This is a genomic window from Devosia sp. Root685, assembly GCF_001427875.1.
GTDB lineage: Bacteria > Pseudomonadota > Alphaproteobacteria > Rhizobiales > Devosiaceae > Devosia.
Genome location: NZ_LMHK01000002.1, coordinates 111,869 through 168,541 on the forward strand (window position 1 = coordinate 111,869; position 56,673 = coordinate 168,541).

General features: G+C 62.0%; 53 protein-coding genes (2 of these 53 only partly in view). 29 read left to right on the plus strand and 24 right to left on the minus strand.

Translation table 11 applies throughout. The annotated features are described in order from the left end of the window. The 3 genes in view from xdhB to uraH are tightly spaced (at most 3 nt apart) and all read right to left on the minus strand, a layout consistent with a single transcriptional unit that may run on beyond the window. Positions 1-1,246, minus strand: partial view of a xanthine dehydrogenase molybdopterin binding subunit gene (gene xdhB / locus ASD83_RS09300; protein ID WP_056310224.1) — the 5' portion only. It extends 1,085 nt beyond the left edge of the window; the window shows 1,246 of its 2,331 coding nt (coding positions 1-1,246); its start codon is at positions 1,244-1,246; its stop codon lies beyond the left edge, outside the window. Beyond that, a complete protein-coding gene (xdhA, locus tag ASD83_RS09305; RefSeq protein ID WP_056310225.1) occupies positions 1,246-2,712 on the minus strand; it encodes a xanthine dehydrogenase small subunit in 1,467 nt (488 codons plus the stop codon). Before xdhA ends, xdhB begins: the two co-directional genes overlap by 1 nt. A 3-nt stretch (positions 2,713-2,715) precedes the next feature. Continuing rightward, positions 2,716-3,069: a hydroxyisourate hydrolase gene (gene uraH, locus ASD83_RS09310; protein WP_056310227.1), complete on the minus strand. Its 354-nt coding sequence runs from the start codon at positions 3,067-3,069 to the stop codon at positions 2,716-2,718. A gap of 155 nt (positions 3,070-3,224) precedes the next feature. Here uraH and ASD83_RS09315 point away from each other — a divergent pair, with 155 nt between their 5' ends. Continuing rightward, positions 3,225-4,208 carry a LysR family transcriptional regulator gene (locus ASD83_RS09315; protein ID WP_156385902.1) on the plus strand — a complete coding sequence of 328 codons (984 nt, stop codon included), beginning with the start codon at positions 3,225-3,227 and terminating at the stop codon, positions 4,206-4,208. A gap of 58 nt (positions 4,209-4,266) precedes the next feature. Further along, complete coding sequence (gene puuE, locus ASD83_RS09320) at positions 4,267-5,685, plus strand: allantoinase PuuE (RefSeq protein ID WP_056310231.1); 1,419 nt, start codon at positions 4,267-4,269, stop codon at positions 5,683-5,685. A 70-nt stretch (positions 5,686-5,755) separates the two neighbouring features. On the opposite strand, the gene ASD83_RS09325 is transcribed toward puuE, so the two are convergent. After that, entirely contained in the window at positions 5,756-6,118 is a 363-nt protein-coding gene (locus ASD83_RS09325; protein WP_056310233.1) for a VOC family protein, read from the minus strand. Further along, positions 6,115-6,573 (minus strand): SRPBCC domain-containing protein, encoded by a 459-nt coding sequence (locus ASD83_RS09330; protein ID WP_056310235.1) that lies wholly within the window; start codon positions 6,571-6,573, stop codon positions 6,115-6,117. The genes ASD83_RS09325 and ASD83_RS09330 overlap by 4 nt, the downstream gene beginning before the upstream one ends. A gap of 50 nt (positions 6,574-6,623) precedes the next feature. On the opposite strand from ASD83_RS09330, the gene ASD83_RS09335 reads away from it, so the two are divergent. The 5 genes from ASD83_RS09335 (at position 6,624) to ASD83_RS09355 (ending at position 9,815) form a co-directional block, all read left to right on the plus strand. Beyond that, positions 6,624-6,953, plus strand: coding sequence for an ArsR/SmtB family transcription factor (locus ASD83_RS09335; RefSeq protein WP_056310237.1), 330 nt, complete (start codon positions 6,624-6,626; stop codon positions 6,951-6,953). 77 nt (positions 6,954-7,030) lie between these two features. Continuing rightward, positions 7,031-7,849 carry a bifunctional allantoicase/(S)-ureidoglycine aminohydrolase gene (locus ASD83_RS09340; RefSeq protein ID WP_056310239.1) on the plus strand — a complete coding sequence of 273 codons (819 nt, stop codon included), beginning with the start codon at positions 7,031-7,033 and terminating at the stop codon, positions 7,847-7,849. Between the two features lie 2 nt (positions 7,850-7,851). Beyond that, positions 7,852-8,361 (plus strand): ureidoglycolate lyase, encoded by a 510-nt coding sequence (locus ASD83_RS09345; protein ID WP_056310240.1) that lies wholly within the window; start codon positions 7,852-7,854, stop codon positions 8,359-8,361. A 70-nt stretch (positions 8,362-8,431) separates the two neighbouring features. After that, the gene (locus ASD83_RS09350) at positions 8,432-9,184 is read left to right on the plus strand and encodes an META domain-containing protein (protein ID WP_056310242.1); all 753 of its coding nucleotides are present in this window, start codon (positions 8,432-8,434) and stop codon (positions 9,182-9,184) included. 7 nt (positions 9,185-9,191) lie between these two features. Next, a complete protein-coding gene (locus tag ASD83_RS09355; RefSeq protein WP_056310244.1) occupies positions 9,192-9,815 on the plus strand; it encodes a nucleoside deaminase in 624 nt (207 codons plus the stop codon). A gap of 123 nt (positions 9,816-9,938) precedes the next feature. Here the strand turns inward: ASD83_RS09355 and ASD83_RS21460 are convergent, their stop codons facing one another. Then, positions 9,939-10,073, minus strand: coding sequence for a hypothetical protein (locus ASD83_RS21460; RefSeq protein WP_274532577.1), 135 nt, complete (start codon positions 10,071-10,073; stop codon positions 9,939-9,941). A 234-nt stretch (positions 10,074-10,307) separates the two neighbouring features. On the opposite strand from ASD83_RS21460, the gene otsB reads away from it, so the two are divergent. Together otsB and ASD83_RS09365 are read left to right on the plus strand one after the other, a co-directional pair. Beyond that, entirely contained in the window at positions 10,308-11,093 is a 786-nt protein-coding gene (gene otsB, locus ASD83_RS09360; protein ID WP_056310246.1) for a trehalose-phosphatase, read from the plus strand. 90 nt (positions 11,094-11,183) lie between these two features. After that, the gene (locus tag ASD83_RS09365) at positions 11,184-12,599 is read left to right on the plus strand and encodes an alpha,alpha-trehalose-phosphate synthase (UDP-forming) (protein ID WP_082561088.1); all 1,416 of its coding nucleotides are present in this window, start codon (positions 11,184-11,186) and stop codon (positions 12,597-12,599) included. Positions 12,600-12,793: 194 nt separating this feature from the next. Here the strand turns inward: ASD83_RS09365 and ASD83_RS09370 are convergent, their stop codons facing one another. From ASD83_RS09370 to ASD83_RS09385, 4 genes are all read right to left on the minus strand, one after another. Then, positions 12,794-14,266, minus strand: coding sequence for a DEAD/DEAH box helicase (locus tag ASD83_RS09370; protein ID WP_082561089.1), 1,473 nt, complete (start codon positions 14,264-14,266; stop codon positions 12,794-12,796). A 408-nt stretch (positions 14,267-14,674) separates the two neighbouring features. Next, on the minus strand, positions 14,675-15,466 hold the full coding sequence (locus ASD83_RS09375) for a molybdopterin-dependent oxidoreductase (RefSeq protein ID WP_056310248.1): 792 nt from the start codon (positions 15,464-15,466) through the stop codon (positions 14,675-14,677). Then, on the minus strand, positions 15,463-16,311 hold the full coding sequence (locus ASD83_RS09380) for a cytochrome b/b6 domain-containing protein (RefSeq protein WP_056310250.1): 849 nt from the start codon (positions 16,309-16,311) through the stop codon (positions 15,463-15,465). Before ASD83_RS09380 ends, ASD83_RS09375 begins: the two co-directional genes overlap by 4 nt. A 77-nt stretch (positions 16,312-16,388) precedes the next feature. Then, entirely contained in the window at positions 16,389-16,679 is a 291-nt protein-coding gene (locus ASD83_RS09385) for a hypothetical protein (protein WP_156385903.1), read from the minus strand. A gap of 159 nt (positions 16,680-16,838) precedes the next feature. Between ASD83_RS09385 and ASD83_RS09390 the strand changes: the two genes are divergently transcribed. Continuing rightward, positions 16,839-17,390, plus strand: a complete 552-nt coding sequence (locus ASD83_RS09390; RefSeq protein ID WP_244489133.1) for a sigma-70 family RNA polymerase sigma factor — start codon at positions 16,839-16,841, stop codon at positions 17,388-17,390. Beyond that, complete coding sequence (locus ASD83_RS09395; protein ID WP_056310254.1) at positions 17,387-18,025, plus strand: DUF1109 domain-containing protein; 639 nt, start codon at positions 17,387-17,389, stop codon at positions 18,023-18,025. The genes ASD83_RS09390 and ASD83_RS09395 overlap by 4 nt, the downstream gene beginning before the upstream one ends. A gap of 6 nt (positions 18,026-18,031) precedes the next feature. Here ASD83_RS09395 and ASD83_RS09400 read toward each other — a convergent pair whose 3' ends face one another. Continuing rightward, complete coding sequence (locus ASD83_RS09400; RefSeq protein WP_056310256.1) at positions 18,032-18,682, minus strand: ThuA domain-containing protein; 651 nt, start codon at positions 18,680-18,682, stop codon at positions 18,032-18,034. Between the two features lie 251 nt (positions 18,683-18,933). Here ASD83_RS09400 and ASD83_RS09405 point away from each other — a divergent pair, with 251 nt between their 5' ends. Together ASD83_RS09405 and ASD83_RS09410 are read left to right on the plus strand one after the other, a co-directional pair. Further along, positions 18,934-20,535, plus strand: coding sequence for a bifunctional metallophosphatase/5'-nucleotidase (locus ASD83_RS09405; RefSeq protein ID WP_056310258.1), 1,602 nt, complete (start codon positions 18,934-18,936; stop codon positions 20,533-20,535). Between the two features lie 95 nt (positions 20,536-20,630). Next, positions 20,631-20,903: a DUF2277 domain-containing protein gene (locus ASD83_RS09410; RefSeq protein WP_056310260.1), complete on the plus strand. Its 273-nt coding sequence runs from the start codon at positions 20,631-20,633 to the stop codon at positions 20,901-20,903. Here ASD83_RS09410 and ASD83_RS09415 read toward each other — a convergent pair. After that, positions 20,900-21,415 (minus strand): MarR family winged helix-turn-helix transcriptional regulator, encoded by a 516-nt coding sequence (locus tag ASD83_RS09415; RefSeq protein ID WP_056312257.1) that lies wholly within the window; start codon positions 21,413-21,415, stop codon positions 20,900-20,902. The genes ASD83_RS09410 and ASD83_RS09415 overlap by 4 nt on opposite strands. Before the next feature lie 97 nt (positions 21,416-21,512). On the opposite strand from ASD83_RS09415, the gene ASD83_RS09420 reads away from it, so the two are divergent. Further along, on the plus strand, positions 21,513-22,295 hold the full coding sequence (locus ASD83_RS09420; RefSeq protein WP_056310263.1) for an SDR family NAD(P)-dependent oxidoreductase: 783 nt from the start codon (positions 21,513-21,515) through the stop codon (positions 22,293-22,295). A 119-nt stretch (positions 22,296-22,414) separates the two neighbouring features. Here the strand turns inward: ASD83_RS09420 and ASD83_RS09425 are convergent, their stop codons facing one another. The 6 genes from ASD83_RS09425 to ASD83_RS09450 form a co-directional block, all read right to left on the minus strand. Next, positions 22,415-23,458 (minus strand): Gfo/Idh/MocA family protein, encoded by a 1,044-nt coding sequence (locus ASD83_RS09425; RefSeq protein WP_056310265.1) that lies wholly within the window; start codon positions 23,456-23,458, stop codon positions 22,415-22,417. A 156-nt stretch (positions 23,459-23,614) separates the two neighbouring features. Next, positions 23,615-24,403, minus strand: a complete 789-nt coding sequence (locus ASD83_RS09430) for a ThuA domain-containing protein (protein ID WP_056310267.1) — start codon at positions 24,401-24,403, stop codon at positions 23,615-23,617. Between the two features lie 174 nt (positions 24,404-24,577). After that, on the minus strand, positions 24,578-25,582 hold the full coding sequence (locus ASD83_RS09435) for an ABC transporter ATP-binding protein (RefSeq protein ID WP_056310270.1): 1,005 nt from the start codon (positions 25,580-25,582) through the stop codon (positions 24,578-24,580). Positions 25,583-25,740: 158 nt separating this feature from the next. Then, positions 25,741-26,586, minus strand: a complete 846-nt coding sequence (locus tag ASD83_RS09440; protein ID WP_056310271.1) for a carbohydrate ABC transporter permease — start codon at positions 26,584-26,586, stop codon at positions 25,741-25,743. Then, on the minus strand, positions 26,586-27,566 hold the full coding sequence (locus ASD83_RS09445) for a carbohydrate ABC transporter permease (protein WP_056310273.1): 981 nt from the start codon (positions 27,564-27,566) through the stop codon (positions 26,586-26,588). Before ASD83_RS09445 ends, ASD83_RS09440 begins: the two co-directional genes overlap by 1 nt. 90 nt (positions 27,567-27,656) lie before the next feature. Continuing rightward, positions 27,657-28,925 (minus strand): ABC transporter substrate-binding protein, encoded by a 1,269-nt coding sequence (locus ASD83_RS09450; RefSeq protein ID WP_056310274.1) that lies wholly within the window; start codon positions 28,923-28,925, stop codon positions 27,657-27,659. 486 nt (positions 28,926-29,411) lie between these two features. On the opposite strand from ASD83_RS09450, the gene ASD83_RS09455 reads away from it, so the two are divergent. Further along, complete coding sequence (locus ASD83_RS09455) at positions 29,412-30,431, plus strand: LacI family DNA-binding transcriptional regulator (RefSeq protein ID WP_056310276.1); 1,020 nt, start codon at positions 29,412-29,414, stop codon at positions 30,429-30,431. An 84-nt stretch (positions 30,432-30,515) separates the two neighbouring features. Here the strand turns inward: ASD83_RS09455 and ASD83_RS09460 are convergent, their stop codons facing one another. Together ASD83_RS09460 and ASD83_RS09465 are read right to left on the minus strand one after the other, a co-directional pair. Further along, positions 30,516-31,247 (minus strand): hypothetical protein, encoded by a 732-nt coding sequence (locus ASD83_RS09460; RefSeq protein ID WP_200946489.1) that lies wholly within the window; start codon positions 31,245-31,247, stop codon positions 30,516-30,518. Then, a complete protein-coding gene (locus ASD83_RS09465; protein ID WP_056310278.1) occupies positions 31,244-32,173 on the minus strand; it encodes an aminotransferase class IV in 930 nt (309 codons plus the stop codon). The genes ASD83_RS09460 and ASD83_RS09465 overlap by 4 nt, the downstream gene beginning before the upstream one ends. A gap of 542 nt (positions 32,174-32,715) precedes the next feature. On the opposite strand from ASD83_RS09465, the gene ASD83_RS09470 reads away from it, so the two are divergent. The 8 genes from ASD83_RS09470 (at position 32,716) to ASD83_RS09505 (ending at position 43,022) form a co-directional block, all read left to right on the plus strand. Then, positions 32,716-33,825: an ABC transporter substrate-binding protein gene (locus tag ASD83_RS09470; RefSeq protein WP_056310279.1), complete on the plus strand. Its 1,110-nt coding sequence runs from the start codon at positions 32,716-32,718 to the stop codon at positions 33,823-33,825. Between the two features lie 220 nt (positions 33,826-34,045). Continuing rightward, positions 34,046-34,939, plus strand: coding sequence for an ABC transporter permease (locus tag ASD83_RS09475; RefSeq protein ID WP_413813492.1), 894 nt, complete (start codon positions 34,046-34,048; stop codon positions 34,937-34,939). Next, a complete protein-coding gene (locus ASD83_RS09480; RefSeq protein WP_056310283.1) occupies positions 34,936-35,727 on the plus strand; it encodes an ABC transporter permease in 792 nt (263 codons plus the stop codon). The genes ASD83_RS09475 and ASD83_RS09480 overlap by 4 nt, the downstream gene beginning before the upstream one ends. A 2-nt stretch (positions 35,728-35,729) precedes the next feature. After that, a complete protein-coding gene (locus tag ASD83_RS09485) occupies positions 35,730-36,713 on the plus strand; it encodes an ABC transporter ATP-binding protein (RefSeq protein WP_056310285.1) in 984 nt (327 codons plus the stop codon). Positions 36,714-36,958: 245 nt separating this feature from the next. Then, complete coding sequence (gene sseA / locus ASD83_RS09490; protein ID WP_056310287.1) at positions 36,959-37,792, plus strand: 3-mercaptopyruvate sulfurtransferase; 834 nt, start codon at positions 36,959-36,961, stop codon at positions 37,790-37,792. 263 nt (positions 37,793-38,055) lie between these two features. Further along, positions 38,056-39,261, plus strand: coding sequence for an efflux RND transporter periplasmic adaptor subunit (locus tag ASD83_RS09495; RefSeq protein ID WP_056310290.1), 1,206 nt, complete (start codon positions 38,056-38,058; stop codon positions 39,259-39,261). A 181-nt stretch (positions 39,262-39,442) separates the two neighbouring features. After that, positions 39,443-42,556, plus strand: coding sequence for an efflux RND transporter permease subunit (locus ASD83_RS09500; protein ID WP_056310291.1), 3,114 nt, complete (start codon positions 39,443-39,445; stop codon positions 42,554-42,556). 61 nt (positions 42,557-42,617) lie between these two features. Then, positions 42,618-43,022, plus strand: coding sequence for a VOC family protein (locus tag ASD83_RS09505; RefSeq protein WP_056310292.1), 405 nt, complete (start codon positions 42,618-42,620; stop codon positions 43,020-43,022). Positions 43,023-43,193: 171 nt separating this feature from the next. Here the strand turns inward: ASD83_RS09505 and ASD83_RS09510 are convergent, their stop codons facing one another. From ASD83_RS09510 to chvE, 4 genes are all read right to left on the minus strand, one after another. Beyond that, the gene (locus ASD83_RS09510) at positions 43,194-43,985 is read right to left on the minus strand and encodes an aminoglycoside phosphotransferase family protein (protein ID WP_056312261.1); all 792 of its coding nucleotides are present in this window, start codon (positions 43,983-43,985) and stop codon (positions 43,194-43,196) included. A gap of 120 nt (positions 43,986-44,105) precedes the next feature. After that, on the minus strand, positions 44,106-45,383 hold the full coding sequence (gene mmsB, locus ASD83_RS09515; protein ID WP_056310295.1) for a multiple monosaccharide ABC transporter permease: 1,278 nt from the start codon (positions 45,381-45,383) through the stop codon (positions 44,106-44,108). Beyond that, positions 45,380-46,912 carry a multiple monosaccharide ABC transporter ATP-binding protein gene (gene mmsA / locus ASD83_RS09520; RefSeq protein WP_056310297.1) on the minus strand — a complete coding sequence of 511 codons (1,533 nt, stop codon included), beginning with the start codon at positions 46,910-46,912 and terminating at the stop codon, positions 45,380-45,382. The genes mmsB and mmsA overlap by 4 nt, the downstream gene beginning before the upstream one ends. A 197-nt stretch (positions 46,913-47,109) precedes the next feature. Next, entirely contained in the window at positions 47,110-48,177 is a 1,068-nt protein-coding gene (gene chvE / locus ASD83_RS09525) for a multiple monosaccharide ABC transporter substrate-binding protein (RefSeq protein ID WP_056312263.1), read from the minus strand. A gap of 459 nt (positions 48,178-48,636) precedes the next feature. Between chvE and ASD83_RS09530 the strand changes: the two genes are divergently transcribed. The 6 genes from ASD83_RS09530 to ASD83_RS20630 all read left to right on the plus strand — a co-directional run. Continuing rightward, positions 48,637-49,404 (plus strand): FadR/GntR family transcriptional regulator, encoded by a 768-nt coding sequence (locus ASD83_RS09530; protein WP_162249144.1) that lies wholly within the window; start codon positions 48,637-48,639, stop codon positions 49,402-49,404. Positions 49,405-49,507: 103 nt separating this feature from the next. Continuing rightward, positions 49,508-52,843 (plus strand): DUF2126 domain-containing protein, encoded by a 3,336-nt coding sequence (locus tag ASD83_RS09535; protein ID WP_056310300.1) that lies wholly within the window; start codon positions 49,508-49,510, stop codon positions 52,841-52,843. Positions 52,844-52,848: 5 nt separating this feature from the next. Beyond that, positions 52,849-55,260, plus strand: coding sequence for a circularly permuted type 2 ATP-grasp protein (locus ASD83_RS09540; protein WP_056310301.1), 2,412 nt, complete (start codon positions 52,849-52,851; stop codon positions 55,258-55,260). A gap of 3 nt (positions 55,261-55,263) precedes the next feature. Further along, the gene (locus ASD83_RS09545) at positions 55,264-56,142 is read left to right on the plus strand and encodes a transglutaminase family protein (RefSeq protein ID WP_056310303.1); all 879 of its coding nucleotides are present in this window, start codon (positions 55,264-55,266) and stop codon (positions 56,140-56,142) included. Positions 56,143-56,257: 115 nt separating this feature from the next. Next, on the plus strand, positions 56,258-56,425 hold the full coding sequence (locus ASD83_RS09550) for a hypothetical protein (RefSeq protein ID WP_156385905.1): 168 nt from the start codon (positions 56,258-56,260) through the stop codon (positions 56,423-56,425). 92 nt (positions 56,426-56,517) lie between these two features. Further along, positions 56,518-56,673: the 5' portion of a DUF3309 family protein gene (locus ASD83_RS20630; protein ID WP_082561091.1), read on the plus strand. It continues 3 nt past the right edge of the window; only the first 156 of its 159 coding nucleotides appear in the window; the start codon lies at positions 56,518-56,520; its stop codon lies beyond the right edge, outside the window.

The following is a 56,673-nucleotide window of genomic DNA, read 5'->3' on the forward strand; positions in this document are numbered from 1 at the left end:
CCAGCTCATCCACGATCCGATGGATGATATTGTCCTCAACCACCTGATGATACGGCGTCACATTGTCGGTATCGGTACCGTAAAAATTGGCCTTGCGGATATCTAGCGGGTCCTTACCGAGCGCATAGGCTATATCCTCGATCCAGCGCTCGGCCCCCACCATGCCCTGCGGCCCACCAAAGCCACGAAAGGCCGTGTTGGAGACGGTATTGGTATAAAGTGGTTCAGACCGCGCCCGCACTGCCGGATACCAATAGGCATTGTCGCAGTGAAACAGCGCCCGATCCGTCACCGGCCCCGAAAGATCGGACGAATACCCCGCGCGCGCGCCATAGACCGCATCCACCGCATGGATTTTGCCGCTCTCGTCATAGCCGACATCATAATCGACCACAAAATCATGCCGCTTGCCGGTCGCGCTCATATCGTCGTCGCGATCCGGCCTGATCTTGCAGGCCCGGTTCCACTTCTTGGCCGCCAGCGCCGCAACCACGGCAAACAGGTTCCCCTGCGTTTCCTTGCCGCCAAAGCCGCCGCCCATCCGGCGCACATTGACCGTCACCGCATTGTGCCGAATGCCCAGCGCCTGGGCGACGATCAACTGAATTTCGCTTGGATGCTGGGTGGACGAATAGAGCGTAACGTCCTCATCCTCGCCCGGCACCGCTAAGGCGATCTGCCCTTCGAGATAAAAGTGATCCTGCCCGCCAATGGTGATCGCGCCCCTGGCCCGGAGCGGCGCCCCGGCCAGCCCCGCCTTCACATCGCCGCGTTCAAGCTTGAGCGGCGGCGTCACCAGCTTTCCGCCGGCCGCCTGAGCCGAACGCACGTCCGTATGGAACGACAAATCCCTGTATTCAATCTTGACCAGATGCGCCGCACGCCGCGCCTGGTCCCGCGTTTCCGCGACCACCGCAAAAACCGGCTGCCCCCAGAAATGCACCACGCCATCGGCAAAAACCGGCTCGTCATGCATATGCGCCGAGCTGATATCCAGCACGCCCGGCACATCGTCATTGGTCAGCACACCAATCACGCCAGGCGCCGCCAGCACCGCCGAAAAGTCCATGCCCGCAATCTCAGCGTGCGGCGTGGTCGAAAGCCCAAGATACGCATGCATCGTGCCCACCGGCTCGATCATATCGTCGATATATTCAGCCGTCCCCGTGACGTGCTTCGGCCCGCTATCGTGCCGCGTATTGGTGTGCATCACAGCCAGACTGGTGCGCGCAGCATGCTTGTTCATCACGCCACCTCACGCTTGAGCCGCACATTCTGCCCCGAAACATCGAGGAAGAACCGCTTAAGAAGGTTCTGCGCCGTAAGCAGCCGATAGTCCGCCGAGGCGCGCATATCGCTGATCGGCTGATAATCTTCAGCAAAGGCCGGCAACGCCGCCTCGATGGTTTCCATGGTCCAAGGCTTGCCCACCAGCGCCGCCTCAACCGCCTTGGCCCGCTTCGGCGTCGCCGCCATGCCACCAAAAGCGATCCGCGCCATGCCGACGATCCCGGCATCGCTGACAAAAACCCGGAACGATCCGCATAGCGCCGAAATATCTTCCTCGCGGCGCTTGGAAATCTTGTAGGTGGCAAACTTTTCGCCCGCCGGCAGCAGCGGCAGCGTCACGCTCTCGACGAACTCGCCCGGCTGCCGATCCTGTTTGCCATAGGCGACAAAGTAGTCCTCAAGCTTGATCTCGCGCCGATGCTCGCCCCGCCGCAAGCTGAGCTTTGCCCCCAGCGCAATGAACGGCGGCGGCGTATCCCCAATTGGCGAACCATTGGCGATATTGCCGCCAATCGTGCCCATATTACGGATCTGCTCACCAGCAATGCGGTTCCAGAGTTCTCCAAGCTGCGGAAAATTCGCCGCAATAACCGGCAACGCTTCCGAATAGGAAACCCCGGCATAAAACCGCACTTCGCTGGCGTTCTCAGCGATGCGCTTCAATTCCTGCAAATGGCCGATAAAAATCACCGGCCCGATATTGCGCATGAATTTGGTCACCCAAAGCCCGACATCCGTCGAACCGGCCACGATCCGCGCATCCGGATTGGCTTCATAGACCGCAGCAAAATCATCAAGGCTCGCCGGGATGATGATCTGCTGGTCACCCTCGCCGATGACCACGCGACGGCCATCATTCAGCGCCTTGATCTTGTCCTTGACTGCGATCCGTTCGGCCCAAAGCACATCACCCTGCGGCTGCCCATAAGTGCCCATCGTTTCACCGGCGCGGATGATCGGCGCATATCCCGTGCAGCGACAAAGATTGCCCTGCAGCGCCTTCTCGATCGCGGGCCGCGTTGGGCTGGGGTTACGCATCCACAGCCCATAAAGGCTCATGACAAAACCCGGTGTGCAGAACCCACATTGCGAGCCATGGTGATCCACCATCGCCTGCTGCACCGGATGCAACGCACCATTCTCGCCGCGCAGATGTTCGATGGTCACGACATGCGTGCCATGCAGGCTCCCGACGAAGCGGATACAGGCCGTCACCGAGTCATAAATGATCTCGTCGCCAAACAGCCGTCCCACCAGCACGGTGCAGGCCCCGCAATCACCCTCTGCGCAGCCTTCCTTGGAGCCGCGCAACCGCCGCTCCAGCCGCAACCAGTCGAGCAGCGTCAGGTCCGGCGCGACATCGGTGAGGGAAATCTCTTCGCCATTGAGGAGGAACCGAATGGCATTTCCAACCTCGACCATGGCTCAGCTCCCCCGATAGGTGGAGTAGGCGAAGGGGCTGACCAGCAACGGCACGTGATAGTGCTTGTCCTCGGAAATGGTGAAGCGGATCGGCACCACATCGAGGAACGGCGTCTCGATCTCGACCCCGATCCGCTCGAAATATTGCCCGACATGAAAGCGGATTTCAAACTCACCCAGCTGGAACTGATCGTCGCCCAGTAGTGGTTGGTCCGCCCTTCCATCAGCATTGGTGTAGCTATCGCCCAGGTGATGCGTGTGGTCGCCATGCACAAAATGAAGTTCAAGCCGCATGCCGCGCGCCGGCTTGCCCGCCATCGTGTCGAGAACGTGAGTGGTAAGGCGTCCACCGGCCATATGCTGCTCCTATGCATGCCGTCCGAACGTGGGGCCGTTTCGGTGCAGCATGCGCAATTCGTTTCCCCTGACAGCACCATAGAACCGTGAATCTGCTCTTGATACTCTCAAATTGGAAGCACTATGCTGCCGAAACGGCAACAGCAAGTCCCATCATGACCGACAAGAGCCCGACCATAGACCGCCCTCGCGAACACGCGCTTTCCGCTGGTCTCCTCGCCCGTGTCTTCCATCAGCCATCGCTGCTTTATTTCAACGCCGTCGCCACCCACCTCTCGATCCGCGAGGCCGCCCGTCGCCTCAACGTCGCCTCCTCCGCCGTCACGAGACAAGTCGCCCAGCTCGAAGACGCCCTGGGCATCGCCCTCTTCCTCCGCGACAAGCGCCGCATGCGCCTTTCGCCCGCCGGCGAAATCCTATTCCGCCACTCGCGCCGCCTCACTGCCCCCATGGAAGCCGCCGTCTCCGAAATCGAGCTCCTTCGCGGCGTCCGTGCCGGCGTCGTCCGCATCGGCACAGTCGAAAGCGTCGGCCTTTCCTTCCTGCCGCGTCTGATTTCCGATTTTGGCCAGCGCTATCCCCGCCTCACCATCGATCTCTCGATCATGTCCTCGAGCGAGGTGGTAGAACGCCTCGTCGAAGAGCGGGTCGACATCGGCTTCGGCTTCATCTCAAAACCCCCGCGCCAGGTCGATATCGCCTTCCGCCGCGACGTCCACATCGGCGCCGTCATGGTACCCGGCCACCCCCTGGCCTCCGCCGAAAACCTCACCATGGACCAGTGCCTCGATCACGCCCTCGCGGTCGCCCGCCCGGAAATCTCCATCCGCGAGGTCATCGACCCCTTCCTCCGCCGCTCCGGCGCCATGCTGCCGCCCATGGTCGAGGTCAATTCCATTCGCATGCTGGTCGAACTGGCTCTCGGCGGCCATTACCTCTCCATCATGACCCCCATCGGCGCGCAAAACGAAATTGCCGATGGCCGCCTCCTCTTCAAACCCCTGACCGACAATGGCCTGCCCACCAATCGATTTGGCATCCTGGTCCGCAATGGCAGCGCTCTCCACCTCGCCCCCGCCATCTTTTTCGATCACGCCAAAAGCTATTTCGAAGAACTGCAATTGCCCGGCGCCATCTAGCGCAATCGCCAAACTTGCGCTTACCTGAATGCCACTTCCTCTCACTAACGAGACATCGATGAACCGCTACCCCCGCGACATGCAAGGCTATGGCCGCAATATTCCCAATGCGAACTGGCCGGGCGGCGCCCATATCGCGGTACAATTCGTGCTCAATTACGAAGAGGGCGGCGAGAACAATATCCTCCACGGCGACGCAGCCTCCGAGGCCTTTCTCGTCGACGTGCTCGGCGCCGCCCCCTGGCCCGGCCAGCGCCACGCCAATGTGGAGTCGATGTACGAATACGGCGCCCGCGCCGGCTTCTGGCGCCTCCACCGTCTCTTCACTGAAGCGAACCTGCCCATCACCATCTACGGCGTCGCCACCGCCCTGATGCGCGCGCCCGAGCAACTCGCCGCCATGCAGGAAGCCGGCTGGGAAATCGCCTCCCACGGCTATAAGTGGGTGCAGCACAAGGACATGCCGCCCGCCGAAGAGCGCGCCCAGATCGCCGAGGCCGTCCGCCTCCACACGCTCGCCACCGGTTCCCGCCCCCTCGGCTGGTATACGGGCCGCTCCTCGCTCAATACCGTCGATCTCGTCGCCGAACACGGCGGCTTCGCTTATATTTCAGACACTTACGACGATGACCTGCCCTATTGGAAAGTCATCCACGGCCAGCCGCAGCTGATCATCCCCTATTCCCTCTCCACCAACGATATGCGTTTCGTCACCGGCCCCGGCTTCGACAATGGCGAGGAATATTTCCAGTTCCTCAAGGACACATTCGACTGCCTCTATGCTGAAGGCGTGGCAGGCAGCCCCAAGATGATGTCGCTGGGCCTCCATTGCCGCCTCGTCGGCCAGCCGGGCCGCTTCCAGGGCCTGAAAAAATTCGTGGACTACATCAGGTCGTCAGGCAAAGTCTGGGTCCCGACCCGCCTCGACATCGCCCGCCACTGGGCCGAGCAGCATCCCTACCTCGCTCCCGAAGCCATCCCCAGCCAGCTCGACCGGGCCGACTTCGTCACCCGCTATGGTTCAATCTTCGAGCACTCCCATTGGATCGCGGAACGCGCCTGGGATGGCGAGCTCGCCCCCGCCAATGACACTGCCGTCGGCCTCCACTTTGCGCTGCGCACCCAGTTCCGCGCCGCAACGCCCGAAGAACGCCTCGCCGTCCTCCGCGCCCACCCCGATCTTGCCGGCAAACTCGCCGCCGCCAAGCGCCTGACCGCCGACTCCACCGCCGAACAGACCTCCGCCGGCCTCGACGCCCTGACCGATGAAGAGCGCGAAAAGTTCACCGCGCTCAACACCGCCTACACGCAGAAATTCGGCTTCCCCTTCATCATCGCGGTCCGCGATAACACCAAGGCCACCATTCTCGAAACCTTCGAAAAGCGCCTCGCCAACACCGCCGAAGCCGAGTTCGCCACCGCCTGCGCCCAGGTCGAGCGCATCGCTCTACTGAGGCTCAAGGCGATCCTGCCCTAAGCCGGCGCTCGCCCTTCTTTTGAAATGTCCGCGCACCCATGTGTGCGGACCATCTCCATCGTCGCACCCATCAAACCTTGCTTTGCTTCAGCAGGTGAACAATGCCGGCAGGGTTGAAGACCCAACCGCCCCGGAAACTCTCGCTATTAGGCAATGGCTCGATCCCGTCATTGCGCGTCACCCCCGCCGCTTCCAGCGTCGCTGCCGCCTCGTCGAAGTCGGGAGTGACCAGTTCGAGCCAGAGTTCAGCCTGCGACATCTGCGGCACATTGTCGATCCAGAGCCGGTTTGGCCCATAGGCAAACGACACGTCGCTACCGCCCTCAAGTTCGGGCAACTTCAGAATATCGCGATAGAACGCGACCACCGCCTCGTACTGATGCGTTGGCACTTTCATCGCAATATTGAGGCCACCGACCGCGGTTCCCGTCATTTGTAAAAACCCTCGCGAAAGTGGATGCCGTGCTCAAGCCACACGCGCATTGCCGCGAGCATGCCCGTCCAGCCTTCGCAATTGCCATAGGACGCCTTCTGCCCGGCTTCGTTCTCGCGCCATCCGGCCTCATGAATGCGCACCAGCGTGCGGCCATCCTCCAGACCCTCGAAGGTCATCGTCACAGTGGTTTCATAGTTTCCGGCCGGATCGCCGTCCGGCGGCGCCTCCCAGCGCAGCACGATTTGTTTGTCTTTCACCACATCGACGACGTGCACGGGAAAAGCACCCGGAAAGTCATGGAAATCCCATGTCACCGTCGCCCCCTTTTCGAGCCGCCCTTCGGCGCCCCCTGTAGTGAAATAATGCGATAGCTGCTTGGGATCGACCACCGCCTCGAACACCTCCCGCACGGGCTTGGCGATCCGGCCGCCCACCGTGAATTCATAGGCCATGCTGCTCTCCTCTGCTTGACGCCCCAAACGATATGTTATAAAAACATAACATGTCAACCGACGACGCAGACGACCTGATTTTCAAGGCGCTTGGCCACCGCATCCGGCGGCGCATGCTCGATGCGCTCAAGGCTGGTCCTGCCACGACCGGTACGCTCTGCGCCGCCTTCCCCGAACTCGACCGCTGCACCGTCATGCAGCATCTCGGCGTCCTGGAAGAAGCCGGCCTCGTCGTCCCCGAGCGCCGCGGGCGCGAGCGCTGGAACCATCTCGACGCCCTGCCCGTCCACGCCATTCACGAGCGCTGGATCGGCCCCTATGCCGCCTATGCGGCGAGCATGTTGAGCCGCCTCAAGCACGAAATGGAACGCAGCGAATAAATCGGCCCCAAGGCCTTGGCCTCCCGGCCCACAAGGCTCTAGTCTCAAGCGGAATCGTCCTGACCGAACTAGAGCCCATGGCAACGACCTACGCTTCTCCCATCGCCGGCCTGCCCGCGCAGATGGCCCTTCACACCGGCCGCGCCACCTTCAACGAGGCCTATGCGCTCATTCCCAATGGTGTGATGCGCGACATCGTGACCTCCTACCTGCCCCATTGGCGCGATACGCGGGCCTGGATCATCGCCCGCCCGCTCTCGGGCTTTGCCGAAACCTTTTCGCAATACATCGTCGAAGTCTTTCCCGGGGGTGGCAGCGACCGTCCCGAACAGAACCCAGAAGCCGAAGGCGTCCTCTTCGTCGTCGCTGGTGAGATCAACCTCACTATTGCCGGCGAACCGCATATCCTGAAGGAGGGCGGATACGCCTTCCTTCCTCCCGGCACTGAGTGGAGCCTTGTCAATCGCAACACCTCGCCCGCCCGTTTCCATTGGGTGCGCAAGCGCTACGACGTGGTGGAGGGCATCGACATCCCGCCCGCTTTCGTCACCAACGAACAGGATGAACCTATCCGCTGGATGCCCGGCACCAGGGACACCTGGGGCACAACGCGCTTCGTCGAACCCACCGACCTCCGGCACGACATGCACGTCAATATCGTCACCCTCGAACCCGGCGCGGTCATCCCCTTCGAAGAAACCCACGTCATGGAGCACGGCCTCTATGTGCTCGAAGGCAAGGCGGTCTATCGCCTCAATCGCGATTGGGTCGAAGTCGAGCCCGGCGATTTCATGTGGCTGCGCGCCTTCTGCCCCCAGGCCTGCTATGCCGGCCCCGAGCGCTTCCGTTACCTGCTCTATAAAGACGTTAACCGCCACGCGAAGCTCCCGTTCTGACCATGAGCGACCGCACCATCTACATCGAGCCGCTGACACCCGAGACCTTCGCCCCCTTCGGCCAGGTTATCCAGACCACTGGCGCGCACCACTATCCGATCAATGCCGGCAAGACCGAGCGCTTCCATGATCTCGCCAAGGTAGAGCTGGGCGGCGTTCATCCCCGCCCGCTCATCTCCATCTTCCGCGGCCAACCCTACGCCCTGCCGCTCAGCCTGACGCTCGTCGAACGCCACCCCCTCGGCAGCCAGGCCTTCTATCCCATCGGCGAAGCCCACTGGCTGGTGATCGTTGCCGAGGACAATAGCGGCACGCCGGTCAATATCCGCGCCTTCCTCCCCGGCCCCGGGCAAGGGGTCAATATCGCCATGAACACCTGGCATGGCGTTCTCACGCCGCTCGACAAGGAAACCGATTTCCTCGTCGTCGACCGCGGCGGCGATGGCAATAATCTCGAGGAATTCCCCCTCGACCCGCCCTTCCTTGTGACCCACCGCGAACGAGGTGCTTAACCGCTTCGGCGGCTTTACCTCGCCAGTGGTCCCGGGCTGGTTTACGTTGAGCGCAACAAGGAGGACTGCCATGCTAAATCGGTTCCTGACGCTTGTGCTTTCGCTCATGCTGCTTGTCGGCCCCGCCAGCGCCGACGATCTGACGCTGACCGGCGATGTCTTCTATCGCGAGCGCATGGCGCTGCCGCCCGGTGCAACTCTGCATGTTGGCCTCGTGGCCCTGTCCGGCGGCCAACCCGTCGTCGGCGCTGGCGCATCAATCCCCGCCGGCGGCCAGGTGCCGCTGCAATTCTCTCTCGCCATTCGCAGCGATGTCGCAAAATCTGGCGGCACTTTCGGCCTCGTCGCCGAAATCCGGGTTGGCGGATCGGCGATGTGGCGCAATAGCCCCGCCATGCCCGTGGATTTGACAGCGCCGGTGCCTGTTTCGATCCTCGTCACGAGAGTTCCCGTAGCACCGGCTCCGCCTGAGCCCGAAGCGGTTCCCAACATCGCCGACACCACCTGGACCGTAACCAGCATCAGCGGCAGCCCCGTCCTCGGCACCACTCCCCTGACCCTTGCCATCGCCGCCGATCTCCGCATCGATGGTCATGCCGGCTGCAACAGCTTTTTCACCCAGGCGACATTGGACGCAGCCAAGCTGCAATTCGCTCCCCCCGCCTCGACGCGCATGGCCTGCGAACCAGTCGTCATGGCCCAGGAAAGCGCCTTCTTCGCCGCCCTCGTCGCGGTGAACAGCTACGAACTATCCGACGACAGCCTGCGCCTCCTCGATGCCGCCGAAGTGCCGCTGATCGGCCTCGTGCGAGCCAAGGAGTAGAGTCAGCTTGGAAACTGCCGACTTCATCTCGCGCCTTCTCGACGTCATCGAACAAGACATCATTCCCATGACCGCGCGCGGCGTTGCCCAAGGCAACAAGCTTTTCGGCGCCGCCATCCTGAAAAAATCAGACCTGTCCGTGGTCGTGGCCGAAACCAATAACGAGACGGAAAACCCGCTCTGGCACGGCGAAATGCACGCCATAAAACGCTTTTTCGAACTGCCCGAAGATCAGCGCCCGGCAACCAAAGACTGCGTCTTCCTGACCTCGCACGAGCCCTGCTCGCTCTGCCTCTCCGGCATCACCTGGTCAGGCTTTGATAATTTCTATTATCTCTTTACCTACCAAGACAGCCGCGACAGTTTTGGCATTCCCTACGACATCCAGATCCTGCAAGCGGTCTATGCCGTGCCCGATCCAGACCGCAGCGCCGTTCCCCCGGAGCGTCCGCTCTACAATCGCAGCAACGCCTTTTTCAAAAGCCGGGGCCTGCAGGAAATGGTAGCGGGCCTCGATCGCGGTCACCGCGAAAACCTCCTTGCCCGCCTCGACGACATCAGCGCCGCCTATGCCGACCTTTCCGCCGTCTATCAGCGCGACAAAGGCAATAAGGGCATCCCACTCGCCTGAAACTTGCGCAGCGATTTCAGCGGACGACGGATAACGCCGGTCACAGCCTGCGCTGTCTTCGGCATGGGCAGCACAACGCGCCACAGGCTCAGATTGAGCCGATCACGATCCGAAAGCTCTGCCTTATTCATGAACGCTCGCCTCAGCTGGCGCATTTTCGACCGGCATTTCAGCAAACGAAGCCGCAAGCGTGATGAAGCTCAGGGCGGCGACGAACAGGGCCGATAGCAGCATTTGAGACTGAGCGGGCTTAGACATGAGCGGGCGCATTTGATGTTGTTTTCCCTCAACTTTTCATCCCCGCGTTTAACGCAGGGCGTATCGTAGCAACGTTGGAACAAGCGATATCGCTCCACGACTGAATGGGTCACGAATGCGTGATTAATGTTTCGTTCACATTCCCGCCGCGTGCATGGCAGGCATGTGACGCGAACCTTTTCGGCTTGCTGACGTTTCCTTGCATGAGCCCCAAGTGCCATGTGAGGAATTCCGATGAATCAGTTGCTTCTCGAACCCGGCGCCGAGGCCCCTGCGCTCGCCCTGTTCACTGACTTCGACGGCACGCTGGTGGAGATCGCCGAGACGCCGGATTCGATCCACGTCCCCAACGATCTCGCCGAACAGATCAAGCGCATCACCCGCGAATTCGACAATGCCTTCGCCGTTATAACCGGCCGCGAAATCGCCGACATCGATCGCTTTCTGGCCCCCCTGCACCTGCCCATTGCCGGCGCCCACGGCTCACAACGCCGCCGCGCCGATGGCTCGATGGAAGAAGTCGACGATGAGTTGATCGCTGGCGCCGAAGAAATCGCCCGCGCCATCGAACCCCTCGCCATGGCCCATCCCGAATTGATGATCGAACCCAAGCCCGGCACGGTGGCCCTCCATTATCGCCAGGCGCCGGAGCTTGCGGACGCCTGCCTTCGCGCCCTCGAGGAAATTCTGGCCGACCATCCGCAATATTCGGTCGTCGAAGGTAAGATGGTCTACGAGGCTCGCCCCATCGGTTTTGACAAAGGAGCCGCCCTCCGCGCCTTCATGCTCGAAGAACCCTTCATCGGCCGCACCCCTATTTTCATCGGCGACGACGTCACCGACGAAGACGCCTTCCGTGCTGCCCAGGAACTGGGTGGGGTCGGCATCAAGATCGGCCCCGGCGACACCGCCGCCCGCCTGCGCATAGCCGACGTCACCTCGGTCCGCGCCTTGATCGGCGGCCTGGGCGATCTCATGCACCGCGAAGAACCATTGCTCACCGACGCCGTGGCGAACTGATTTCGCTACGCCGCATAAATCGACACGACCGCGACCCGGGCGCTTTGCGCCCGGCATCATTTTGAATTTGGTACAGGGGGCCCGTCTGCCATGAGCCGCATCGTCATCGTTTCCAATCGCACACCCGGCAAGGGTCCCGCCGCCGGCGGCCTCGCCGTGGCGCTCAAGAAAGTGTTGGGCGAACGCGAAGGTTTTTGGTTCGGCTGGTCCGGCAAACTGACCGAGAGCCCCGAAAGCAAAGCGCGCTTTGAAGACATCGATGGCCTCCATATAGCCCAGATCGATCTCTCGCCCGACGACCACCGCGCTTATTATTCCGGCTTTTCCAATTCCATTCTCTGGCCAAGTTTCCATCTCCGGCTCGATCTGGCGACCATCGAGAGCCACTGGTACGAAGGCTATCGCCGCGTCAACGCCCAGTTCGCCAAGGCCCTGATGCCCCTTCTCAAACCCGATGACGTGGTCTGGGTCCACGACTATCACCTGATCCCGCTGGCAAGCGAACTTCGCAGCCTCGGCGCCAGAAACCGCATCGGCTTTTATCTCCACATCCCCTTCCCCACCGTCGATGCGCTCTACGCCATCCCCCATCATGGCGACCTGATGCGCGACCTGTCGCGTTACGATCTCATCGGCTTCCAGGCCAATCGCGACGTGGCCGCCTTCACCGATTTCGCCGAACACCAGGCGCCGTCCACCTTCGGCCCGCGCCCCACCGAAGCGCTCGATTTCTCGACCACCGAAGTCGCCGCCTTCCCCATCGGCTCGGACCCCGAAGCCTTCTCGCGCCTCGCCACCAGCCCCGCCGCCAAGAAGATGATCCACCGCATGCACCGCGCCCTCGGCGAACAGGCGCTGATCCTTGGCGTCGACCGTCTCGATTATTCCAAGGGCCTGCCCCAGCGCGTCGAAGCCTATGAAAAGCTCCTCGCCAACAACCAGCGCTTCCGCCGCAACGTACACCTTCTGCAGGTCGCGCCGCCCTCGCGCGACAGCATCAAGGAATATCAGGAAACCAGCGACACGCTCGATGCCATGTGTGGCCGCGTCATGGGTCGCTTTGCCGAACCCGATTGGGCGCCCCTCACCTATGTAAAGCGCGCCTATGGCCAGCCCAGCCTCGCCGGTCTCTATCGCCTTGCCCGCGTTGCCCTCGTCACCCCCCTCCGCGACGGTATGAACCTCGTCGCCCATGAATATATCGGTGCGCAGGACCCGGAAAATCCCGGCGTCCTGGTCCTCTCCCGCTTCGCCGGTGCCGCCGAAATCTTCCCCGAGGCCCTCTTGGTCAATCCCTTCGACACCGACGAGACCGCCGAGGCGCTGCGCATGGCGCTCGACATGCCGCTTGATGAGCGCAAAGCCAGATGGAACGCCCTCATGGCCGCCGCCGAAGCCCACAATGTCGATGATTGGGCCCTGAGCTTTCTCGAGCGCCTCTCCCCCGGCATCGGCGAAGCCGGAGCCGGCGCCCGCGACGTAATCTACATGGCTTCGGTGGCGTGAGATGACCAGGTGGTCACGCCATTAACCAAGGAGTAATGCCCGCCCCTGGGCATTCTCCGCTATGGTCGTGTCAGCAAGCCAGATAGGGGCATAGCCGATATGCCCACATTGAACCATCTGCCAATGCAGTAGTGAGACCGGCCACCGCGCTTCTGAATCAAAAAGGGCGGCCACCGGGCCGCCCTTTGTTCTGATTAGCCTTCGCCGCGACGAGTGCGTGCAGCGGACTTTTTCGCCCCTGTTGTCCAACGCGGCTTGGCTTTGAGACCATCCGCGCGCGGTGGCTTCACCGAGCGAGCCGGAGCCAGCGGATTACGGGCATCACGGCCAGCAGCGGCACTAGCTTCCCGCGGAGCGTTGGCCTCGCGGGGACCGCCGCCCTTGCCACGCTCGCCACCCGGGCGCGGCGTATTAAACTTGCGCTGGCTCATTGGCTTGGGGTTACGCGCCGTGCGCGCACCAGCCGGAGCACCGGGGGCATTGCGCGGCGCACGAACGGCAGTGGCTTCCTCAACCATGTTGAGATCGCCCGAAAGCGGCAGCGTGCGGCGGATCAGCTTTTCGACATCGCGGAGCTTCGAGCGCTCGGTGCCGTCGCAAAGCGTGATCGCAATGCCCTCGGCGCCATTGCGGCCGGTACGGCCGATACGGTGCACATAGTTTTCCGGATCATCGGGCAGATCGTAGTTCACCACATGCGTAATGCCCGGCACGTCGATGCCGCGCGCCGCAATATCGGTCGCCACGAGAATGCGCACGCTACCGCTGGCAAAACCCTTGAGCGCCGCCTGACGCGCATTCTGGCTCTTGTTGCCGTGGATCGCGGCCGCTTCGTAGCCGTCGATGGCGAGGTTCTTGTTCACGCGATCGGCGCCATGCTTGGTGCGCGCGAAGACGATAACGCGGCTCATGCCTTCCTTCTCGTCGTCGAGCAGGCCATTGAGCACGCCGCGCTTGGCCTTCGAACCGGAGAGAATGACGCGCTGAGCGATCTTGACGACGGTCGAACCCTGAACCGAAGCCTCGACCTTCACCGGGTCCTTAAGGAGGCCCTTGGAAAGGTCTTCGATTTCCGGCGCCATCGTGGCCGAGAACAGCATGGTCTGGCGGCGAAGGCCGATGGCCTTGGCGATCGCCTTGACCGGGGCAATAAAGCCCATGTCGAGCATGCGGTCAGCTTCGTCGAGCACCAGCCAGCGCGTCTCGTTGAGACGGATCTTGTTGTCGTCGAGCAGGTCCTTGAGACGGCCCGGGGTCGCGACAACGACGTCGACGCCCTTGGCGATCTTCTGCACCTGATGGTAGCGCGACACGCCACCCAGCACGAGCACGGTGTCGAGCCGGAACTTGCTGCCGGCAAACTTGCGGATGTTTTCTTCGATCTGCACGGCCAGTTCACGCGTCGGCGCCAGGATCAGCGCGCGCGTGGTCATCGGCCGCGGACGGCCGGTCAGTTCGCCGATACCGGCGAGGATCGGCAGGCCAAAGGCAGCCGTCTTGCCCGAACCGGTCTGGGCAATACCCAGCACGTCCCGGCCTTCGAGCAGTTTCGGAATGGCCTGGCTCTGGATCTTGGTGGGGGTCTCGAAGCCTGCAGCCTTGAGGCTGTTGGTCAGGTTTTCAGGAAGTCCGAGACTGGAAAAATCGGTCAAATCTTGATCTTTCATGATGCGCAAATGCTGCGCGGGCGCTCTGCGAAATGCAGGCACCAGGAACAAAAATTGCAATCGGGCGATAGGGATTTATCGCGCGGGTGCTGGCTCAAACCCGGAGCACTTTGCTATCCGGGATGACTTCGCCGCTCACCGCTTGAGTAAGAAGAGAAGCCCGTTAGCGGCACACTTGGCCGCAACGCTGCGCCCCATATGGGGGAAAAAGCCCCAAAAGGCAAGTGTGGCAGGCGCATGGGAGGTTTGTGAGAGGGAACTCACCGACCATCCCACCCCCACCTAACCTCCCCCTGATAGGGGGAGGAACGCATCGAGTGTGTTAAACCGCCAGTGAGCCACCGGCAGATCCCTCCCCCTACCAGGGGGAGGATGGGAGGGGGTGATGTGAGCCACGATTTCGCGGTCTCAAATACCACCATACCAATCATACCCGTTGTCCGGCCAATAGCCGCCCCGCCCCCGTCCAAACGGGGTCAGATCATCCACCAGCTCGATCGTGTGCAGATATTTCGGCTGCTTGTACCCCAGCGCCCGCTCGATCCGCAGCCGCACCGGCGCGCCATTGCTCACCGGCAACACCTGATCGTTGAGGCCATAGGAGAGGATCGTCTGCGGATGATAGGCATCCACCAGGTCCGAACTCTCATAATAGAAAACATCGCCCGAAAGCGTCTTCTGGATATTGTCGAAGCAATGGTAGACGCAATACCGCGCCTCCGGCTTTACGCCGGCCATGTCGAGCACTGGACCCAGCGCCGTCCCCGTCCACTTGGCAATGCAACTCCAGCCCTCGACGCAATCGTGCCGCGTGATTTGGCTGCGCGCCGGCATATTGCGCAATTCGTCGAGCGAGAACGACACTTCGCGCTCCACCATGCCCTTGATGGTCAGCTTGTAGGGCGCAAAATTCTGCGCCTTCAAAAACATATATTCCGGGGTCGAGGGTTCGGTCGATCCGTTCGGCTTCATGCCCTGCCGGATTTCGCTGGCCGCATATTCGCGCGCCAACACCTGATCCCCGATCAGCGCCCGCTGCGCCCGATAGGTAAGAACATTGGCCTGCTCCAGCGCCTGCCGCACCGGATTGCCGCGCTGCCCCAGAAAATCGAACTGATCGCAGCCCGTCAGCGCCAGGCTCGATCCAAGTGCCGCCGAGCCGATAAGAAGTTTCCGCCGATTGAGAATGAGATTGCTCATGGCTTGTCTCCAGCCTCGGTCGGCGTGCCCGGGCTCGTCCGATACCAGCCGGTGATCATCGAGCGCAGTTCATTGAGCGGCCCCGCCAGCAACACCATGATGATGTGCACGACAAAGAACAGCACCAGCAGCACCATGACGCCAAAATGGATCGTCCGCGCCGTCTGCCGCCCTCCGAACAGGTCAAGCAGCCACGGCCAGGCCGCATCCATACCGGGGCTCATGGTCAGTCCCGTCAAAACGATCAGCGGAAAAAGCACGAAGAACACCGCGAAATAGCTCAACTTTTGCAAAGGCGAATAGCGCCGCCCATGATGCAGTTTCAACCGCGCATGATCCATCGCATCCTTCGGCAGCCCGGAAATGTCCGAGCCCTTGGGCACGATGTCCCGCCGCAGGTGCCCATTGATGAAGCTGGCAAGAAACCAGACGAACAACGCCGCCACCAGCACCCAGCCAAAAAAGAAGTGCACCACCCGCCCGGTGGCCAGGTCGCGGAACGAGGGAATAGTCACCGCCCCCGGAAACCCCACATATTGCGGTGCCTCCGCCGTGCCACTCATGCCGAGCACGCCGGTCGTATCAAAACTCTGCCCAAAAACCGTAGTGCGTCCCCGCGGCCCCTCCGGCGTATTCACCGCCCCGATTTCGAGCACCGCATTGTCGAACTCAAAGCCCGACTGCTGCCCGATATAAAGCGAGGGATGCGCATTGAAGATTTGCAACCCCGAGAGCAGCAGGAAAAACAGGCAGACCGCCCAGACCCAATGCGTCACCCGCGTAAAAATCGACTGGCGATAAACCAGCGGCCCGCGTTTGGTTGAAAGCTCGTCAGCTTGGCTCATGATCTCCCCCGGCAAATGGCACCATCTGCCAATAGCAACGGTATTGCATCGCGCAGATGGTCGCCATCACGCCTATTTTATTTCTTGGGAGCCATCGCATCGCCACCCATCATCGCATCTCCTCCCATCGCGCCCTGGCCATTGTGCACGCTATGGCAGGCCTCTTCGGCCACCATGGCAACATCGGCGAAGGTGATGGCCTTGGCCTGATCGATGCATTTGCTGAGATCGTCGTCACTCATCATCGGCGCCATCGCACCCATTGCGTCAGCGGCCGGAGCGGCCATGGCATCTTGCGCAAAGGCACTGCCTCCCATGAACAGTGCGAGCGCAACAACGGCGGAAAGGCTGGCGGTCTTGATAAACATGGTCATTTCCCTTGTCTTGACCGCGGCCCCTGCCACGGATCGTCAAGCCATTCGCCGATTGCATGGACGAGGTTACCCCGATCACGCAGCCGTGTTCCCGCCTCGCTTTTTTCGCCCTGCGGTGTAACCTTGCTCCGCTTTGCCGCGAATGGAGAACCAATGCAGGCGGACAAGACAGAGATGCGGTTGCGAGAATTGATGCTGGCCGCGCTCGATGGCGACGGGGCGGCTTATCGCGCGCTGCTGGCCGATCTTGCCCGATATCTACGCCCATGGTTCGCGCGGCGCCTCGGCACCGCCTATGCGTCGCACGCGGAGGACCTCGTGCAGGAAACACTGCTCGCCGTGCATACCCGGCGCATAACCTACGATCGGACCCGCCCTTTTACCGCGTGGCTACACGCGGTCGCCCATCACAAATTCGTCGATCACGTCCGCCGCCATGCCATCCGGCCTACCGTACCGCTGGAGGAGGATGCGCCTGTCTTTGCGTCAGACGATAGCGCCAATGCCGCCGATCGCCGGGACGTGGAAGCCGTGCTGAAATTCGTGCCGGAGCGCACCGGCGAACTCATTCGCGAAACCCGCCTCGAAGGCGCCACCATCGCCGAAGCCGCGGCCCGCCACGGCATCACCGAAACCGCGGCAAAAGTCTCCATTCACCGCGGCCTCAAGTCCCTTGTGGCTAAATTCGGAAGAGGCGAGCCATGACCGACGACCTGATCGCTCGCCTGTCCTCCGATCTGCGGCCCATTCCGCCCCGCGCAATAGAGCGGCGCCTGTGGCGAGCCCTTCTTGCCGGCCTCGCCATCACGTCCGTCACGGCATGGCTGGTTCTTGATCTTACGCTGGGCCGCCCCTTCGGCGGCGCCTTTGGCGGCCCGATGTTCTGGGTAAAAATGGGCTACACGGCGGCTTTCGGCCTCATCGGTCTCGCCGCGGCCCCCGTCCTTACGCGCCCTGATGGCCGCATAATCTGGCCGCTTCTGGTCGCCGGGCTTCTCGTGCTGCTCGCATTGGCTCTCGGCACCATGGATTGGATGCGCGCCGATTGGTCTATGCCGGTCCTGATGGGCAACACGGCCATGGTCTGCCCCTGGCTCATCACGCTCACGGGCCTGCCTGTTCTTGCCATGCTGCTGGCGGCCATGCGCAGCCTCGCCCCACGCTCGCCCACCCTCGCCGGCTTCGCGGCCGGCCTCGTTGCTGGCGGCTTCGGCGCGCTGGTCTATGCCTTTTATTGCGGCGAGACCGGCATGATGTTCATGGCCGTCTGGTATTCTTTGGGCATTGCGATGACGGCACTCTTGGGCGCCATCATCGGAAAGTTTGCATTACGCTGGTAGGCTAACCTATTCGTCCTTGGCGGCCCAGTTCATGCCGCGGCGCATGATCGTCGCCATATTGGAATTTTCGAATTCCTTGGCCTGATGCCCCAGCGTCATGTGGAACACCTTGCCCTTGCCATGCCAGCGCTTCCAGACGACGGGCATCACCACGCCGTCGATCCAGGATGCATGCTCGCCGGTAAAAGTCGTCGTCGCCAACACCTCGTTAGAGGGATCGACATGCATGTAATATTGCTCGGACTTGTAGAGGAACGAGCTCGAAATCCCCGCCATGATCGGGTCCTCGGGCTTGGTCACGTCGACCGTGTAGTCGATGATATTGCCCGGATGCGCCACCCACTGGCCGCCGACCATGAACTGATAGTCCACCGCATCGCGGAACGCATCGCTCATACCGCCATGGTGCCCGGCCAGGCCTACGCCGCCCTCGACAGCCTTGGTAAGATTCTCGACCTCTTCCTTGGCAATCTTGCTCATGGTGAAGATCGGAATGATCAGCGACAGATCTCGAATGGACGGATCGGCAAAGGCGCTGGTTTCGGTCGCCGTGCGCACCGAATAGCCATCCTCGTGCAGCCAGCGACGGTAGATCGTCGCGCATTCCTCAGGATCATGGCCTTCCCAGCCGCCATAGACGATCAAAGCACTACGCATCAGGGTACCCCCTCAAATCAAACGGGGCGGAGAATACCTGACTCAACCGCTATTGAAACCCCAAATGGCAGTGATTGCGGCACACGCTCGCTTGCCGCCAACCGCCGGATAAATCTCGGAAATGAAACACTTTCCACTGTCACAATTAGCTGGTTAACTCTCCTTAATGCTTCAGTGGCGACACGAAAAAAATGTCGGGAGCGCCTGATGTCGAAGCAGGGACTCGCTGCAATCACGAAGGGACCACAGGGATGAAGAAGCTTTTGCTGGGCGCCACCGCGCTCACCCTCTGCGCCGGTTTTTCGACCGCCGCCCATGCCGAATTCACACTCAACATCCTGCACATCAACGATTTCCACTCGCGCTTTGATCCGATCACCGGGTCGGACTCGAACTGCGACGCAGAAACCGACGCCAAGGGCGAATGTTTCGGCGGCATTGCACGCCTCAAAACCATCATCGACGACACCCGCGCCAAATACGAAGCCGGCAATTCGCTGCTGCTCTCGGCCGGCGACAATTTCCAGGGCTCGCTCTATTATACCACCTACAAGTCCAAGGTCGTTTCCGACTTCTTCAACCAGATGGGCTTTGACGTCGTCGCCACCGGCAATCATGAATTCGACGATGGCCCGGAAGAGTTCCTGAAATTCATCGAAGCCGCTGAATTCCCCATCATCGGCGGCAATTTCGACGTTACCAAGGATGAAGGCCTGCGCGGCAAGATCCAGGGCTCCATCGTCATCGAAGTCGGCGGCGAAAAGATCGGCATCATCGGCGCCACCACCGAAGACACCCCCGAAATCGCCTCGCCCGGCGATGTCGAGTTCCACGATGTCATCCAATATGTCCGCGGCGCCTCCGAAGCGCTCGATGCGGCCGGCGTCAACAAGATCATCCTTCTGAGCCATATCGGCTACAACGAAGACCTCAACGTCGCCGCCTCCCTGCCGCTGGTCGATGTGATCGTAGGCGGCCACAGCCACACCCTTCTGTCCAACACCGCCGAAGGCGCCGCCGGCCCCTACCCCACCATGGTCACCAATCCCGTGGGCGTCGAAGTGCCGGTCGTCCAGGCCAATCAATACGGCAAATATCTCGGCGACATCGCCATCACCTGGGACGACAACGGCACCGTCACCAAGGCCGAGGGCGAACCCTACCTGATCGATGCTTCGGTCACCGCCAATGAAGACTTCAAGGGCCAGCTCCAGACCCTCCTCGGCCCCATCGAGGAAATGACCAGCCAGGTCATCGGCACCACCACCGACAAGCTCGAAGGGTCCCGCGAAGTCTGCCGCGTCCAAGAATGCTCCATGGGCAATCTTCTGGCCGATGCCATTCTTGATCGCGTCGCCGATCAGGGCGTCACCATCGCCTTCCAGAATGGCGGCGGCATCCGCGCCTCCATCGATGCCGGTGAAATCACCGTGGGTGACGTCTTGACCGTGCTGCCCTTCTCCAACACCCTCGCCACCGTGCAGATCAGCGGCGCCGATGTGATCGAAGCCCTCGAAAATGGCACCAGCGATATCGAAAACGGCGCTGGCCGCTTTGCCCAGGTTGCTGGCCTCAAATACACCTACACCCTCGCCAATCCCGCTGGCGATCGCATCAGCGACGTTCTGGTCAAGGGCGAAGGCGACACCTGGGTGCCGATCGATGAAGACGCCACCTATACCATCGTCACCAACAATTACGTGCGTGGCGGCGGCGACGGCTATGGCACCTTCGCTGAAGGCGACAAGCCCTATGACTTCGGCCCGCCGCTCGAACAGGTGGTTGCCGAATACATCGCCAAGCTCGGCGGCGAATACACCCCCTATCTCGATGGCCGCATCACGGTGAAATAACCCGTCCATCAATACGAAAGCGAAGGGCGCCCATCGGGCGCCCTTTTGCGTTATCTCTTTTTGACCGGTGCGATAGCGCGCCCAAGGAAAACGCCATGTGCCGCAATATCAAACCGCTCTTCAACTTCGAGCCGCCCGCCAGCAAGAACGAAATGCACGAGGCGGCACTCCAGTTCGTCCGCAAGATCTCCGGATTCAACCGCCCCTCGCAGGCCAATGAAGCAGCGTTTTATGACGCCGTGGAGGACATCGAAAAATCGGTCCGCAAGCTCTTGAATGCACTCGATACCAAAGCGCCGGCCAAGGATCGCGACATCGTCGCCGCCAAGGCTCGTGAACGCGCCCGCGAGCGCTACGGCACCGCTTAAGCGCCGGCGGCCTCTGCCGCCAACACCTTCTCGGCAAATTCGGGCGCTGCGACAAGGCTCGCCAATCCGCGCAATTGCTCGGTCGTGCCAACACCCAATACCGCGTCTATCCGCTGGTTCAGTTCGCGCCACAGCACAGTCATCTGCCGCGTCTGTTTCAGCCCCTGAGCGGTCAATACGGCCCGCTTGACCCGCCGGTCGTTCTCGTCGACCACCACTTCCACCAGTCCATCCCGCACTAGCGGCCGCAGCGCATGCGTCAATGCCGAGATTTGGATCGAAAGCCGCTTTGCCAGCGCCTGCAATGACGGCCCAGTGCCGCCGGGCACGCCACCGAATTCCTCGATCCGGGACACAACCAGGGACTGCCCGGACGTCAATCCCGAAGGGGCAAGCGCATCGTCGTAAAGCTGGGTGAGCTGCCGCGACGCCACGCGCAGCGCGGTATGCGTGCAGTTCAGCGGGTCATAGGCCTCGGTGCTTTCAACGTCGGTAGGCGTGGTTTTTGCCATTGTCATTCTCCACCCGATAAAATAGTTGAGCACAGCACCATTGACAAGGACAGGGCCTGATCCCAATTAGTTGAGCACTCAACAATAGGAGTCCTCCATGTCCAAAACCGCTCTCATCACCGGCGCCTCCTCCGGCATCGGCGCCGTCTACGCCCAGCGCCTCGCCGCCCGTGGCTATGATCTCGTCCTCGTCGCCCGCCGCGCAGACCGCCTATCCGACCTCGCCGCCCGGTTGCAGCAGGACCGTAGCGTTTCCGTCCGCACCATCGCTGCCGATCTCTCGGCGGAAACCGGCATGTCGAGCGTCGAAACCGCGCTCCGCGACCAGCAGATCGACCTTCTCATCAACAATGCCGGCATGGGTCCGATCTCGTCCACCGCCGATCTCAGCGATGAAGCCACCGCCCAGACCCTTGCTCTCAACATCACCGCCCTGACCCGCCTCACCCGCGCCGCCCTCCCCGGCATGCGCACCCGCAAGTCCGGCACCATCGTCAATATCGGCTCGGTCCTCGCCTTCCATGCCCTGCCGGTTACATCGCTTTATAGCGCCACCAAGGCCTTCGTCCTCACCTATAGCCGCGGCATCCAACAGGAAGTTGCGGCCGATGGCGTCCACGTCCAGGCCGTTCTCCCCGCCGGCACCATCACCGAATTCTACGACGCCGCCGGCGTCTCGATCGACAATTTCGACAAGTCAGTTTTCATGACCGCCGAACAACTCGTCGATGCCGCCCTCGCCGGCCTCGACCGCGGCGAAGAGGTCACCCTGCCCTCGGTCCACGATCTCGATCTCTGGAACACCTACGACACCGCCCGCCAAAACCTCTTCGGCGGCACCCAAAACGGCAGCCCCGCATCGCGCTACGCCGCCGCCTAAAACAAAAAGGCCGCCCCGATCACTCGGCGCGGCCCTTCAATCTTTCCTACTCGCGATTGTCACCCCGGCGAAAGCCGGGGCCCATCTCGAGATGTCTGTCTCTCCACGGCGTCCTGAAATCAGACCCTATGCTCGGTCCGATCCCGATCCGTCACCGTCGCCAGATCCAGCACTTTCTGAATATTCGTCGCGTGGCGGAAGCTCGGCTCCAGATTCTTGCCCATGCGCACGGCATCGGCAAAACGCTGGTAATTCGTCGGCACCGGATCGACGGCAACCTCGGTCCAGGTGCCGGTTTCGATATCGTCGCCAAGGCAGGTAAAGAGCTTGGACCAGTCGTGCCTATGCTGCACTTCCACCGAGCCCTTTTCACCGTAAACGCGCAGGCGCAATTCGTTGAAATGGCCGGTCGCCCAGCGTGTCGCATGCACCACGCCCAGCGCGCCGTTCTCAAGCTGCGCCGTCATGGCAAAGCTGTCATTGGCATCGAGATCATATTCGCCAATTCTATTGCCCTCAGCCTTGTCAAAGGTCTGTAGGCGGCAGAACACGTTGGAAAAATCGCTACCCGCGCCATAGGCGGCAAAGTCGAGAATGTGCACGCCGATATCGCCGAGCACGCCGTTGGAGCCGTGCTTTTTCGACAGGCGCCATAGCCACTGGCTTTCCGTGCGCCAATCGCCCCAGGCCTTCGACACCAGCCAGCTCTGCAGATAGCTCGCTTCAAAGTGCTTTACGCCGCCAACCTGCCCCGATTGCACGATCTCGCGCGCCTTTTGCAGCTGCGCGACATTGCGATAGGTCAGGTTGACCATGTTGACGAGGCCGAGCCGTTCGGCCGTCTCGGTCATTTCCATGGCCTTGGCATGGTCCGTCGCCAGCGGCTTTTCGCAAAAGACGTGCTTGCCGGCATTGAGCGCCGCCATCGTCGTCGGATGGTGGATGCTATCGGGGGTGACATTGGCCACCGCGTCGAACTCGCCCCAGGCGATCGCCGCATCGAGCGAGCCAAAGCCCCTTTCGATGCCATGGACCTTATTGAACGCCTCGACCCGCGCCGGATCGACGTCCACCCCGCCCACCAGCGTCACGCCATCGATGGCGGCAAAATGCTTGGCATGCTGATTGGCCATGCCGCCGGTCCCCAGAATGAGGATACGCATATTTTTATTCCCGTATGGGCCCGCGGGCCGCGATGTTCCAAAACACTCGATGTCATCCCGGCGAAGGCCGGGACCCATCCTGAGATATCATCTAGTCCAACCACCCCAGGATGGACCCCGGCCTTCGCCGGGGTGACACCGTGAGCGTGGAAAGTCTTACTTCTTCACTTCGCCTGCGTGGTCTGCCGACGAAAGCTTGGCGCCGCGCTCTTCGATCTTTTCGATCGCTTCGCCGACCGGCGTATTCGGCGCCTTCATCAGATGTGCATGGCGGTCGCCGTTATAGGCCCAGTTGACTGCATTGCGCAGCACCTGGCCGACATTGGCGTCGTGATAGGTCGGATAGGTTTCGTGGCCGGGGCGGAAATAGAAGATATTGCCCGCTCCACGGCGATAGGTCAGGCCCGAACGGAACACTTCGCCGCCCTGGAACCAGGAGACAAACACGGTTTCCAGCGGCTCCGGCACCGAGAAGGGCTCACCATACATTTCTTCATATTCGAGCTCGAAATAGGCCGGCAGGCCCCTAGCGATCGGGTGGCCCGGATTGACGACCCACAGACGCTCGCGTTCGCCCGCCTCGCGCCAGTGGAGGTTTGCCGGAGTGCCCATCAGGCCCTTGAACACCTTCGAATGGTGGCCCGAATGCAGCACGATCAGGCCCATGCCCTGCCACACATGCTCCATCACGCGCTTGACGACCACATCGTCGACCTTGTCATGCGCGGCGTGACCCCACCAGACCAGCACGTCGGTTTCGGCCAGCACGGCGTCGGTCAGGCCGTGTTCCGGTTCCTGCAGCGTCGTGGTCTTGGTGGAAATATTGCTGTCCTGCTTGAGCAGCGCGGCAATCTGGTTGTGCATGCCGTTGGGATAATTTTCGGCAACCGTCTTGTTCTTCTGCTCGTGGACGTTCTCGCCCCAGACCAGGGTACGGATCGGCATTGGTAGTCTCCTAGTTTCGTGGCGAGGCGGGGAGGCGATCGCCATTCAGTTTTCTCCGCGTCATTCCCGCGGAAGCGGGAATCTCCCTCTGCACGAAGGGGATTCCCGCTTCCGCGGGAATGACACGGTGGATGGAAAAGGTGACGATGCTTGGACCGTCACCTCGAATTTTTGTCAGCGGATCGGCTTGCCGTCAGCATCAAAGCGATGAATGCGCTCTTCTTGCGGCGAAACCTTCACAACTGCGCCACTCTGATAGGTCGCCGTGCCATCGAGACGCACCACGATAGGTTCTTCCTGGCCCATATCGAGATAGACGTATGAATCCGCCCCGAGATTTTCGGTATGGATCACCGTACCTTCCCAGATACCGTCCGCGCTGACATCCATATGCTCGCCACGGATACCCAGCGTCTTGCAGCCGAATTTCTCGGCCTTGTCGCCGGCAATGAAGTTCATTTTCGGCGAGCCGATGAAACCGGCAACGAAAATGCTGTCCGGGCGCTCATAAAGCTCCATGGGCGTACCGACCTGTTCGACATAACCGTCGCGCAGCACGCAGATGCGGTCCGCCAGGGTCATGGCTTCCACCTGATCGTGCGTCACATAGATCATGGTCACATGATCCATGCTCTCATGCAGCTTGGCGATCTCGATACGGGTCGCCACGCGCAACGCTGCGTCGAGGTTCGACAGCGGTTCGTCGAACAAGAACACCTTGGGATCGCGGGTAATGGCGCGGCCAATGGCGACGCGCTGACGCTGTCCGCCCGAAAGCTGCTTGGGCAACCGGTCGAGATACTGCCGGATTTGCAGCATGTCGGCGGCCTTTTCCACGCGCTGGCGGATTTCTTCCTTGCCCTTGCCCTTCTCGAGCGTCAGCCCGAAAGCCATGTTTTCGTAAACCGTCATATGCGGATAAAGCGCGTAGGACTGGAACACCATGGCGATGCCGCGCTTGCTCGGCGCCAGCGCATTGACCAGCTTGCCGTCAAAGAGCATGTCGCCCGAAGTGATATCCTCAAGCCCCGAGATCAGGCGCAGCAGTGTAGATTTGCCGCAGCCCGATGGGCCGACAAACACCATGAACTCGCCCTTGCGGACTTCGAGATCGACGCCCTTGATCACGTCGACCATGCCAAAGGACTTGCGGACATTGCGAAGTTCGATCGCAGCCATTTTTTTGTAACTCCTTTAAGCCGATTGGTCAGTCAGGTCAGGCTGAGACGAAAATTTCGATCTGCGAGAACCGGACCGGAGCGTACTAAAGTACGTGAGGACCGGAAGCGCAGCAGATTGGAATTTGCAGGCCAGCCTTACCTGATTGATCATCGGGTTTAGCCTTTGACGCCGCCGGCCGTGAGGCCCGACACGATCTTACGCTGGAAGACGAGAACGAGGATCACCAGAGGCACGGTGACGATGACCGAGGCGGCCATGATATTGCCCCAGGGGATTTCATATTGGGTGCTGCCCGACAGTAGCGCGATAGCCACCGGCACGGTGCGCGTGTCGTTGTTCGAGGTAAAGGTCAGCGCGAACAGGAACTCGTTCCAGGCCCCGATAAAGGCCAGAATGCCCGTCGTCACCAGCGCCGGCCACATTAGCGGCATGAACACGCGGGTGATGATGACCCAGGGCGAAGCCCCATCGACGATCGCGGCTTCCTCGATTTCCACCGGCAGGTCCCGCATGAAGGTCGTCAGAACCCACACGGTGAAGGGCAGCGTGAAGATCGTATAGGAGAAGATCAGCGCCCAGGGCGTGTTGTAGATGCCAAGCGCCCGGATCACCTCGAAGAGACCAGCCAGCACCGCCATCTGCGGGAACATCGAGATCCCGAGGATGGTCAGCAGCAGGAGACCCCTGCCCCGGAACCGGACGCGAGCCAGCGCGAACGAGGCCGTGATGGCCAAAAACAGCGCCAGGATCACCGTTACCGAAGACACGAAGATCGAATTGAGCAGATTGCGCGGAAAACTGCCCGAGTTCAGCACGTTCCAATAGTTGTCGAGGCTGAACGAGGTCGGCCAGTAATTGACCTGAAACAGCGCCGTACCGGTCTTAAAGCTTGTCAGGATCGCATAGTAGAACGGGAACACGCTCACCACGACGATGACGGCAACGAGCAGGTAGAACAGCACCCACTTGGTCGCCTTCCAGAGATCGAAAGTCGCACCCATTATCGGTCTCCCCCGTCGAACTTCACCTGCCCCAGCCAGATATAGAGAATGGTCAGCAAGGCGATGATCAGGAACAGCAAGGTCGACATGGCCGAGCCATAGGCGAACTTGTCGAAGTCGAAGAGATTTTCGCGCGCCAGCACGCTCATCGTCTTGGTCGAGGCGCTATTGGGCGTCAGCACATAGATGAGGTCGAAGATGCGCAGCGCATCGAGCAGGCGGAAAATGATCGCCACCATCAGCGCCGGGCGGACCAACGGCAGCGTGATCTTGAAGAACTGCTTGACCGGATGCACGCCGTCGATTTCGGCGGCCTCATAGATATCCTTGGGGATCATCTGCAGACCGGCAAGGATCAACAGCGCCATGAATGGCGTCGTCTTCCAGATATCGACGATCAGCACCGCCGTCATCGCCGTATCGGCCGTCGCTGTCCAGGCCACTTTCTGGCTCAATAGGCCCAGCCGCATCCCGAGATCGTTGAGAATGCCGAACTGGTCATTGAGCATCCAGCCCCACATACGGGCGGAAACGATGGTCGGGATGGCCCACGGGATCAGGATGGCGGCGCGAACGATACCGCGGCCCTTGAATTCCGCATTCAGCACCAGCGCCACCATCATCCCGAGCACGGCTTCGAAAAGCACCGAGAGAAAGGCGAAGCGCACGGTGTTCCATACCGCATTCCACCAGGCCGGATCGACCAGCAGTCCGCGATAGCGCACTGTGCCACTTTCGAGCACAGTCCAGCGGAAGTAGTTGCCAAACCCGATCCACTGCGCCGCCTCGAGATTGCTTAGCGAGGCATCGGTGAAGGAAAAATAGATCGAGCGCAGCAGCGGCCACCCGGCCACCACCGCAAGGGCGATCAACATTGGGATGAGGAACAGGCGCGCGGCGCGAATGCGCTGCTGCATCAGTTCCGATTTCACTTTTGGCGCAGCCGCCCTGGCGGAAGGCGCCAGTGTTTCGGTTGTCATCGTTGCTCCTCCCAACGTGCAGTCATTCATTGCGCAGGGCGGGCGGCCGGAAATCCGGCCGTCCGCCCTGTCATTGGGCCCTGGGAGGACTTACCAGGCGTCGCCCTTGAGTTCGGTCAGGTCGGCTTCGAGAACTTCGAGATTCTCGGCAGCAGTGCCATTGCCCGAAAGCGTGGAGTGCACGGCGCTCCAGAACATCGAGGAAACCTCGTTGTACTTGACCTGGGTCGGAGCGGACGGACGCGGCACCGCGTTCTGGAAGATTTCCTTCCAGGCCGGGATGATCGGCTGCTTGGCGGCGATATCGGCGTCGTCATAGAGCGCTTCGATCGTCGGCAGGTTGGACTGCATCAGCGCGCGTTCCTTCTGCACTTCGGACGAGCTCAGATAGAGCGCCAGTGCGATGGCGGCATCCGGATCGGGCGAGTACTTGGAAACGGCAACGTTCCAGCCGCCGAGCGTAGCAGCCGAGCGGGCATCCGGGCCGTCGCCGGCCGGCAGCGGGGCAACGTCGAACTTGCCGGCAATCGGGGAGTCGGCGCCATTGCCCAGCGAATAGGCATAGGGCCAGTTGCGGTGGAACACGGCATTACCGAGCTGCCAGACGCCGCGGCTTTCTTCTTCCATATAGGCAAGGTTGCCTTCCGGAGCGATGGTGCCGATCCAGCTTGCGGCCAGGTCGATCGCCTTGGCGGCGTGCTCGTTGTTGATCGAGATGGTGCCATCGGCCTCGACGATCTGGCCGCCGCCGAAGGATTTCACCCATTCAAGAGCGTCGCAGGTCAGGCCTTCATAGGCATTGCCCTGGAACACGAAGCCCCACATTTCGGCATTGCCGTCGGCGCGCTCGCCATCCATGATTTCCTGCGCGGTGGCGGTCAACTCAGCCCAGGTCTTGGGCACTTCCTTGCCGTACTTTTCGAGCAGGTCCTTGCGGTAGTAGAGCGCCGGAGCGTCGGTGAATGCCGGCAGCGCCACGAGCTTGCCGTTCACGGTCTGGGATTCGATGATCGATGGGAAGTGGTCGCCCACGACATCCTTGGCGGCCTCGGTGAGATCGAGGAACTGGTCGGCGAGCTGCGGCGCCCAGATCACGTCGGTCTGATAGACGTCGATGTCGGTATTGCCCGCAGCCAGCCACAGCTTGTACTGGCCGAACTGGTCGGTCGTCGAGGATGGCATCGGAACGATGGTCACCTTGTTACCCGTGTCGGCCTCGAATTTGTCGAGCTGGCCGCGCAGGAATTCAAGGCCGGTGCCCGTATCGCCGGAAACGATGGAAAGCTCGGCGGCCTGCGCCGCCCCAGCCACCAGCGTCACACTCGTCAGCATCGCGACAAGCAACTTGTTCAGTGTCATTGGAAATCCTCCCGAAAGAAACCTTGCACAGGGAGGCGAAACGGCGCGGCCCGACGCAATACGCGTGAGCCCGCAATTCCCTCCCCTAAAGCACCCTCCCGCCGTTCAAGCCAACAGGTTTTCAAAGCGCTTTGGATGAAAGGGAACCAGAGCCGCAGAAAACTGTCAAGCACCGACCACGACCAATCTTCACCATTTTTGCGATCATTCAAAAAATGTCATTACTTTTCATATAGTTAATCCATAAACTTCCCGACATCGCCGCCTAATCGTTAAAATTGCCCTGATGTACGCACCTCAGGAATTTTTGAACTTTGGAGTCTCTTGCATCAAAAATTGAAATCGCTTTGAATAGACTTTGGAGGAGTTGGGCAAAGGCTCTGGTCAAAGAGCCCTGCCTGCCCTAATGGCGAGGCGAACCAAGCGGCCACAATGGCCAAAGCCCGGGAAAACCGGGCGCCGAAACCATCCGGGCCAGTTGCCGCTATGAGATTGAAAGACCTAGCCGAGCATCTCGGCCTGTCGCAAACGACGGTCAGCCGCGCGCTCAATGGCTATCCAGAGGTAAAGGAAGCAACGCGCCTCCGCGTCGCCGAGGCCGCGGACCAGCTCGGCTATCGCCCCAATGCCAGCGCCCTCCGCCTCGCCACTGGCCGCGCCGGCGCCGTCGGCCTCGTCCTGCGCGGTGCCGGCGAGCTGGGGCCTCACATGAGTGAATTCATGGGCGGCATCAGCGAGCGCCTGAGCGCGGATGAAATCGATATCCTGCTGATCACCGTCGATACCTTGCAAGACGAGATGGCGGCCTATCAGCGGCTGGCGGCAAGCCAGAAGGTGGACGCGATCGTGCTCCAGTCCCCGACCCTCAGCGATGTACGGGCAGAACAGCTACTCGACCTCAAAATCCCCTTCATCCTGCATGGCCGCACCAATATCAGCCGCCCGGTGGCGTGGATGGATATCGACAACACCGGCGCTATCGAGCGCGCCACCAGCCACCTGCTCGACCTCGGCCACCGCCGCATTGCTCTGCTCAATGGACTCAAGGGCCGCACCTTCGCCGAACATCGCGAACTGGGTTATATGGCTGCCCTCTCGGGGCGCGGCGTTGCCTTCGATCCTGCACTAATTGGAAATTCCATCTTCACCGACGAAGTCGCCTTCCGCATGGCGCAGTCCATGCTCGAACTCCGCCCCCGCCCCACCGCCTTCCTCGCCGGCTCGATGATGACCGCCCTCGGCGTCTTCCGCGCCATCCGCCAGGCCGGCATGACCCTGGGCACCGACGTCTCCATGATCGCCCACGACGACGTTTTTCCCTATCTCAACGCCGACAACATGTACCCTACCATGTCGACGACCCGCTCCTCCATCCGCCAGGCGGGGTCGCGGATAGCCGAACTCCTGTTGCAGCTGCTGGGCGGCAAACCCGCCGGCGACATTCACGAGCTATGGCCGGTAGAACTAGTCCTGCGCGAGAGTTCAGGGCCCGCGCCGCTGTTCTAAGCCGGGCTACCCCACCTAACCTCCCCTATCAGGGGGAGGTTAGGTGGGGGTTCTTCTGGAATGCCACCCCCCTGAATCAAAACCTCACGCCCCCAGCCTAAACCCCCGCATCCGCTCATAAAACGGCCGCGCTTCATCCGCTATCTTAGCCAGCCACCCCGGCAATTCCCCCGCTTCATCCGGCGGCGAAAACCCGGTGCTATTATAAACCGCTCCATACCAATGCGGCCCCCAAACCCCATCCTCCGCATGCGCCCCCTTGGGCCAGGTCAGCATCGCCGGATCCCACTCCAACCCCACTGCCTTGCAAAGCGCCGACAGCGTCCTCTCGGGATCGCGTCTGATATCGTCGCTATCCACTACCACCGGCGCCTTGCCCGTCCGCTGCGCCACGCGATCAAACAACATCGCCTGCCCCTCGAACCCAATATCGGCCAGCGTCACGCTCTCCCGCTTCTGCGCATAAGACGCCAACACCCGCTCCGGCGCGCGCAGCAGGAACACATTGGTGACCCGATCCATCCAGTCGAGCGGAAAGCCATCCACCATGTGATGGCTCATATGCTTCTGATACCAGACCGTCTTCCCCCCCGGCACCGGCCCCAAAATCTGCCGCACCACCGCCTCGGCATCCTGCGGCTGCGACGCCATCACCTCCTCACGCATAGGATGATCGAGCCCCGTCGCCTTCAAATAAGCCGCATAAAACGGCTCGTCGCTGACGAAACAATCCGCCCGCGATGAAAAACTCCGCATCATCGCCGTCGAAAGATTCCGCGGCCCCGACCACATGGCAATCCGTCTCACCGCGCTCATGGCCGGAACGTCTCCCGCTCGATCAGCTCACGATAAAGCCCTGCCAGGCGCGCCGTCATCTCCCCCGGTATCGGCCCCGGCCCCGTCAACGGATGCCCCATCCGCCGTCCATCCACCTCGCGCACGGAGGTCAGCCCGGCAAACGTCCCGGTCACAAAGGCCTCGTCCGCCCCATAGACATCGGTCAGCGAGAAATTCTTCTGCCGCACCGTGATCCCCGCGGCCTCAGCCACCCGGATGATATTCCCCCGCGTAATCCCGCCAAGGCAATAATCCCCGGTCGAGGTCCAAACCTCACCCCGCCGCACGATGAAAAAATGCGTCGAATTACACGTCGCCACAAACCCCTGCGGATCGAGCATCAGCGCCTCATCCGCTCCCGCCTTCGCCGCCTGGATACACGCCTGAATACAGTTCAGCTTGGAATGCGAATTGAGCTTCTGATCCTGCATATCCGGCGCCGTCCGCCGGATCGTCGAGGTAAACAGCGAAATCCCGTCCGGCTTGGCCGACGGCGCCTTGTATTCGGGAATGATGACAATGGTCGCATCGCCAATCGTCACGCGCGGGTCCTGATAAGGCGTCGCCTTGATCCCCCGCGTCACCATCAGCCGGATATGCACGCCATCGGTCATGCCGTTGGCAGCAAGACAATCAAAAATCCGCTTCACCAACGCGTCCGGCGTCAGCCCCACCGAAAAATCGAGCGCCTTCGCCCCCTCGTAAAGCCGCTCCAGATGCGCCCACAAAAACGGTATCCCGCCCTCATGCAGCCGCAACCCCTCCCAAACGCCGTCCCCCAGCACGAACCCTGAGTCGAAAACCGAAACCACCGCCTTGTCCCGCGGCATCAGTTGATCATTGACGGCAATCAGAATGGAAGCATTGCGCGGATCGTCCGCATAGGCATGAACGCCATAGGCCATAAGAGAAGGCTTTCGAGTTGTTAGTCGCCGCGGAAACATCTCCTCTTGGAAGACGGAAGTCGAGAGCAGTCTTCCGTCTACCCCACTACGCCGGCCCCAACCGAATTCGCCATAGTGCAATCGGCGACTTTGGCAGGATCCAGCCACATACTCGATGCAACACCTCCCCCTTGATGGGGGAGGATGGGAGGGGGTGCGGGAGCCACGATATCAGAGCGTGAACGCACCCCTCCCCCCACCAAGAGGAGGGCGCCACACCGAGCCTGTGCCCCCACCAAAAGTACCAAAAAACCAAAATTTTTGACCATCTGGACGAAACTGTCACAATTGGGCAATCTCACCTCGCGGCTGGGAGGACGCGAGCAGATGGGTAGATAGGCGCAATGTACTGGTATTGCGGCAAGTATCGCCCGCTCATGGGCGACGCCTCGCTGTCATTCAACCGTCATTGCACTGTCATCTCGCCCCTCTACTCCCTCGCCCGTTCGCAGCGGCTATCCCCCACGGGAAAGCCCGCGACTGCTCATTCAGGGAGACAAAGAATGACGTTCAAGTCTGCGCTGACCACTTCGGTTTCGCTTCTCACCGTGCTCAGCTTCTCAGCTCCGACTTTCGCCCAAACCGATCTCACAGCGCTTTACGACGCCGCCAAGGCCGAAGGCCAGCTGACCGTGATCGCCCTGCCCCATTCCTGGTGCAACTATGGCGGCGTGATCGAAGGTTTTAAGGCCAAGTATCCCGGCATCACCGTCAATGAACTGAACCCCGACGCCGGTTCGGCCGACGAGCTCGAAGCCGTCCGCGCCAACAAGGGCAATACCGGCCCGCAGGCCCCCGACGTTCTCGACATCGGTCTCGCCTTCGGCCCGCAGGCCAAGGACGAAGGCCTGCTGCAGGCCTATAAGGTCTCGACCTGGGACGAGATCCCGGACGACGCCAAGGACGCTGAAGGCTTCTGGTACGGCGACTATTATGGCGTGCTCGCCTTCGGCATCAACAAGGACATCATCACCGGCGACAACCCGGCGACCTGGGCTGACCTGAACAAGGACGAGTTCGCCAACTCCGTCGCTCTGGCCGGTGATCCGCGTACCGCCAACAACGCCATCATGTCGGTCTTTGCCGCGGGTCTCTCGACCGGCGCCGCTCAGGACGCCGCCGCCCAGGCCGGTCTTGAATACTTCAAGGCCCTCAACGACAAGGGCAATTTCGTCCCCGTCGACGCCGAAGCCGCTGCAATCGCTCAGGGCACGACCCCGATCGCCATCAATTGGGACTACAACCTCCTCGCCGCGCGCGACAACCTCAACGGCAACCCGCCGATCGAAGTCGTCGTGCCGTCCGACGGCGTTGTCGCCGGCGTCTACGTCCAGGCCATTTCGGCCTTCGCGCCCCACCCGAACTCGGCCAAACTCTGGATGGAATACCTCTATTCCGACGAAGGTCAGCTCGGCTGGCTCGCTGGCTACTGCCACCCGATCCGCTTCAACGCCCTCGCCGAAGCCGGCAAACTCCCGGCCGACCTGATGGAAAAGCTCCCCGAAGCCGAGAACTACGCCAAGGCCGTGTTCCCCTCCATCGAAGAGCAGAACGCCAACAAAGCCACCATCACCGGCGGCTGGGACTCCACCGTCGGCGCTTCGGTTCAGTAAACTAAGCATCTGAACTCCAAGTCGACACCCTCCCCCTTGTGGGGAGGGATCAAGGGTGGGGGTGTGTGAGCCACAATATGCAGGCCCCACACCCCCTCCCATCCTCCCCCATCAAGGGGGAGGTGCAGATCGAGTTTTTCGGCATGCATCGTGCCAGTTTCCCGCATCCCTCACACGAGTGGAGCGGTACCTCCCCCTTGATGGGGGAGGCTAGGAGGGGGTGGGGCAACCCGCACAGCGTCAAAGTATGGCATCATCATCTACACCCCGCCGCATCCCCTGGGACGCCCTAGCGGTCTTCCCCTTCATCCTCTTCGCGGTGATGTTCCTCTTCCTGCCCACCTTCTCCCTCATCGGCGGCGCCTTCACCGATCGCGCCGGCAATTTCACCCTCGATAATATCGCTGGCCTCTTCACCGACCAGATCATGGCCGCCTACTGGATTTCGATCCGCATTTCCGGCGCCTCCGCCATTCTCGGCGCACTGATCGGCCTTGCCATCACGCTCGCCATCATCCGCGGAAAACTGCCTCAGGGCCTCCGCTCCGCCGTCATGACCTTTTCCGGCGTCGCCTCCAATTTCGCCGGCGTCCCCCTCGCCTTCGCCTTCATCGCCACGCTAGGGCGCCTCGGCCTTGCCACCATCATCCTCAAAACCGTCTTCGGCATCGACATTTACCGCTCCGGCTTCAACCTCTTCTCCTTCTGGGGCCTGACGCTCACCTATCTCTATTTCCAGATTCCGCTAATGGTCCTGACCATCGCCCCGGCTATCGACGGCCTCAAGAAAGAGTGGAACGAAGCCGCGCAAACCCTCGGCGCCTCAACCTGGCAGTTCTGGCGCTATATCGGCTTCCCCATCCTCTGGCCCTCCGTCCTCGGCACCCTGTCGCTGCTCTTCGCCAATGCCTTCGGCGCCATCGCCACCGCCTGGGCGCTGACCGGCTCGAACCTCAACATCGTCACCGTGCTGCTCTACAATCAGATCCGCGGCGATGCCCTGCAAAACCCCGGCCTCGGCGCCGCCCTTGCGCTGGGCATGATCGTCATCACCTCGCTCGCCAACGTCATCTATCTCGTTGTCGCCGCTCGCGCCGAAAGGTGGATGAAATGAAGTCAGACAAATTCTGGGCCTGGCTCGTCTTCATCCTCGGCAGCGCCTATTTCGTCGTCCCGCTCGCCGCCACCTTCGAATTTTCCCTCCGCATGCGTCGCGGCGAATACTCTTTCGACGCCTATGCCTCGGTCTTTTCCGACCCCTACTTTGCCTCGAGCTTCACCTATTCGGTCGTCGTCGGCCTCTTCACCATCATCGTCGGCATTTTCGTCGTCGTCCCGGCGGTCTATTTCGTCCGCCTGCGCATGCCCTGGCTCAAGCCGATCATGGAGTTCATCACCCTCCTGCCGCTGGTCATCCCCGCGCTGGTGCTGGTCTATGGCTATATCCGCCTCTACGGCTCATCCTCCTTCATCCCCTTCACCGGCTCCGTCCTCGGCACCGACATCCTCCTCACCTGCGCCTACGTCACCCTCGCCCTCCCCTACATGTACCGGGCCGTCGACAACGGCATGCGCACCATCGATATCGGCACCCTCACCGAAGCCGCCCAGATCGCCGGCGCCAATCAGCTCCAGATCATCGCCCAGATCATCCTGCCCAACATTCTCGTCGCCATCCTCTCCGGCGCCTTCCTCACCTTCGCCATCGTCATCGGCGAATTCACCATTGCGAGCCTCCTCAATCGTCCGGCCTTCGGCCCCTATCTCGTCGGCATCGGCACCAACCGCGCCTATGAGCCTGCGGCGCTCGCCATCATTTCTTTCATCATCACTTGGGGCGCCATGGGCATGATCAACGTGCTCGGCCGCTTCGCCCCCCGCACTTCCGCCAGGACCGACTGACCATGGCCGCCTTCCTCGAAGTCCAGAACCTCGTCAAATCCTTCGGCACCAACACCGTCGTCAAAGGCGTCAATTTCGCCTTCGATAAGGGCGAGTTCATCTCCCTCCTCGGCCCCTCCGGCTGTGGCAAAACCACGATCCTGCGCATGATCGCCGGCTTCGAGCGCCCCACCTCAGGCGCCATCCGCATCGACGGCGAAGACCTGACGCACTTAAAACCCAATCAGCGCAAGCTCGGCATGGTCTTCCAGGCCTATGCCCTCTTCCCCAATCTCACCGTCGGCGACAACATCGCCTTTGGCCTGAAAATCGCCGGTATGCCCGCCGACCAGCGCCGCGCCCGCGTCGAGGAGATGCTCAGGCTTATCGGCCTTCCCGGCTTTGAAAAGCGCTACCCCTATGAAATGTCGGGCGGCCAGCAGCAGCGCGTCGCCCTCGCCCGCGCCATCGCGCCAAAGCCGCGCCTCCTCCTCCTCGATGAACCCCTCTCCGCCCTCGACGCCAAAATCCGCGTCTCGCTGCGCGAAGAAATCCGCGCCATCCAGCGCGACCTCGGCATCACCACTGTCTTCGTCACCCACGATCAGGAGGAGGCCATGTCCATTTCCGATCGCATCGTGGTCATGAACGCAGGCAATATCGACCAGATGGGCTCCCCCCACGAAATCTACAATCGCCCCGCGACCCGCTTCGTCGCCGGTTTCGTCGGCCAGCTCAACACGCTCCCCGAGGCCACCTTCGGCCCCAACCGCGCCATCCGCCCCGAGCTGATCTCCCTCGCCCCCCGCCCGGACACCGACACGACCCTCACCGGCACCATCTCCGACGTCGGCTTCCTCGGCTCCGTCGTCCGCCTCCGCGTCGATGTCGCCGGCACCCCCATCAACATCGACACCTTCAACAGCCACTCCACCACCCCACCCCAGCGCGGCGACACCATAACCCTGCACCTCGCCACCAAGGATGTTCTTACGCTGGGGGCTTAATTCCACGGGCATTCCAAACCCGCCCCACCCACCGTGCGGTCCCTCCCCCTATCAGGGGGACTTCGATAGCGTCCCGAAGGGGAAATCGCGCCAGTGGCGCGATTTAAGCTGAGAAGGCCATGAGAGCTGCGCTCGAATGGCAAAGGTGGGGGTCCTCCTACGCCACTCGCACGCCCACCCCAAATACCCTTTGACCCCCACCCCCACCCCGGCCCATTCTCCCCATAGCCACAGGGAATCGCGCCATGGACACCACCTTCGTCACCACCGAATGGCTCGCCGCCCATTTCAGCGACCCCAATCTCATCGTCGTTGACGCCAGCTGGCACCTGCCCAACGCATCGCGCAATGCCCAGGCCGAATACCTCGCCGGCCACATCCCCGGCGCTGTCTTCTTCGACATCGATGGCATCGCCGACACATCCACCAATCTGCCCCACATGCTCCCCTCGCCCGAGGATTTCGCCCACATGGTCGGCGCCCTCGGCATCGGCAGCGACATGACTGTGGTCATCTATGACGAACTCGGCCTCTTCAGCGCCCCCCGCGTCTGGTGGACCTTCAAAACCTTCGGCGCCGAAAACGTGCACATCCTTTCCGGCGGCGGCCCAAAGTGGCGCGCCGAACGCCGCCCCCTCGAAGCCGGCCTCGTCGCCAAACCGCCCGCCCATTTCGAGGCAAAATTCCACCCCGACCGCGTCGTCGATTTCGACGCCGTCCGCGCCCGCAGCCAGGATGAAGAGGCACAAATCCTCGACGCCCGCCCCGCCCAGCGCTTCCACGCCGAAGTCCCTGAGCCGCGGCCCGGCGTCCGTGCCGGCCACATCCCCAATAGCCGCAATATCCCGGTGAGCCTGCTGTCCGAAAACGGCGCTATGAAGTCCCCCGAAGCGCTCGCCGCCATCTTCGCCGATCGCGGCGTCGACCTCTCAAAACCCATCATCACCTCCTGCGGCTCCGGCGTCACCGCCTCCACCCTGGCCCTTGCGCTAGAACAAGTCGGTGCCAAAACCGTAGCCGTCTATGACGGCTCTTGGTCCGAATGGGGCGCCAGGCCAGACGCGGAAGTCGAGAGCTAACCCCGCCCCCCAACCTCCCCACCAGGGTGTTTTCACAAAGCGCGTGCCCCAAACTCGATCTACACCCCCCCTTGATGGGGGAGGTTGGGAGGGGGTGCTGGCACACACCATGGCTACGACGTCATGGGCGACCGCCCTCCTTGGCGGAAGAGGCGGAAGCCCCCTCACTTTCGCGCAATCTTACCGGATTTTAATGTAGCCAAACCGCGCAAGCTGCTAGGCTTGCTTTGATTTTTGCGCGCCCCACGCAATAGAGGTTTCTTTTGATCCGGCAGTTTGTTGCCTCCATCGCGGTGCTTGCTGCGGCCGTCCTTGCCTGGCTCTTTTTTGCGCCCGGCGCTCCGCAGGTTTTGTCCAATGCCGGCATCGTCCTGCCCTTTGGCCCCCAGGCCCAGGCCGACGCATCCCCCGCCCCCCAAAGCGGCGGGCAAGGACCGCGCCCCGGCGGCCAGACACAAGGCGGCCCAGGCGGAGGCCGCCCCGGTGGCTTTGCCCCCCGCACCACCAATGTCATTACCACTGGCGTCACTCTCGTCCGCATCAACGATACGCTCGCCGCCATCGGCGAAGGCACTCCCGTGCGCTCCGTCACCGTTGCTGCCAATTCAGGCGGCGAGCTGACCGAAGTGCTGGTTCGCCCCGGCCAGGTCGTGGAAACCGGCGCCACCATCGCCCGCTTCGACGCTGCCGCCGAGCAGATCGAATATGACCGCGCCCAGCTTGCCCTCGAAGACGCCCGCGCCACCTTCACCCGTACTCAGGGCCTTGCCAGCACCAACGTCGTCGCCGGCACTGCCCTCACCGCTGCCCAGCTCAGCGCCGCCAATGCCGAACTTGCCTTGCGCAATGCCGAAATGGCCCTGTCGCGCCGCACCATCGAGAGCCCGATCAGCGGCAAGGTCGGCCTCATTCGCGTCACCCCCGGCAATTACGTGCCCGCCCAGACCACCGTCACCTCCATCGACGATACCTCCTCCATTCTCATCGATTTCTGGGTGCCCGAGCGCTACGCCGCCCAGATCGAGCCCGGCATGGCGGTATCGGTCAATGCCATCGCCCTCCCGGGCCAGACATTCACCGGCGACATTTCCGCCATCGATACGCGGATCGACCCGGCCAGCCGCACCCTGCAAGTCCAGGCCGAAATCCCCAATCCCGAAAACCGCCTTCGCGCCGGCATGAGCTTCACCGTCTCGCTCGCCTTCCCCGGCGAGACCTATCCGGCGGTAAACCCCCTCGCTATCCTCTGGTCGGCAGAGGGCTCCTATGTCTGGAAATATCTCGACGGCAAGGCCACCCGCGTCATGGCCGAAATCATCCAGCGCAACAGCGATGGCGTCCTCGTCCGCGCCGATCTCAAACCCGGAGACGCCATCATCACCGAAGGCATTTTGCAATTGAGCGAAGGCGCCTCCGTAACACTGCTCGAAGGCCCGGACGGCACGGGCACTCCGGTCGCAGCAAACTAGGTAACTCATTTGTATTCTGAACACCCCCACCCACGATTGTCACCCCGGCGCAGGCCGGGGCCCATCTTGAGATTTCAGGATGGGTCCCGGCTCAAGGCCGGGATGACAGCCGGTGCGCTGTGAAGCATCCTGCCGGAAGCTTCGCAGTTGAATAGTAAAACGCCTTAGAGGAGCCGCCGCCTTGTCCATTGCCAGCAAAAACGAACGCGGCGGCGCATTGGCAACGCTCTTTGTCCGGCGCCCCGTCATGGCGGTGGTCATCAATGCCCTGATCCTGGTCGCGGGCTTCGCAGCCCTCCTCGGCATCGAAGTGCGCGAACTCCCCCGCGTCGAAAGCCCGGTTCTCTCCGTCTCGACCAGCTTTACCGGCGCCGCCGCCGAAACCGTCGATCGCGAAGTCACCGCCATTGTCGAAGGCGCCGTCGCCCGCGTGCAGGGCGTCACGGCCATTTCCTCCAGCTCCTCGGTCGGTCAAAGCCGCGTCACCCTCGAATTCTCCGAAAGCACCAATCTCGATATCGCCACCTCCGACGTGCGCGACGCCCTCAGCCGCGTCACCCGCCAATTGCCCGACGCTGTCGATGCCCCCACCATTTTCAAGGCCGACAGCGACGCCCAGCCGATCATGCAGCTGTCCGTCACCTCGGATAGCCTCAGCATCGCCGACCTCAGCGAGCTGGTCGATGGCATCGTTACCGAGCGCCTCGCCGCCGTCGAAGGCGTCGCCGAAGTCCAGGTCTATGGCACCCGCACCTCGTCCTTCGAAGTCGATATCGATCCCATAAAACTCGCCAGCCACGGCCTCACCGTTGCCGATATCCGCACCGCGCTCTCGACCGTCGCCTTTGACGCCCCGGCCGGCTCCATCAATGGCCCCAATCAGAACATTTCCGTCCGCGCCATTTCCGAGGTCACCGAGCCCAAGGATTTCGAGGCGATCATCATCAATGGCCGCACGCGCCTCGGCGATGTCGCCAGCGTGGTTTTCGATGCTGCCGCCAGCACCTCCTCCATCCGTGCCGATGGCCGCCCCGCCATTGGCCTCGGCATCGTGCGTCAGGCCCAGTCCAACAGCGTTTCCATCTCCCACGCCGTTCACGCCGCTGTAGACAGCCTCAACGACACCCTCCCCGAAGGCGTCACGGTCAAAATCTCCAGCGACGAAGCCGTCTTCATCGAAGGCGCGCTGCACGAAGTCGAAATCGCGCTGGTCGTCGCCCTCGTCGTCGTCATCGGCATCATCTATCTCTTCCTCCTCGATTGGCGCGCCATCATCGTTCCCGCCATTTCCATGCCCATCGCGCTCCTCGGCGCCGTCGCGGGCATGTATCTGGCGGGCTTCTCGCTCAACATCATCACTCTTCTTGCCCTCGTCCTCGCCACCGGCCTCGTCGTCGACGACGCCATCGTCGTCCTCGAAAACATCATGCGCCGCAAGCATATGGGCGCCGGCCCCCGCGCCGCCGCTGTCCTCGGCACGCAAGAGGTCTTCTTCGCCGTCGTAGCCACCACGCTCACCCTCGTCGCCGTCTTCGTCCCTTTGAGTTTCCTCGAAGGCCAGACCGGCCGCCTCTTCCGCGAATTCGGCTTCACCCTCGCCATCGCCGTGCTGCTCTCGGCCGTCGTCGCCCTCTCCATGGGCCCCATGGTCGCCTCGCGCCTGCTCAGGGAAAATCACAAGGAACACACCGGCGGCCCCTTCGGCGCCATCGGCCGCGCCTTCGCCGGCTTCTATCGCGTCACCCTGCGGGTCGCCCTTCGCAGCCCCGTCGTCGTTATCCTCATTGCCGTCCTCTTCGCCGGCTCGGCCTACTACGTCTATGGCGCGCTCCGCCAGGAAATTACCCCCTCGGAAGACCGCTCGGCCATTAACCTGCGCATCAACGCGCCCAACACAGCCAGCCTCGATTTCGTCCGCACCCGCCTCGGCCAGGTCGAATCCATGCTCAAACCCTATGTCGATAGTGGCGAGGTCCGCTCGGTCTTCGTCCTCTCCGGCTGGGGCAATGGCGGCTCCATAACCCTCACCCTCGCCCCCTGGGGCGAGCGCACCCGCAGCCAGCAGCAGATCGCCTCCGAAATCGGCGCCCTCATGGCCCAGGTCCCCGGCGTCCGCGCCAATGTCAGCCAGGGCAATAGCCTCGGTATTCGCGGCGGCGGCTCCGGCCTCCAATTCGCCGTCGCCGGTTCCGATTACACCGTCCTCGCCGCAACCGCCGATACCATTTCGAAAGCCCTCACCGCTGATGGCCGCTTCGGCCGCGTCTCGGTCAATTTCGACACCAGCCAGCCCCAACTGACTCTGACCGTCGATCGCGCCCGCGCCACCGCCCTCGGCATCGACATCAACGGCCTCGCCCCCACCATGCAGGCCATGATCGACGGCTCCGATGTCGGCGATATCTTCATCAACGACGAGAGCTATTCGATCCGCATGCTCTCGACCTCCAACCCGGTCAACGACCCGCGCGATCTCGAAACCCTGTTCGTGCGCACCGCCGACGGCCGCTACGTCCCCATGTCGACCATAGCGACGATCACCGAGGCGCCTGTCCCGCCCTCGCTCCGCCGCGAACAGCAGCGCCGCGCCGTCACCGTTACCGCCAGCCTCGAAGACGGCCTCGCCCTCGGCGACGCCTATAACGAACTCCAAAAGATCGCCGCGCCCCTCCTCCCCCAGGGCACCGCCATCCTGCCGCTCGCCGAAGCCAAAACCATCGGCGAAGCCAATAACGCGCTCTTCCTCACCTTCGGCTTCGCGCTGGTCATCATCCTCCTCGTCCTCGCCGCCCAGTTCGAAAGTTTCTGGAGCGCCATCATCGTCATGGCGACCGTCCCCTTCGGCCTCGCCGCTGGCCTCTGGGCCATCCTCCTCACCGGCGGCAGCCTCAACATTTTCTCCCAGATCGGCCTCGTCCTCGTCGTCGGCATCATGGCCAAAAACGGCATTCTCATCGTCGAATTCGCCAATCAGCTGCGCGACCGCGGCCTTTCCGTCGCCGAAGCCATCGAAGAAGCCTCCAACATCCGCCTCAGGCCCGTGGTCATGACCATGATCGCCACCATCCTCGGCGGCGTGCCCCTCGTCCTCGCTTCCGGCGCCGGTGCCGAAGCCCGCGCCGCGCTCGGCTGGGTCATGGTCGGTGGCCTCGGCTTTGCCGCCATCGCCACCCTCTACCTCACCCCCGTCGCCTACCTCCTCCTCGCCCGCTTCTCAAAGCCCAAGTCGGAGGAAGAAGCCAAGCTCGAACGCGAACTCGACAGCCTCGAACAGCGCCCTGAACCGGCGGAGTAGCAGCGCCGGAACAACCGCCCCGCCGCCGCGTTCCAGACAGAGGCATATTCGGAGCTGACCCATGTTCGACCACACCGGCATCGTCGTCACCGATCTGGCCAAGGCCCGCCGCTTCTACAGTGCCATCGCCGCCGCGCTTGGCCTGCAAACGGCGTCCAATGGCCCTGAATCCTTCCTCTTCGGCAAAAGCGCCCAAGAACCCATCCCCTACCTCTGGATCGGCACCACCCGCCCCTCCTATTGGATCGAAGGCTCCCGCCCCGGCATCAACCAGATGCACGTCGCCTTCCAGGCCCGCGACAAGGCCATGGTCCACGCTTTCTACGACGCCGCGCTCGACAATGGCGGCACCGACAACGGCGCCCCCGGCCCCCGCCACGGCGCCGGCGACTACTACGGCGCCTTCGTCCTCGACCCCGACGGCAACAACATCGAAGCCTGCGCGCGAGGGCCATCGGCGAAGTAGTACCACCGGTCCCGAAGTAGCCCTCATGGTGAGGTGCGCAGCGCAGCGTAGCCTCGAACCACGGGGGCGTGGCACTGCAGCATCGGAGCACGCCCTGTCCCTCGAGGCTACGCTGCGCATCTCAGGATGAAGGCTACTGAGCACCCGCCCCACACCCGCCGAATAACCCCACTAAACCTCCGTCACGATGCGATCGAGCGTGTCGTGGTGCCGGACGAGCCATCCAGCGCTGCGCGATCGCCACTTGACCGCATCGAGCACCGCCGCTGTGTCGGTGCTTTGCGGACCGATCTTGGCCTCGATGATTTCGTTGGCCGCGTTCAGCACCGCAAAGTCCCGGATCAGCCCTACAAAACCGACCCGCTGCGCCGCCGCCACGCCATAGCCATCGAGCAGCATCCTGACCTGCCGCGCCCTCGCCTCCACCGATCCAAGCCCAAGGCTCTCGGCCAGATCGTCATCGAACAGCAGCGCGTTGAGCCAACACGCCTGGGCCAGTTCGATCATCGGGTCCACCGGCCCCGCTTCTTCCCAATCGATCAGGGCCACCGGCATTCTGTCGCGCGCGATGATGTTCCACGCGCCCGTGTCGCAATGCCCGATGACGCTCGGCTGGCCAAGACCTCTCCCAAACCACGGCCGCCAAAGCGCATCGGCGGGGGCCTTGAACGAGGCGGCCGCGTCATGCAGCTTTTTCAGCATCGCCCCCAGAAGCGGCAAGGCATCATCGTCCCAGGGATAGGGGTGAGGGCTCTCGCCCTCGACATAGGTCAGCATTTCGCGCCCCCGGGCGTCGAACCCCGTGCCGATAACGCGCGGGGCATGCTCGAACCCCTCCTGCTCCAGATGGCGCAACAGGGCCACTGTCGTCGCCGACCAGGGCGCCGAATGGCGATAAACCACATCGCCCAGCCGCGTCACGGTTGACCGCCCGCCCACCAGCGATATCTCCGCTGCATTCATGTCTTGCTCTGTCATCCGGTCATGATCGGAGAACCAAGGCAAAAATCAAGCTTCCCCGCTCCAAAACAAAAAGACCGCCGAGTTTCCCCGGCGGTCCCAAACCTCAAAGCCTGAAAAAAATCAGGCCGAACGGTTCTTGTTATAAAGATCGAAGAACACGGCTGCCAGCAGCACCACGCCCTTGATCATCTGCTGCCAATCGATGTTGACGCCCATGATCGACATGCCATTGTTCATCACACCCATGATGAAAGCGCCGATCACCGCGCCCGCCACCTGGCCGACACCACCGAGAGCCGAAGCGCCGCCGATGAACACGGCCGCGATCACGTCGAGTTCGAGCCCCTGCCCAGCCTTGGGCGTCGCCGAATTGAGACGCGCCGCATAGATCATGCCGGCGAGAGCGGCCAGCGCACCCATGATGGCAAAGATATAGAACGTCGTGCGTTCGGTCTTGACGCCCGAAAGCGCCGCGGCCTTGAGGTTGCCGCCCAGCGCATAGATGCGGCGGCCAAAGGTCAGGCGTTTGGTCAGGAACACAAAGCCCGCGATCAGCACGCCCATCACCACCAGCACATTCGGCAGGCCGCGATAGGAGGCGAGCATATAGGCAAAGAAAATCACCAGCGCCGCGATCACGAGGTTCTTGACGACGAAGAGGCTGAACGGCTCGACGTCATAGCCACGCGCCCGGCGACGGGCACGGGTGCGGATCGAAAAGAACACCGAACCGACAACCGCGAGGATAGCGATAACCATCGTCGTCGTGTGCAGCACGACGTTCTGGCCGTTTTCAGCGAGCCAAGGCAGCGTCGTCGGCCCGATCACGTCGGGGATGAAGCCTGCGGACAGCAGCTGGAATTCGGCCGGGAACGGACCAACCGACTTGCCGGCGAGAATGGCGAGCGACAGGCCCTTGAAAATGAGCATGCCCGCCAGCGTCACGATGAAGGCCGGGACGCGATGATAGGCAATGATATAGCCCTGCGCCGCTCCGACGGCCGCCCCGACGACGAGACAGATGGCCCCGGCAACCAGCGGATGCGCGAGGAAAGCCAGCTCCGGTGGGAATTTCCAGCCCACCATCAGCATGGCGGCAAGAGCGCCCACGAAGCCCGAAACCGAGCCCACGGAAAGGTCGATATGGCCGGCAACGATCACCAGCAACATGCCCAGCGCCATCACGATGATGTAGCTGTTCTGCAGAATGATGTTGGTCAGGTTCACCGGCTTGAACAGCACGCCATTGGTGAAATACTGGAAAAACAGCATGATGAGGATGAGCGCGAGCAAAAGCCCATAGTCGCGCATATTGGCCTGCAAGGCGCCGAGAAAGCTCAGTTCCTTGGCTTTGGCCTGATCGGCCGGGGTGCCGGTCGGTGCAGTTTGAACGGTCATGATGCCTTTCCTTCAGCGCGCACGATGGAGCGCATAATCTTTTCCTGGCTCGCCTCGCTGGTGGGCATTTCGCCCACGATGCGGCCTTCATTCATTACGTAGAGACGGTCGGTAATGCCGAGCAGTTCGGGCATTTCCGAAGAGATCACGATAATCGCCTTACCCTGAGCGGCGAGCTGGTTGATGATCGTGTAGATTTCGTACTTGGCGCCCACGTCGATGCCGCGGGTCGGCTCGTCGAGGATCAGCACGTCGGGATTGGCATAAAGCCACTTGGAAAGAACGACCTTCTGCTGGTTGCCCCCAGAAAGGTTGCCCGTCACCTGATAGACGCTCGAAGAGCGGATATTGGTCTTCTTGCGATAGTCATTGGCCACGTCGAGCTCGGCCAGATCGTCGATCATGCCCCAGCGCGCCACGCCCGGCAGATTGGCCAGCGTCACATTGTGCTTGATGTGGTCGATAAGGTTGAGGCCGTAATGCTTCCGGTCTTCGGTCGCATAGGCGATGCCGTTGGCGATGGCTTTGCCGACGTTCGACACGTCGACCTTCTGGCCGTTCATGAACACGTCGCCGGAAATCTTCTGGCCATAGGATTTGCCGAACAGGCTCATGGCAAATTCGGTGCGGCCCGAACCCATCAGCCCGGCAATGCCGACCACTTCGCCCTTCTTGAGCGAAATGTCGATATTCTTGATCACCTGCCGGTCGCGGTGCTGAGGGTGATAAACCGACCAGTTCTTCACCTCGAGGATCGTCTCGCCGATGTTCGGCTCGCGGCTCGGATAGCGGTCTTCGAGCGAACGGCCGACCATCGAGGTGATGATACGGTCTTCGGTAATATCCTGGGTGTCCATCGTCTCGATGGCGCGTCCGTCGCGGATAACCGTAACGCGATCGGCAACGCGCGAAATCTCGTTCAGCTTGTGGCTGATGATGATCGAGGTGATGCCCTGCGTCTTGAATTCGAGCAGCAGCTCGAGCAGCGCCTGGCTGTCTTTTTCGGAAAGCGAGGCGGTCGGCTCGTCGAGAATGAGCAACTGCACCTGCTTGGAAAGCGCCTTGGCGATCTCGACAAGCTGCTGCTTGCCAAGGCCGATATTGGTCACCAGCGTGTCGGGGTCTTCATTCAGACCAACCATGGCCAGGAGTTTTCGCGCGCCGTCGCGCGTTTCGTCCCAGTCGATCACGCCGTTCTTGGCCTGTTCGTTGCCGAGGAAGATGTTTTCGGCGATCGAGAGCAGCGGCACCAGGGCGAGTTCCTGGTGGATGATCACGATGCCCTTGTGTTCGCTGTCGCGAATAGAGCGGAAATTCTGTTCTTCGCCATTATAGACGATCTGGCCCTCATAGGACCCATGGGGATAAACGCCGCTCAACACCTTCATCAGGGTGGATTTGCCAGCGCCGTTTTCGCCGCAAATGGCGTGAATTTCGCCTTCCCGCACGTCAAGATTGACGTCAGACAGCGCTTTCACGCCCGGAAAGGTCTTGGTGATGCTGCGCATCTCAAGAATGGTCTTGGTCATACTGGGCCCTGTACTTGGTGATGGCTTGGAGTGTCCACCCTGCCAAACCACCCTCGATTGTCACCCCGGCACCGGCCGGGGCCCATCTTGAGATCACGGGATGATCCCCGGCTTTCGCCGCGTTCATCGAACCCCGCTTAAAATCTCGAAAGGGCCCCGCGTCGCCGCGGAGCCCCCATAGTCGTTAAGCCTATGGCTTACTGGATGTCTTCGGCCTTGAGATAGCCCGAGTCGATCACGAGTGCCTGATAGTTGGTGGCATCGACTTCGTACGGGGTCAGCAGGATCGAAGGCACAACCTTGACGCCGTTGTCATAGGTGGTGGTGTCGAGGCCTTCCGGCGTGCCGCCCGAAACCAGCGTGTCGACGAGGTCGGCAGTGGTCTTGGCCAGTTCGCGGGTGTCCTTGTAGATGGTCGAATACTGTTCGCCAGCAACGATCGCCTTCACCGACGGAGCTTCAGCATCCTGGCCGGAGATGACAGGCCATGGCAGGTCGCCCGAGCCGTAGCCAACGCCGCGGAGCGACGAGATGATGCCGCGCGAGAGGCCATCATAGGGAGCCAGAACGCCCTGAACGGTCGAGCCGTCCGAGTAGTTGGCCGAAAGGATGTTGTCCATGCGAGCCTGGGCAACGGCGCCGTCCCAACGAAGGGTACCAACGGTGTCCATGCCCTGCTGGCCGGACTTGACGACGATGTCGCCAGCGTCGATCAGCGGCTGCAGAACCGACATTGCGCCATCATAGAAGAAGAAGGCGTTGTTGTCGTCCGGCGAACCGCCGAAGAGTTCGACGTTCCACGGCTTGGTGTCCGGGAAGCGTTCCTTGAGGCCCTTCACGACCGAGTTGGCCTGGAGCACACCGACCTGGAAGTTGTCGAAGGTGGTGTAGAGGTCAACATTGGCGGTGTCGCGGATCAGGCGGTCATAGGCGACAACCTTGATGCCCGCATCAGCGGCCTGCTGCAGCACGGCCGACAGCGTAGTGCCGTCGATCGAGCCGATCACGAGAGCCTTGACGCCCTTGGTGACCATGTTTTCGATCTGGGCGAGCTGGTTCGGGATGTCGTCTTCAGCAAACTGCAGATCGACGGTGTAGCCCTTGGCTTCCAGAGCCGTCTTCAGTTCGTTGCCGTCCGAGATCCAACGGAGCGACGACTGGGTCGGCATGGCAATGCCGATCTGGCCCTTGTCCTGGGCATGGGCAACGGTCGCGGCGGTTGCCATCAGGGCACCGGCAGCAAACAGCGTCGCAATTGATTTCAGAACCTTCACGTCTCGACTCCCTTAGATTTTTCGAGGTGATTGATGCGTTCGTCGTGGTTTGGGGATCAGGCCAGTTCGCTCCCGCGTCTTTCGCCGTGAGGCAATCTCACCGCGTAAGCGTCGTTTTCCGCACCCGCCGGTCTTGCGCCGGCAGCCTTGGTTGGAACTGCATGATTGTCCTCCTGCTTGGCGGCTTGTGAGCCGCCCTGGCCCCACCGGGAACCACGGCCCGCAAACTAGGATAATCAGATATGCGTGTAAAGCAGGGCATCGCTGCAGAAGGTTATTTTTTCGATTGTCGAAGATATCAACTTGCGCGTAGAAGGCCCGCTTTCAGGCGGTTGCTGTCCATCGTGTCAGTCGCTAACCTGAAGGAATACGAGGCGACCGCCTTGCCATTGCGAACCGGAAAACGGTCGGCGAGGATCAAAGGTATCAGATACCTCGGGAGGGTTTGTGGTGAGTTTGAGTGGAGACGCGCGCTCCGATCACGGCAGCGCTGCCAGCGCTGTGGCCGATGATCTGGCCCAACTGATCCTGGGCGAGCTGGCGCCGGGCCAAAGCCTGCCCAGCGAAGCCGATCTTGCCGGCCGTTATTCGGTCAGTCGCCTGACCATTCGCGAGGCGGTCAAACTCCTTGCCGGCCGGGGCCTTTTGGAGCTTTCGAGGGGCCGCCGCGCCATGGTGCGCGAACCCGATGGCTCCGCCTTCACCGACTTCCTGACCTCCCTCGTCCGCACCGATCCCAAGGGGCTGTTCGACCTCGTTGAGGTACGTTTGTCATTGGAGATGCAATCGGCCACCATGGCGGCCAAACGCGCCAATCGCGCCGGCATTATCGCCATCGAAAATGCCCTCCAGGGCATGCGCGACTCGGTCGGTGATTCTCCCGACTTCGCAGACGAGGCGGCCGAAGCCAGCTTCCATGCTTTCGACTTCGGTTTCCACGAAGCCGTTGCCCTCGCCAGCGGTAACCGTGTTTTGGGATATCTGTTCGAAGCCATGGCGGTCCCCCTCCGCGAAGGCTTCTTCATCAGCCAGCGTGGCCACGCCGATCGCGGCCACACCCCGCAGGACACCATCGCCGCCCATCAGCGCATTCTCGATTGCATCCGCGAGGGCAATGGCAGGGCCGCCGCCGAGGCCATGCGCATACATCTGCGCGATACCGAACGCGACATTCGCATGGCTCTAACCAAAATGGCCCAGTCACCCGCTCGAAGTTAACAGTCTGCTAGCCAACTCGCCGCCTATCCAAGCCTTTGAATCACCGCTAAGCTCGCCTCTGGGAAGCTGAATATCTGTGGCCAGGAAGCGAGCGACGCGTTGAATGTCGATCAAAGCCGCAATCTATCACCGCACCCATTACACCTATGATCGCCCTGTCGTTCTGGGTCCGCAGATCATCCGATTGCAGCCCGCGCCCCATTCCAAAACCAAGGTTTTGAGCCATTCGCTGCGGGTCGCGCCAGGCGTGCACTTCGTCAACACCCAGCAGGACCCATACGGTAACTTCCTGACACGCTTCGTTTTTCCGGAACCCGTCACCGAGTTCAAGATCGAAGTCGACCTCATCGCCGACATGACGATCTACAATCCCTTCGACTTCTTCGTCGAAGAGTCAGCCGAGACCTGGCCCTTCGAATATCCCGAAGATCTCCGCGACGATCTCACGATTTACCGCCGCCCCGAAAAACTTACTCCCGCCCTCCAAAAATACCTCGATACTATCGACCGGCGTCCGCGCAACACGGTGACCTTCATCACCGAGCTGAACGCGCAACTTCAGCAGACAATCAACTACATCGTCCGCATGGAGCCCGGAGTCTGGACGCCAGAGGAAACCCTGACCAATGGTCAAGGTTCGTGCCGAGACTCGAGCTGGCTCCTCGTTAACATATTGAGAAACCTTGGCTTTGCGGCGCGCTTCGTCTCCGGCTACCTGATCCAGCTCAAGCCCGACCTCGTCTCGCTCGACGGTCCCGCCGGTACCGACCACGATTTCACCGATCTCCACGCCTGGTGCGAAGTCTACCTCCCCGGCGCCGGCTGGGTCGGCCTCGACCCCACCTCAGGCCTTCTCACCGGCGAGAGCCACGTCCCCCTCGCCGCCACCCCGCACTATCGCAACGCCGCCCCGATTTCCGGCCTCGCCTCCTATGCCGAAGTCGATTTCAACTTCGACATGACGGTGACCCGCGTCGCCGAACACCCGCGCATCACCAAACCTTTTTCGGACGAAAGTTGGAACCGCCTCAATAGCTTAGGTCACGAAATCGATTCTATTCTGAAGGCTGAGGATGTCCGCCTGACCATGGGCGGCGAGCCCACTTTCGTCTCCATCGACGATTTCGAAGCCGACGAATGGAATGCCGGCGCCGTCGGCCCCACCAAGCGAACCCTCGCCGACGACCTCATCCGCCGCCTCCGCTCCCGCTTCGCTCCCAACGGCATGCTGCACTACGGCCAGGGCAAGTGGTACCCCGGCGAGACCCTCCCCCGCTGGACTTTCTCCCTATACTGGCGCCTCGACGGCAAGCCGGTCTGGCGGGACGAAAAACTCATTGCGCGCGAAGGGGTTAAGACCACCGCCACGCATGACGACGCCCGCAAATTCCTTGAATCCTTCGCCCGCAATCTCGGTCTGACCGGCGAGACCATCGACGAAGCCTATGAAGATCCCGGCGAGTGGCTCCTCAAGGAAGCCAAGCTGCCGGACAATGTCGATCCCGCCAATTCCGAACTCGCCGACCCCGAGGCCCGCTCGCGCATCGCCCGCGTCTTCGAGCGTGGCCTGACGAGTCCCACCGGTTATGTCCTGCCCGTTCAGCGCTGGAACGCCGCGGCCTCCAGCCCCTGGCTGACCGAAAAATGGAAGACAAGGCGCGGCAAACTCTTCCTCGCACCCGGCGACAGCCCGGCCGGCTACCGCCTGCCGCTGGCCTCGCTCAAACATATCAAGCCGACCGCCTATCCCCATGTCGTTCCACAAGATCCCGCTGCGCCACGCGCGCCGCTGCCGGATCCCGAAGCGCTGCTTGTCCGCGAGAAAGCCGACGCACGCCCGCAGGCAGCCTCATCCTTCACCGCCTCAGGCGAACAGCAGGACCGCGTCGAACAGGTCATCAGCGAAATCGAAGGCGAGGTGCGCACCGCCGTCACCGCCGAGCTTCGCGACCACCGCCTCTGCATCTTCCTGCCGCCGGTCGAACGGCTTGAAGACTATCTCGAACTGATCGCCGCCACCGAAGCGGCGGCAAAGGAAATCGGCCAGCCGGTTCACCTCGAAGGCTATGCGCCGCCGCACGATTCGCGCCTCAACGTCATCCGCGTCGCCCCCGATCCGGGCGTCATCGAGGTCAATATCCACCCCGCCTCAAACTGGGACGATTGCGTCGCAACCACCGCCGCGATCTACGAAGAAGCCCGCCAAAGCCGGCTCGGCGCCGACAAATTCATGCTCGACGGCAAGCATACCGGCACCGGCGGCGGCAACCACGTCGTCGTCGGCGGCGCCACGCCGAACGATAGCCCCTTCCTCCGCCGCCCCGACCTCCTCAAGTCTCTGATCCTCCACTGGCAGCGCCATCCCTCGATGAGCTACCTGTTCTCGGGCCTTTTCATCGGCCCCACGAGCCAGGCGCCCCGCTTCGACGAGGCCCGCCACGACAGCCTCTACGAACTCGAAATCGCGTTTGATCAGGTCGCGACACCCGGCCAGGGTTCGCCGCCCCTACCCTGGCTCGTCGATCGCCTGTTCCGCAATCTTCTCACCGACGTCACCGGCAATACCCACCGCTCGGAAATCTGTATCGACAAGCTCTTTTCCCCCGACGGCCCCACCGGCCGGCTCGGGCTCGTCGAATTCCGCGGCTTCGAAATGCCGCCCAATGCTCGCATGAGCCTGGCCCAGCAATTGCTCGTCCGCGCCCTCATCGCCCGCTATTGGCGCGAACCGGCGCAGGGCGATCTCGTCCGCTGGGGCACGACGCTGCACGACCGCTTCATGCTCCCCCACTTCGTCTGGCAGGATTTTCTGGGTGTTCTCGCCGATCTAGCCCGCGCTGGTTTCGTCTTCGACCCCGCCTGGTTCGCAGCCCAACTCGAATTCCGCTTCCCCTTCTGCGGCGAAGTCGAGGTCGACGGCGTCAAACTCGAACTGCGCCAGGCGCTTGAGCCCTGGCACGTCATGGGGGAGGAAGGTGCCATCGGCGGCACAGTGCGCTTCGTCGACAGCTCCGTGGAACGCCTGCAGGTCAAGCTGACCTCTCCCAACCCCGACCGCTATGTCGTCACCTGCAACCAGCGTCCCGCCCCGCTCGCCGCCACCGGCGTGGCCGGCACCGCGGTTGCGGGCGTGCGGTTCAAGGCTTGGCAACCCGCCTCGGGCCTACACCCGCAAATGCCGGTACACGCGCCGCTGGTCTTTGACATCTACGATAAGTGGACGGGTCGCTCGACTGGCGGCTGCACCTATCACGTCGCGCATCCGGGCGGCCGCAATTACGAGACTTTCCCCGTCAATGGCAACGAAGCCGAAGCGCGGCGCCTTGCGCGTTTCGTCCCGCACAATTATACGCCCGGCACCTATCCTTACCGCCCGGAGCGGCCGGCGGACGAATTTCCGCTGACGCTTGACCTCCGGCGACCGCCCCGGTTCACCTGAACGCCATGTCCACGCGGAACCCCGAATCCCGCAGCGCCCCGCCTCAAGGTCCGAGCATCATCTCGGATTATCACCTATTGCCGGGCGTCCCCGACGAGATGATCGACTCCAGCGGCGCCCTGCGCCCCGGTTGGGATCGGCTCATGTCGGCCTTCGATGCGCTGGGCTCGACCGAACTGGCGGCCCGCTTCGAGCGCGCAGATCAATACCTCCGCGATGCCGGCGTCTTCTATCGCAAATATGACGGGGCCGAAGGCAAGGAGCGCGCCTGGCCGCTCGCCCATATTCCCCTGCTCATCGACGAAACCCAATGGCTGACCATTTCCAAGGGCCTCGTGCAGCGCGCCGAACTGCTGGAAAACATCGTCGCCGATATCTACGGCGACAATCGACTGGTTCAGGAAGGTCTTTTGCCGCCTGAACTGGTAGCGCAGAACAACGAATTCCTGCGCCCCCTCGTCGGCGTCAAACCCGCCAGCGGCCACTTCCTGCACTTCTGCGCCTTCGAACTCGGCCGCGGGCCAGACGGCGCCTGGTGGGTTTTGGGCGATCGCATGCAGGCCCCCTCCGGCGCCGGCTTCGCACTTGAAAACCGCGTCGCCACCACGCGCGCACTCTCTGACGTCTATGGCGAGATGAACATCCATCGCCTCGCCGGCTTCTTCCGCGACTTCCGCGATCATCTCTTCGTGCAAGCCAAGCGCGATGGTGGCCGCGTCGGCATTTTGACACCCGGCCAGCTCAACGAAACCTATTTTGAGCACGCCTATATCGCCCGCTATCTCGGCCTCATGCTGCTCGAAGGTGAGGACCTCGTTGCTGAAGACGGCCAGGTCATGGTGCGCACCGTCGCCGGCCTAAAACCCGTCAGCGTCCTCTGGCGTCGCATGGATGCGAGCTTCGTCGATCCGCTCGAGCTGCGTTACGACAGCCGCATCGGCACGCCAGGCATGGTCGAGGCGGTCCGCTCGGGCTCGATTTCCATGATCAATGCCCTCGGCACCGGCATTCTCGAAACCCGCGCCCTCGCCGCCTTCATGCCCCGGCTCTGCAAACACCTGCTTGGCACCGGCCTCGAACTGCCCGAGATCGCCACCTGGTGGTGCGGTCAGGCCGCCGAGCGCGAATATGTGCTCGACAACTTCGACGACCTGATGATCGGGCCGGCCTTCGCTACCACCCTGCCCTTCGACGACCTGCGCGGCACCGCGCTGGGCGCCAGCATGACACCGGCGCAGAAGGCCCAGCTTAGGGATCGCATCGCCAGCCACGGCCGCGACTATGTCGGCCAGGAGCCGGTACGCCTCTCGACAGCGCCCGTTTACACCGAGGGAAAGCTCGAACCGCGCCCCATTACCCTGCGCGTCTTTGCGGCGCGCACCGAACACGGCTGGAGCATCATGCCCGGCGGTTTTGCCCGCGTCGGCTCGACCCCGGACACGACCGCGCTCACCATGCAGCACGGCGGACAGGCCGCCGACGTTTGGGTCGTATCATCCAACCCGGTCGAGCAGGTGTCGCTCCTGCCGCAAGACGGGGATAGGCTCGTCCGCAACTCACCCGGCAGCCTGCCGAGCCGCGCCGCCGACAACCTCGTCTGGCTGGGCCGCTATGCGGAACGCTGTGAAGCAACGGTCCGTATCCTCCGCGCCTACAATGCGCGCCTTGCAGAACTGTCCAAGCCGGACCTGCCGATCCTCACCCATTGCGCTGAATTCCTCGATTCCATCGATGTCGACGCCACCGAGGCCATGCCGCAGGGCCTGCTGATCTCGATCGACAGCGCCGTCCATAGCGCCGGGCAGATTCGCGACCGCTTCTCGCCAGATGGCTGGCTGGCGCTCAACGACCTGCAAAAGACCGCACAGCGCTTTGCAACGCGCATTCGCACCGGCGACGACGCAACCCGCGCCATGACGGTGCTATTGCGCAAATTGGCCGGCTTTTCCGGTCTCGTGCATGAAAACATGTATCGCTTTGCCGGCTGGCGCTTCCTCGAAATCGGCCGTCGTCTAGAACGCGCCATCCAGATCGCCCGCATCACCGGCTGGTTGACCGGCGACGACGCGCCGGATGGTTCGCTCGAAATGCTGCTCGAAATCGGCGATAGTGTCATGTCCCATCGCCGCCGCTATTCGGTGACCGCGGGCACGCAAAGCGCCATCGACCTGCTGGTGCTCGACCCCCTCAATCCGCGTTCTGTGCTGTTCCAGCTCACCGAACTGCTCACCCAGCTTGAAACCTTGCCCGGCGGCATTCGCGATGGCCAACTCTCGGTCGTCGCCAAAGCCGCGCTGCAATTGCAGACCCGCCTTATCACCGCCGAGCCCGAAACCATGACGCCGGACAAGCTCGACGATATTTCGAGCGAGATCGGCCTCCTCGCCAGCCTCATCGCCGCACACTATTTTACCTGAACCATGCTGTACGATGTCCGCCTGACACTGAGCTATGATTACGATGCGCCGGTTCACGGCGGACGCCACCATATCCGTGTCGCCCCGACCACTGTTCCAGGCGTGCAGCGGGTTATCGCCTCATCGCTCTCTTTCTCGCCAAAGCCGCATCGCCTCACGAGTTTCGTCGACTTCTTCGGCAACACGGTCAGCGACGTCACTTTCGTAGAGCCACACGACAAACTCGAAGTCCGGCTGACGGCACGGGTTCAGGTGGACGAACTCGCCAATTCGGCCGACCTCTCCACCTCGCTTGATCAACTTGGCCTCGAAGTCGCACGCTATTGGTCGATCGAGGCCGATAGCCCGCAGCATTTTCTGGCTGCTTCGCCGCGCGTACAGATTGTGCCAGCGATCACCGAATATGCCGAAAGCCAGACTGCGGATGCCGAAACCGTCCTCGCCAAGGCCATGGCGCTCTGCCTCGCCATTCATAGGGACTTTGAGTACGATCCCAAGGCCACCGACGTCGAAACCAAGCCGGCGGAGGCCTTCACCCTCAAGAAGGGCGTGTGCCAGGATTTTGCCCATGTAATGGTCGCAGGCCTTCGCGGCATGGGCATTCCGGCAGGCTATGTCTCGGGCTTTCTCCGCACCATTCCACCTGCCGGCCAGACCCGGCTCGAAGGCGCCGACGCCATGCATGCCTGGGTGCGCGTCTGGTGTGGCGCGCATACGGGTTGGGTCGAGTTCGATCCCACCAACGCCATGATTGCCGGTAGCGACCACATCTCCATCGGCCACGGCCGCGACTATGCCGATATTTCCCCAATCGTTGGTGTGCTGCGCACGCACGGCTCGCATGAAACGCGCCAGTCCGTTGACGTCATAAAAGTCGAATAACGACGTCGCCTCATCTTCTGGAACTAAATCTTCGTCTCTCCGTTTCTTTGTCATGCCGCCCGCGACGGGCAAATTGACTGAGAACTCCGCCACTTGCGGAGAGTTGGAGGCACAGATGACGCAGGCTGAAATCAGAGCCCTCGAACAAGCAGGTCGCTCCACTGCAGTGTGGTCGAACGAGGTCTACGACAACTCCCCCCATTTCGGCGACGTTGCCCGCGCGCTCTTCCCCGCTGCGCTGATCCTTGCGACAGCCGCCGCGCTGCTTGTGGCCCTGCTCTAGTCAATCTCCCGCGCCGACCGACAAAAAAGAAAACAACATTCGGCCTGCCTCAAACCGAGGCTTCAGGGCCAGGTAAAGAGTCGAGGTAATTCATGACGCTCGGTACAATTCTCATCATCATCCTCATTCTGCTGCTGATCGGCGCCTTGCCAAGCTGGGGTTACTCCCGCGGCTTCGGCTATTTCCCGTCCGGCATTCTGGGGGTTGTTCTCGTCGTGGTGCTGATCCTTGTCCTGATGGGACGCGTT

What these genes read in the sequence shown, in the direction of transcription:
- xdhA (WP_056310225.1), bottom strand. Translation starts at nt 2,712, where the DNA reads ATGGTCGAGGTTGGAAATGCCATTCGGTTCCTCCTCAATGGCGAAGAG.
- uraH (WP_056310227.1), bottom strand. Translation starts at nt 3,069, where the DNA reads ATGGCCGGTGGACGCCTTACCACTCACGTTCTCGACACGATGGCGGGC.
- ASD83_RS09315 (WP_156385902.1), top strand. Translation starts at nt 3,225, where the DNA reads ATGACCGACAAGAGCCCGACCATAGACCGCCCTCGCGAACACGCGCTT.
- puuE (WP_056310231.1), top strand. Translation starts at nt 4,267, where the DNA reads ATGAACCGCTACCCCCGCGACATGCAAGGCTATGGCCGCAATATTCCC.
- ASD83_RS09325 (WP_056310233.1), bottom strand. Translation starts at nt 6,118, where the DNA reads ATGACGGGAACCGCGGTCGGTGGCCTCAATATTGCGATGAAAGTGCCA.
- ASD83_RS09330 (WP_056310235.1), bottom strand. Translation starts at nt 6,573, where the DNA reads ATGGCCTATGAATTCACGGTGGGCGGCCGGATCGCCAAGCCCGTGCGG.
- ASD83_RS09335 (WP_056310237.1), top strand. Translation starts at nt 6,624, where the DNA reads ATGTCAACCGACGACGCAGACGACCTGATTTTCAAGGCGCTTGGCCAC.
- ASD83_RS09340 (WP_056310239.1), top strand. Translation starts at nt 7,031, where the DNA reads ATGGCAACGACCTACGCTTCTCCCATCGCCGGCCTGCCCGCGCAGATG.
- ASD83_RS09345 (WP_056310240.1), top strand. Translation starts at nt 7,852, where the DNA reads ATGAGCGACCGCACCATCTACATCGAGCCGCTGACACCCGAGACCTTC.
- ASD83_RS09350 (WP_056310242.1), top strand. Translation starts at nt 8,432, where the DNA reads ATGCTAAATCGGTTCCTGACGCTTGTGCTTTCGCTCATGCTGCTTGTC.
- ASD83_RS21460 (WP_274532577.1), bottom strand. Translation starts at nt 10,073, where the DNA reads ATGTCTAAGCCCGCTCAGTCTCAAATGCTGCTATCGGCCCTGTTCGTC.
- otsB (WP_056310246.1), top strand. Translation starts at nt 10,308, where the DNA reads ATGAATCAGTTGCTTCTCGAACCCGGCGCCGAGGCCCCTGCGCTCGCC.
- ASD83_RS09365 (WP_082561088.1), top strand. Translation starts at nt 11,184, where the DNA reads ATGAGCCGCATCGTCATCGTTTCCAATCGCACACCCGGCAAGGGTCCC.
- ASD83_RS09370 (WP_082561089.1), bottom strand. Translation starts at nt 14,266, where the DNA reads ATGAAAGATCAAGATTTGACCGATTTTTCCAGTCTCGGACTTCCTGAA.
- ASD83_RS09375 (WP_056310248.1), bottom strand. Translation starts at nt 15,466, where the DNA reads ATGAGCAATCTCATTCTCAATCGGCGGAAACTTCTTATCGGCTCGGCG.
- ASD83_RS09380 (WP_056310250.1), bottom strand. Translation starts at nt 16,311, where the DNA reads ATGAGCCAAGCTGACGAGCTTTCAACCAAACGCGGGCCGCTGGTTTAT.
- ASD83_RS09385 (WP_156385903.1), bottom strand. Translation starts at nt 16,679, where the DNA reads ATGTTTATCAAGACCGCCAGCCTTTCCGCCGTTGTTGCGCTCGCACTG.
- ASD83_RS09390 (WP_244489133.1), top strand. Translation starts at nt 16,839, where the DNA reads ATGCAGGCGGACAAGACAGAGATGCGGTTGCGAGAATTGATGCTGGCC.
- ASD83_RS09395 (WP_056310254.1), top strand. Translation starts at nt 17,387, where the DNA reads ATGACCGACGACCTGATCGCTCGCCTGTCCTCCGATCTGCGGCCCATT.
- ASD83_RS09400 (WP_056310256.1), bottom strand. Translation starts at nt 18,682, where the DNA reads ATGCGTAGTGCTTTGATCGTCTATGGCGGCTGGGAAGGCCATGATCCT.
- ASD83_RS09405 (WP_056310258.1), top strand. Translation starts at nt 18,934, where the DNA reads ATGAAGAAGCTTTTGCTGGGCGCCACCGCGCTCACCCTCTGCGCCGGT.
- ASD83_RS09410 (WP_056310260.1), top strand. Translation starts at nt 20,631, where the DNA reads ATGTGCCGCAATATCAAACCGCTCTTCAACTTCGAGCCGCCCGCCAGC.
- ASD83_RS09415 (WP_056312257.1), bottom strand. Translation starts at nt 21,415, where the DNA reads ATGGCAAAAACCACGCCTACCGACGTTGAAAGCACCGAGGCCTATGAC.
- ASD83_RS09420 (WP_056310263.1), top strand. Translation starts at nt 21,513, where the DNA reads ATGTCCAAAACCGCTCTCATCACCGGCGCCTCCTCCGGCATCGGCGCC.
- ASD83_RS09425 (WP_056310265.1), bottom strand. Translation starts at nt 23,458, where the DNA reads ATGCGTATCCTCATTCTGGGGACCGGCGGCATGGCCAATCAGCATGCC.
- ASD83_RS09430 (WP_056310267.1), bottom strand. Translation starts at nt 24,403, where the DNA reads ATGCCGATCCGTACCCTGGTCTGGGGCGAGAACGTCCACGAGCAGAAG.
- ASD83_RS09435 (WP_056310270.1), bottom strand. Translation starts at nt 25,582, where the DNA reads ATGGCTGCGATCGAACTTCGCAATGTCCGCAAGTCCTTTGGCATGGTC.
- ASD83_RS09440 (WP_056310271.1), bottom strand. Translation starts at nt 26,586, where the DNA reads ATGGGTGCGACTTTCGATCTCTGGAAGGCGACCAAGTGGGTGCTGTTC.
- ASD83_RS09445 (WP_056310273.1), bottom strand. Translation starts at nt 27,566, where the DNA reads ATGACAACCGAAACACTGGCGCCTTCCGCCAGGGCGGCTGCGCCAAAA.
- ASD83_RS09450 (WP_056310274.1), bottom strand. Translation starts at nt 28,925, where the DNA reads ATGACACTGAACAAGTTGCTTGTCGCGATGCTGACGAGTGTGACGCTG.
- ASD83_RS09455 (WP_056310276.1), top strand. Translation starts at nt 29,412, where the DNA reads ATGAGATTGAAAGACCTAGCCGAGCATCTCGGCCTGTCGCAAACGACG.
- ASD83_RS09460 (WP_200946489.1), bottom strand. Translation starts at nt 31,247, where the DNA reads ATGAGCGCGGTGAGACGGATTGCCATGTGGTCGGGGCCGCGGAATCTT.
- ASD83_RS09465 (WP_056310278.1), bottom strand. Translation starts at nt 32,173, where the DNA reads ATGGCCTATGGCGTTCATGCCTATGCGGACGATCCGCGCAATGCTTCC.
- ASD83_RS09470 (WP_056310279.1), top strand. Translation starts at nt 32,716, where the DNA reads ATGACGTTCAAGTCTGCGCTGACCACTTCGGTTTCGCTTCTCACCGTG.
- ASD83_RS09480 (WP_056310283.1), top strand. Translation starts at nt 34,936, where the DNA reads ATGAAGTCAGACAAATTCTGGGCCTGGCTCGTCTTCATCCTCGGCAGC.
- ASD83_RS09485 (WP_056310285.1), top strand. Translation starts at nt 35,730, where the DNA reads ATGGCCGCCTTCCTCGAAGTCCAGAACCTCGTCAAATCCTTCGGCACC.
- sseA (WP_056310287.1), top strand. Translation starts at nt 36,959, where the DNA reads ATGGACACCACCTTCGTCACCACCGAATGGCTCGCCGCCCATTTCAGC.
- ASD83_RS09505 (WP_056310292.1), top strand. Translation starts at nt 42,618, where the DNA reads ATGTTCGACCACACCGGCATCGTCGTCACCGATCTGGCCAAGGCCCGC.
- ASD83_RS09510 (WP_056312261.1), bottom strand. Translation starts at nt 43,985, where the DNA reads ATGAATGCAGCGGAGATATCGCTGGTGGGCGGGCGGTCAACCGTGACG.
- mmsB (WP_056310295.1), bottom strand. Translation starts at nt 45,383, where the DNA reads ATGACCGTTCAAACTGCACCGACCGGCACCCCGGCCGATCAGGCCAAA.
- mmsA (WP_056310297.1), bottom strand. Translation starts at nt 46,912, where the DNA reads ATGACCAAGACCATTCTTGAGATGCGCAGCATCACCAAGACCTTTCCG.
- ASD83_RS09535 (WP_056310300.1), top strand. Translation starts at nt 49,508, where the DNA reads ATGTCGATCAAAGCCGCAATCTATCACCGCACCCATTACACCTATGAT.
- ASD83_RS09540 (WP_056310301.1), top strand. Translation starts at nt 52,849, where the DNA reads ATGTCCACGCGGAACCCCGAATCCCGCAGCGCCCCGCCTCAAGGTCCG.
- ASD83_RS09545 (WP_056310303.1), top strand. Translation starts at nt 55,264, where the DNA reads ATGCTGTACGATGTCCGCCTGACACTGAGCTATGATTACGATGCGCCG.
- ASD83_RS09550 (WP_156385905.1), top strand. Translation starts at nt 56,258, where the DNA reads ATGACGCAGGCTGAAATCAGAGCCCTCGAACAAGCAGGTCGCTCCACT.